Origin of the sequence: Nonomuraea cavernae (assembly GCF_040655715.1) — a bacterium.
Lineage (GTDB): Bacteria > Actinomycetota > Actinomycetes > Streptosporangiales > Streptosporangiaceae > Nonomuraea > Nonomuraea cavernae_A.
Map to the genome: position 1 here is coordinate 1 of NZ_JBFAKL010000039.1, position 53,384 is coordinate 53,384.

Here is a 53,384-nt window from a genome sequence, read left to right on the forward strand (position 1 = left end):
CAGATCGTAGGTGAGGCACAAGGTCACTCGCAGACCATCGCCGATACACCCACAGTCACGCTGGCGAACGACTTAAAGATCTACCGATGTAGTACTGGTGGGCTGCGCCTGAGAAGCAACCAGGGCATCGAATGGCGACAACAGGAACCAGCTTTTGCCACGGGCCGTTCTCTCAGCATGGGGAAGGTTGAAGATCGCTTATATGACTTCTTCGATCGGCACGTATGGGTTGCGTTCCTGTTAGCCGCCCTGATGATGGGTGCTGCTCCTCTGATCCTGTTGGAGCAGGTGTTTGATCAACCACGGCTTTGGCCACGAGTCATGGTGGGCGCCGTAATCGGTATGAGCGTGGTTGCTATTCCCGCTGCGTTGGCCTTGGTCCGGAAGATACGCCGAGCGGCGTTCGGCGTTCTAGCCCTAGTGGTCGCGGCCGCGCTAGGGGCTACCGCTGGAATAGGCGGGTTCGAGCGGTGGCATGATCCCGTCCCTCTGGGAAACGCTGGACAAGCCGAATTGGCGGGCTTGTTGGCTGCGACCGTCGTCTTGGGCGCTGTGGCGGTGCTGGTCATGGGGGCCTATGTTGTGCTTGGGCAGACACGGGGTCGACGGCACCGTGGTCGGGTAGAGGAACTTGCTCCGAATTCGTATGTGGCGATATGCGAGTGTGGCTGGCAGGGAGAGGGCAGGCGGGACAGCTCGGCTGCCTTCGTCGACGCGGGCAACCATGCAAACAAGGTGGACCTCTCAATACGGAAACATGATTTCTCTCCCATCGACAAGGCGGCATCCATTGAGGGGCCGCCGGCGGCGCGTCCCAGATCGGCGGACGAGGTTAGTACGGCGGGTGCTGCGTGCGGCGGGCGGCCCGGAGTCCCGCCGCCGTTCGGGACCGGCGCCCACGCCGCACGCCCGGACGGCGAGCGTTGATCTATCTGCACGCCGGGAGTGAGCGGGACAGAGCGATCGCGAACAGTACGGGGAAGCTCGTCGAAGTGGAACAGCGGATGCGCGAGTCCGCTGAGATCGAGCGGGCGTGGCGGGCCATGCAGCGGTGTATCGCCGAGGCTCACACGGCAGATGAGGAGTGAGCGGCATGAGTGAGCGCAAGAGCTGGGGTGCCAAGCGGGCTGAGATCATGAGCCGTCCGGGGGCCGGAGCGGCGTACGAGGCCGCCAGGATCCGGTTCGAGCTGGGTGAGGCGGTACGGCTGCGCCGTGAGCAACTCGGCCTGCCCCAGAGTGAGCTGGCCGAGCGCGCGGGGTTGAAGCAGCCTGCGGTGGCGCGGTTTGCGGCAGGCGGGACGATGCCGACCATCCCGATGCTGGAGCGGCTCGCGGAGGCTCTGGAGATGCGGCTGAGCGTTCAGTTCCAACCCCTGCGTGAGGCGAGCTGATCTTCCGAGGTATTTCCGGAGCCGCAGATCACCGAAGTGGGAGCAGCCGAGCCGAACGACCCTGAAAAAACAGGGCCCAGACCGGGAATCCATCCCTGAGCTGGGCCTTCGCTCTTGGAGCGGGTGACGGGAATCGAACCCGCGCTGTCAGCTTGGGAAGTCTCTAACGCACCTGGTCGCTGAGCTGGGAAGATGCTGACTTGCGGGGGAGCGGGTCGAGTGACCGTGATTCCCCGTGCTTCCCCCTTGATCCCCCTCCTGACGGGCACGCAACGGGCACGGGGTCATGCGCCAGCGTGATCGGTGAAGTCTCCACGTGCCATGGCGATGGCCTACCAGGACGGCGAACCACCACGCAGGCGAATCCCCCTGACCTCAACCCCGTACAGGCCTAGCAGACGGTCGGCGGGGCCAACCATCGCCTCAGTTAGGTCAAGGGCTCAGCTGAGGGCGTAGCGGCTGATCTGGGATGGCAACCAAGATCGAGGAGTGGACGCGAGGTCAGGCCTGGTGCTCATCTCCGTCGCAGGTTACCATCGAGTGCATATACGATTGATGGTATGTCTCAGTGGAGATCGACCTGGAGCCGGAGGTGGAGTCTTGGCTGGACGGACTTTCCTTTCCGCTCTATCAGCGGGTCATGCGGAACGTAGACGATTACCTTGTCACCGGCGGCATCCCTGACGGGGATCACGTGAAGAAGCTGAAGGATGCCCAAGGGGTGCACGAGCTGCGTGTTGCTCTCGACCGCACGACCTGGCGGTTGACCTTCTGGAAGCCAGCCAACAAGGTGATCGTGATCCTGACGGTTTTCCGCAAGACACAGGATGGGACGCAGGCCGCCGACATCGACCGAGCGATCGCTGCTAAGAAGCGGTGCGAGGAAGAGCATGACCTAACCACCACGCACGTGTTCGAGAGGAGCGCATGATGGGGCACAGCCGTTGGGAGACCTACAAGGCGAAGCGTCTGCGCGAGATGGAGGCGGATGCGCAGCCCCACTCCGAGTACGAGCAGGCGGGCCGTGACCTGGAGCTTGGAGACCAGTTGCGTGAAATCCGTAAGCGCCGAGGCTTGTCTCAGAAGGTCGTAGCGGAGCGCTCTGGGATGTCCCAGCCCGCCCTGTCTCGCATCGAGGGCGGTGGTGGCATTCCGGATATAGCGACACTGCTGCGCCTCGGTGCGGCAATGGGGGTTCGGTTCCGCGTCGAGCTCGTCGTCGACGATGAAACCACTGAAATCGAGCCCCTAACGGTGCATCACCGACAGCTCACGAACGCATAAGTCGCAGGCGGCAACTTCGAGGCTCAGACCGTAGGCTTCCGCTGGTCCTTCCGCGGTAGCGGTCTTCAGCCGTGAGAGGCTTGCTCGGGAGTCGTCAGCGCCAGGGGAACGAGGAAGGGCCCAGCTCTAGATCACATTCTTGAGCCGGGCCTTCGAGCGTGGAGCGGGTGACGGGAATCGAACCCGCGCTGTCAGCTTGGGAAGCTGATGTTCTGCCATTGAACTACACCCGCATCGGCCGAAGCCGCGACCACCACTGTAGCGGAAACCGAGCCCACTTCAGCAAGCCCAGGCACGGTAGGTTGCTCCACGTGCTGCTATCTGACCGCGACATCCTCGCCGAGATCGACGCCGGGCGGCTCGCGCTCGATCCTTTCGACCAGGAGATGATCCAGCCCTCCAGCATCGACGTACGACTCGACCGGTTCTTCCGGGTGTTCGAGAACCACAAGTACCCGCACATCGATCCGTCAGTGGAGCAGCCGGATCTCACCCGGCTGGTGGAGCCCGACGGCGACGAGCCGTTCATCCTGCATCCGGGCGAGTTCGTGCTGGCGTCGACGTACGAGGTGGTCACGCTGCCGAGTGATCTGGCGTCGCGGTTGGAGGGCAAGAGCTCGCTGGGCCGGCTGGGTCTGCTGACCCATTCCACGGCGGGTTTCATCGATCCGGGGTTCAGCGGGCACGTCACGCTGGAGTTGTCCAATGTCGCGACGTTGCCGATCAAGTTGTGGCCCGGAATGAAGATCGGCCAACTGTGCGTGTTCCGGCTGAGTTCTCCTGCCGAGCATCCGTACGGTTCGGCGAAGTACGGCTCGCGATACCAGGGGCAGAGGGGGCCCACTCCTTCACGGTCCTTCCACGGTTTTCACCGGACGGTGATCTGAGGAAGGCGGGGAAGGTAAGCCGATAGGCATCAAAGGGCACGGTGTCGCGCAACATACGGAGGGTAGCGACTAGGAGAAGGGGACATGAAGTTCGCATTTTGCCTGGTTACCCGTACTCTCTTCCACGGACCATCCCCGCACATCTGGAGATCGACGTGCGCCTGCGTCTCACGCCACGTGAGGACAGCTACTACGACCTGTTCGCCGACTCGGCGAACAACCTGGTCACGGCATCACGCCTGCTGGTGGAGATCATCAGCGACGGATCGGACAGGGAAGCCCTGGCCGACAAGATGCGCGTTTGCGAGCACACCGGTGATGAACGCACCCATGCGATCATGAACCGGCTCAATGAGAGCTTCATCACTCCGTTCGATCGCGAGGACATCTACCGTCTCGCCTCGAACCTCGACGATGTGATGGACGCCATGGAAGCGGCCTCCGATCTCATCGTCCTCTACCAGATCGACCACCTGCCCAAAGATGTCGTACGGCAGGTCGAGGTGCTGGAGAGGGCCGCCGAGCTGACGGCCGAGGCCATGCCCCGGCTGCGGTCGATGAAGAACCTCAACGAATACTGGATCGAGGTCAACCGGCTGGAGAACCAGGGAGACCAGGTTTACCGGCGGCTGCTGGCCAAACTCTTCAGCGGCGAGTACGACGCGTTGACGGTCATGAAGATGAAGGAGGTCATCGACGCCCTCGAAGAGGCCGCCGACGCCTTCGAGCATGTGGCCAACACCGTCGAGTCGATCGCGGTCAAGGAAAGCTAACCTCAGTGGACCTTACGCTCGCCCTTGTCATCAGTGTGGTCGTCGTCGCGTTGATCTTCGACTACACCAATGGCTTCCACGACGCGGCGAACGCCATCGCCACCTCGGTCTCCACACGCGCGCTCACCCCGCGGGCCGCGTTGTTCATGGCCGCGGCGATGAACTTCATCGGCGCCCACCTCGGCACCCAGGTCGCCCAGACCGTCGGCAAAGGGATCATCGACGCTCCTCAGGGCTCGCACGGGCTGGTGATCGTGGCGTCAGGGTTGATCGGCGCCATCACCTGGAATCTCATCACCTGGCGCTTCGGCCTGCCCTCCTCCTCCAGCCATGCGCTGATCGGCGGTCTCGTCGGAGCGGCGCTGGCCTCGGCCAGCCTCGTCTACTGGGATGGCGTGGTGGACAAGGTCCTCATCCCGATGATCCTGTCACCGCTGATGGGCTTCACGCTCGCCGCAGCGATCATGATCGCAATCTACTGGATCTTCCGCAACGCGCAGCCCGGTAAGACCAACCGCGGCTTCCGTTACGCGCAGACCATCTCGGCCGCCGCCATGGCGCTCGGGCACGGCCTGCAGGACGCCCAGAAGACCATGGGTGTGATCTTCCTCGCCCTCGTGGTCGGCGGTTACGCCGCTCCGCAGGACGATATTCCGCAGTGGGTCATCCTCGCCGCCGCGACGGCGATCTCACTGGGCACGTACGCCGGCGGCTGGCGGATCATGCGGACCCTGGGCCGGCGCATCATCGCGCTGGACCCGCCGCAGGGGTTCGCGGCCGAAACAGCGGCGGCCACGGTCCTGTACGGCGCGGCGATCGGGTTCGGCGCGCCCATCTCGACCACCCACACCATCACCAGCGCGATCATGGGCGTCGGCTCGACCAAGCGGCTGTCGGCCGTGAGGTGGGGCGTGGCGGGCAACATCGTGACCGCCTGGATTCTCACGATTCCGGCATCGGCTCTGGTGGCTGCTCTGTCCTACTACGCCCTGCACTGGATGGTGGAGTAGCGGCGTTACATCATGTAGCGGCGTACATCACGTCCACGTCCCACCGGCTGAACCCCAGTCCCTCGTACAGCCTGATCGCCGCCGTGTTGGCCTCGTCCACGTAGAGCATCGCCTGGGCGAGGCCGCGCGAGCGCAGGTGGTGAAGCCCGGCCAGGATGAGCGCCTTGCCGAGGCCGGTGCCCTGCTGGGAGGGGTCGACGCCCACGACGTACACCTCGCCGAGGGGCTCGTGGCCGTGCTCGGAGGACCCGTGGATCTTCGTCCAGTGGAATCCGACGAGCCGGTCGCCGCGGCAGGCCAGGAAGAACCCGGCGGGGTCGAACCACGGCTCGCCCTCGCGCCGGAGCAGGTCGTCCCTGGTCCACGAGCCCTGCTCGGGGTGGTGCGCGAAGGCCGCGGCGTTGACCTTGAGCCACTCCTCCTCGTCCTGTCCGGGCACGAACGCGCGCAGCCGTACCCCGTCGGGCACGGTGTAGGGCGGCAGCGGTGCGAACAGCGAGCGGCGCATCTGCCACAGCGAGCGCATCCGCTCGAACCCCATCGACGCGGCCAGCGCGCCGGCTCCGGCGTGGTCGCCGTGCGCCCACAGCCGCAGCCTGCCGCCGGTCACTTCGAGTACGGCCCCCAGTAGCCGCCTGCCGTGTCCCATGCGCCGGAAGGCCGGGTGGATGACCAGTTCGCCGCTCGGGCCCTCGACCTCGTCGGTGGGGTCGACGTGCGCGTAGCCCGCCAGGGCGGGGCCGTCGTACAGCAGGAGCGAGCGGGCGAGCGGGTCGCCGCCATAACGCATGTGGAGCATCACGTGCTCGTTCAGCGGCCGTACGCCGTCCGCCTCCGTCGCCGCGTCAACGAGGTGCTGAACCTCGGTGATTTCCTGGTCATCGAGCCGTTCTCTGATCTCCACGTGCGCTTTCACAGATCGCACTCTAGGCGTACAACTGGCAAATAACGCCATGTGGGGGTCCCACGAATCGTTACCTTTGCGACATTGGCTGCCCAGCTTGTCGCCGTAACGTCTTAGGCCATGACGTCTCGTTCCCTCCTCCGGCTCGCGCTGGCCGGAGCCGTCGCCACAGGCTCGGTCCTGCTCGCCGCAGTGCCGGCGGACGCGGGTAAGGCTCCCAAGACGGTCCCCGTCCGCCTGCTCGCCCTCAACGACTTCCACGGCAACCTGGAGCCGCCAGGTGGCTCCTCCGGCCGGATGGTCGACGAGAGCGGTGCCACGGTCGACGCGGGCGGTGCCGCCTTCGTCGCCACCCACATGAAGGCCCACGCCGACAAGAACACCATCGCCGTCGCCCAGGGCGACCTCATCGGCGCGACCCCCCTGGTCTCCGCCGCCTACCACGACGAGCCGTCGGTCGAGTTCATGGGCAAGATCGGGCTGAAGGTGGCCGCGGTCGGCAACCACGAGTTCGACGAGGGCTACACGGAGCTGCGCCGGATCATGAAGGGTGGCTGCCATCCGGTCGACGGCTGCTCCCCGGCCGGGAAGTGGAAGGGCGCGGCGTTCGACTACGTGGGCGCGAACGTCCTGTTCAAGAACCCGAACGAGAAGACCGACGCGCTCGCGGCGCTCGGCACGTCCGGCCAGGTCAAGAAGCTGCTGGCCGACTGGGGCGTGCCCGCGCTGCCGCCGGTGAGCGTCAAGTGGATGAACGGCGTGCCGATCGGCTTCATCGGCCTCGTCACGCGGACCACGCCGAACATCGTCACTGCGGAAGGCATCAAGAACCTCAAGTTCGCGGACGAGGTCAAGGCCGCGAACGTGGCGTCCAAGTTGCTCAAGCTGCTCGGCGTGAAGGCCCAGGTCGTCCTCGTGCACGAGGGCGACCAGGTGACGGCCGGCCAGTCGCCCGACGCGTGCAGCGCCGTCCCGGGTGCGGGCAACCGCATCGCCACGCAGGTCGACTCCGAGATCGACGTGGTGCTCAGCGGCCACTCGCACCAGGCGTACCTGTGCACCGTCAAGGACCCCGCCGGGCAGAACCGCCTCTACTCGCAGGGCGGCTCGTTCGGCCGCGTCATCACGCAGGTCGACCTCCAGGTGAACGTCAAGACGCGGGACGTCGACCGCTCGTCGGTCGTGGCGGACAACCACGTCGTGACCCGCACGGTCACCCCGGATCCCGAAATTTCGGCGTTCGTGCAGACGTGGAAGGACCGCGTCGCGCCGGTGGCCAACAAGCCCGTCGGCACGATCTCCGCGGACCTCACCAACACCGCCACCCCGAGCGGTGAGTCGCCTCTCGGCAACCTCATCGCCGACGGCCAGCTCGCCGCGACCACCACCGGCGGCAACGCCCAGATCGCCCTGATGAACCCGGGCGGCATCCGCAACTCCCTGAACTACGCGGGCTCCCCGGCCGGAGAGGGCGACGGCGTCGTCACCTACGGCGAGGCGTTCGCCGTTCAGCCCTTCAACAACCTCATGCAGGTGGTCACCCTGACCGGAGCCCAGCTGAAGACGGTGCTGGAGCAGCAGTTCACCGGCGGCCCCAACAACCAGGCGTTCACCAAGATCCTGCAGCCCTCGGCGAACCTGACCTACACCTACAGCCGGTCCGCCGCCTGGGGCGCCAAGGTGTCCGACATCAGGATCGACGGCACGCCGGTGACCGACACCCAGTCGATCCGCGTCGCGGCCAACAACTTCCTGGTGGGCGGCGGAGACGCGTTCCTCGCCTTCACCGAGGGCACGGACGTGTGGAGCGGCCCGCTCGACATCGACGCCTTCGTCGAGCACCTCGCCAGGAACAACCCCATCGCCCCGCCCGCCACGAACCGCATCACCGTGGTGGACTGACCCGCTCGCAAGGCCCGGCTCCCCGTGGGGACCGGGCCTTCCGGTACGCGGCGTCCTTCCGGTACGCGGCGTCCCCCGGCCGGCCCCTCGACGGCCGGAGGACGCGCGGTCCCCTCGTCACCCCAGGAGCAAGGCGGTGACGAACTGCAGCAGGTGCCACGCCACGAACGCGCACAGCGAGCAGAACGCCCATTCCTTGGCCCGTGAGACGCGGGACACCCAGCGGAGCGCCTCCACCGGCTCCCGCCGCGGCCGGACTGTCCTGGCCAGGAAGTACGCCGACATCAGCCAGGCGACGACCGAGGCGATCGCCAGCCCGAGCGAGAGGGCCAGCAGCGGCGGCGAGGAGGGCAGGGCGTCGGCGGGGGAGAGCTGCCGGACCCACAGGGCAAGCAGTCCGGCGAGCACGGAGAGCGTGATCCGCCTGTCCTTACGGGCCTGGCGCTTCAGCCAGCGCAGGTCTCGGCGCAGTTGGTTCTTGGTGAGCATCCGGATCACCTCCGACGGAGTAGCTGGGACACCAGCTAACGGGAGGAGCCGGGAGAGAATCTGCGACCTCGGGTCGCGAAATTTACGACATTTCGCGGAGTTCGGTGGTCGCCCGCTTCAGCTCGGCGAGGTCGCCCACCTCCTCCAGGATCCGCACGGCCTCGGTCAGGTGCTGCCTGGCCTGTGCGAAGTCGCCGAGGCGGCGGGCGATCAGGCCCAGGGCGCGCAGGGCGCAGCCCAGGTCACGCCGCGTGCCGCAGGCCAGGTGCACGTCCCTGGCCTGGGTGGCGTGGGTCAGCGCCTCCTCCGGCCGTCGCAGGTCGAGCAGGATCATGGCCAGCGTGGTGAGGGCGGCGGCCCAGCGGTCACGAGTGCCCGACGTGTGCTGCAGCCCGGCCGTCTCCCTGGCGTACTCCAGCGCCTCCTCCGACCGGCCCGCGATGTGCAGGGCCTGCGCGATCGAGAGCAGCGCGCTGGCCTCGTTGTCGCGCATCTCCTTCCTGATCGCGAGCGACGCCCTGGCCGCGCGCAGCGCGTCCTTGTGCCGGTCGTGCCGGTCGAGCGACAGGTACGTGTAGGCCAGCGTCTCCTGTACGTCCGCCTCGGCCCGGCGGTTGCCCATGCCCTGCACGATGTCCAGTGCCTCCAGCGCGTACACGAACGCCACCTGCGGGTCGCCCTGGCGGCGCCGGACGCGCGCCAGCCGGTTGAGCATCCGCGCCTCGACGGGCGGATCCTGGATCACCCGGCTGATGGCCAGCGCCTGGTTCAGGTAGTCGTCGGCGCGCAGGTAGTCGGCCAGCCGCCAGTGCACCAGCCCGATGTCGCCGAGCGTCTCGGCCTTGCCCTGCTCGTGATGGAGCTCCCGCTGCACGTCCAGCGCCTGCTCGTAGTGGTCGAGCGCCTCGTCGTAGCGGGAGCCGTTGCGCGCGATCCGGCCCAGCGTGCACAGGGCCCGGCCGCATCCGTGCTGGTCACCGGTCGCCGTGTAGCCGGCGAGGGCTCGTTCGGCGTCGCGCTGCGCGTCGTGCGGCAGCCGGAGCGTGTCGTAGATCTCGGCCAGGCACAGGAGGGTCTCGGCCTCGGCGTGCTCGTCGCCGAGCTCGTGGCAGATCGACAGCGCCTCCAGGCCCTCCGACAGGGCGGCGTTCGGGGCGCCGAGGTGGTGGCGCACCCTGGCCAGGATGATCAGGCTCTGCGCGGTGCCTCTGCGGTCGCTCAGCTGCTCGCGTACGTCCAGGGCCTGACCGGCTTGGTGCAGGGCGAGCTCGTGGCGTTCCTGCGACAGGTGCAGGCGCGAGAGCGTGTGCAGGCAGTCGGCGACCCCGGCCAGGTCGCCGATCTCGCGATGCAGCTCCAGCGCCTCGCTCGCGCACTTCAGCGCGTCGTCGTTGTGGCCCGCGATGCCGTGCACCTCGGCCAGCTCGTTGAGCGCGCGGGCCCGGCCCTCGCGGTCGTCCAGCTCGGTGAAGTCGGCCAGCGCCTCGCCGATGTAGCGGGCGGCCTGTGTGGACGGGCCGATGTCGTGGTGGATGGAGCCGAGATGGCTGCGCATCCTGGCGATCGCCCGGCGGTTGCCGATCCGCGCGGCCGAGGTCAGGCCGGCCTGCTGGATCTCCAGGTTGTTCTCGTAGTAGCGCAGCCGTTTGAACGGCTCGAACACGGCCGCCGCGAGCTGCCAGGCGATGCCGTGCGCGTCGGTCTCCTCCGCCAGCCGGACCGCCGAGACCAGCGAGCGGCGCTCGGCCTCGAACCACTCGCGCGGCGTGGCCGGGTCCGTCGCCACCGCCAGGTAGTGGTCGAGCAGCCGCACCCTGGCCTCCCGCACACCGGCCTCGGCGTGCCGGCCCAGCTCCCTGGCCAGCCCCTTCACCAGGTCGTGTACGCGGTAGCGCGGCCCGGGCATCGGCTCGACCAGGTACGCCCGGTGCAACCCCTCCACGGCGATCACGGCCTCGCTCACCGAGGAGCCGAGCGCGGCGGCCAGCACCTCGGGCGTGAAGTCCCGGCCGGGCAGCAGGCCGACATGCCGGAAGGCCCGCCGCTGCGGCGGGCTGAGCGACTCGTAGGCCAGGTCGAGGGCGGACCGGAAGGCCTCCTCGGGATCGCCGGAGAACGGCGGCCGCCGGTCGGGGCGGCGCAGCTCCCGCGCCCGGGAGGCGACGCTGAGCTCGGGGTTCTCGCTCAGCTTGGCGGCCGAGATCCGCAACGCGAACGGGTGGTAGGAGCAGACCCGGGCCAGCTCGGCCAGCGCGTCGCGATCGGCGGCCCGGGGCGAGTCCGCGCCGAGCACGGCCACCAGCAGCGCGACGGCGTTGCCCGGGTCCAGCACCTGCAGGTCCATCAGGTCGGCGTGCCCGGTGGCCCGCAGGGGCGCCATCCTGGTCCGGCTCGTCACCAGGACCACGCAGTCCTTGCTGCCCGGCAGCAGCGCCCGCACCTGCGCCGGATCGGCGGCGTTGTCCAGGATGAGCAGCAGCCGGCGCCCGGCCAGCCTGCTGCGGTAGAGCAGCATCAGCTCGGCCTCGTCGGAGGCCGGCATGTGCTCCCCGAGGCCGAGCGAGCGGAGGATCTGCCCGAGCGCCTCGGCCGGGGTCATCGGCGGCTGGCTGGGCGACTGGCCGCGCAGGTCGATCACGATCTGCCCGTCGGGGAACCGCTCCTCGTGCAGATGTCCCCAGTACGTCACCAGCGTGGTCTTGCCCACTCCCGGCAGCCCCTGGACGACCATCGTGTTGGTCCGGTTGGGCCGCTCCAGCCAGGAGGTGAGCAGGTCGAGGCTGAGCTGGCGCCCGGTGAAGTCGGGCACGGCGGCGGGCAACTGGGCGGGCCTCGGCACCTCGCCCACGGGCAGCGGCTCGGCCTGCGCGCCCGGCCGGGTCAGGAACGGCGTGACCCGGCCCTCCCAGGGGGCGGAGAGGTGCTCCCAGCCGCCCGCGACGGTGCGCAGGGCGGCGGCGTCCGCGATCCGCACCCGCCGGTAGCCGGGGCGCTCCAGCCAGCCTCGCCGCACCCACTGGGCGACCTGCCGCTGCACCACGTCGGGCGCGCTGCCGACCAGGTCGGCCAGGGTCTCCACGGACAACGGCGGCGCCGAGTCGGAGGCCAGCCCGTAGCGTACGTCCAGGTGCAGCAGCCACACGGCCAGCCGGGCCGCCACGGGGGCCCGTGCGAGCGCCTCGTGCCGGCGGGCCGCCAGGTTGCGAGCGAACAGATCCTGCACCAGGGCGGTGGCCACCGCGGGGTTCGACGAGGCGTGCTCGCGCAGCGCCCGTATGTCGATCGGCCACGCCCGCACCTCGGTCAGCGCGTCGACCCGCACCCGCTCGCCCGCGCTCCAGAAGGCCGGCTCGCCCACGAGATCGCCGCTCGCGCGCAAATCGTGAATGGCCTCGCGCTCGCCCGGCGGTGTGTATTCGCGGGCATATCCGTGGTCGATCAGGTAAACGCGGTTGGCCGGCCGTAATGGCGAACAAATGCAGTCATTACGGCGATACACGCGGGGCCGGGCAGCCTCGTCGACCAGCGACCTGAACAAGCTCATGGAAGCACCACCAATCCAGGGACAGCGGTGTCCACACCATGACAGCAGGAGCCGGCGAAGCGCCGATCACGTCACATCAGTGCACCCTGGACTTGGCACCCTGTCAACGGAATGGTAATGATCACACGTGAGCGGGGTCGGCGCGGTCGGGGACGAAGCGGTAGCCGACGTTGCGGACGGTGCCGATGAGCGACTCGTATTCAGTGCCGAGCTTGGCGCGCAGCCGCCGCACGTGCACGTCGACCGTGCGGGTGCCGCCGAAGTAGTCGTAGCCCCAGACCTCCTGCAGCAGCTGGGCACGGGTGAACACGCGCCCCGGGTGCTGGGCGAGATACTTCAGCAGCTCGAACTCCTTGAACGTCAGGTCGAGCACCCGGCCGCGCAGCCGGGCCGTGTAGGTGGCCTCGTCGATCGACAGGTCGCCGCTGCGGATCTCGTCGGGCATGTCCTCGCCGCCGGCCTGCGAGATGCGGCCGGTCGCCATGCGCAGGCGCGCCTCGACTTCGGCCGGCCCCGCGGATTCGAGGAGCACGTCGTCGGCGCCCCATTCGGCGGTCATCGCGGCCAGGCCGCCCTCGGTCACGATCACCAGCAGCGGGCAGTCGATGCCGGTCGTGCGGATCAGCCGGCACAGGCTCTTGGCCTGCATGAGCTCCTTGCGGGCGTCGACGAGCACGGCGTCGGCGGGTGGCGCGTCGATGAGCGCCGCGGCCTCCGCGGGCGCGACGCGGACCGAGTGGAGCAGCAGCCCCAGCGCCGGCAACACCTCGGCGGACGGCTCGAGGGCGTTGGTCAGCAGGAGCAGGTTGCTCATTACGGCCTCCTCAAACACGACGGGACCCGGGGGCTACGTCGCCCAGGTCCCGTAGGGGAGGATATCCCACGGGAAGAATGCGTCCATTACGGGTCCACCTGGTGAACAGCGATTCTCCCGGACCATTGATGTTCACGATGCCGCACAATGAAGCGGATGCGATTGTGAGGTGCCCATGGCTAGGGGAAAAGTTAGGTATTGGGCCGCGGCGAAGGAGGCCGCGGGTGTGGCCGAGGAGTCGTTCGAGGCGGCGACACTGGGCGAACTCATGACGAAAATCACACAAGATCGCAATGATCTGGCCCGTGTCATGAGCCGATCCTCGTTCCTGGTCGACGGTTCCCCGGTGGGCAGACGCGCCCACGACGAGGTGCGGCTCCACGACGGGGCGACGGTCGAGGTACTGCCGCCCTTCGCCGGAGGGTGATCAAGCGCTCTGGTGGGGCAGGTGCCATGCCATCGATAAGCTCATGACCCCCGCTTGAGACAGGGAGCCCGATGCGCAAACTGGCTATGTTCCTGATCGTGCTGGCCCTGCTCCTCGTCGTCCTCGACCGGGTCGCCGTCGCCGGAGTGGAGCGAGACCTGTCCAACCGGATCGCCGCCGCCGCCGACCTCAGCGGCACTCCGACGGTGACGATCGAGGGCATCCCATTCCTCACACAGGCCCTCTCCGGCCGCTATCCAGAGGTACGGTTCGATCTCGGCACCCTCACCTACGGAGGCGTGCCGGTGAAGAACCTGCGAGGCGCCGCCTACGACGTGACCGCTCCCCTGGCCGATGTCATCCAGAACAAGGCCGACATCAGGGCCGAGCGGCTGACCGTGACCGGCACGCTGACCAGGGAGACGATCGACAAGTACGCGCCGCGCGGCGTCAAGATCTCGGGGAACGGCCAGCGGCTCGTCGCGTCCGGCGAGGTGAAGGTTGGGGTGAACCAGGTGAAGTTCGACGCGGAGATGCGGGTCGACGTGGCCGACGGCGGCATCCGGCTGCAGGCGGAGAAGATCGAGGGCGTGCCCGACGCGCTGGCCAAGTTCGTCAGCTACACGATTCCCTTCCAGGGCAAGCTGCCCTTCGACGTCAAGGTGACCGGGGTGAAGAGCGTGGCCGGTGGATTGGAGTTCTCGGCCGAAGCGTCAGACGTGCCGCTTCGTGGATGAGACTGAACCGGTCGGCCCCGCCGTACGTGAAGAGGGCGTGAGTCCAGCTGGCACCGCCGACGAGGAGCTCGTGCGGACCCTTTTCGACGATCACGCCGGGCCGCTATACGGGTACGTACTGCGACTGACCGGTGATTCCGGACGTGCGGAGGATGTGGTGCAGGAGACGCTGCTGCGGGCGTGGCGGCATCCCGACGCGCTCACCGGGCGGCCGATCCGCGCCTGGCTGTTCACCGTCGCCCGCAACCTCGTCGTCGACCAGCACCGCGCCCGCAAGTCGCGGCCCCAGGAGACGGGAGACGAGGCGCTGGCGGTCGTGCCCGCCGACGACGAGCTGGAGCGGGCGGTCGAGTCGTGGGCCGTCGCCGAGGCGCTGGCCGCGCTGCGGGCCGAGCACCGCGACGTGCTGCTGGAGGTCTACTACCGGGGGAGATCGGTGAAGGAGGCGTCGGCGACGCTGGGCATCCCGCCGGGCACGGTCAAGTCACGCACCTACTACGCCTTGCGGGCGCTCAAGCTCGCCCTGGAGGAACGGGGGCTGGCGCCGTGACGTGCGAGGAGGTGCGACTCTCGCTCGGCGCCCACGCCCTGGGCGCGCTCGACCAGGACGAGGCGCTGCATATCGACCTGCACCTGGCGACCTGCGAGGAGTGCGGCGCGGAGCTGCTCGACCTCGAAGGGATCTCGGCGTTCCTCGGCAAGGTCTCCGAGCGTGACGTCGAGCTGGTGTCCAGCCCCCCTCGCCAGGTGCTCGACCGGCTGCTGAACGCGCGGGCCAAGCGCTATCGCAGAGGGCGCGTGCTGCTGGCCGTCGCCGCCTCGGTGGCGGTGCTGGCCGTCGGCGGCACCGTCTGGACGGTCTCCGCGCTGCCCTCCCAGAGGGAAACCAGCGCCGCCGCGCCCCAGCTGACCGTCTCCGAGACGCCCACCGACACGGCCGCCCAGGCCGACCAGGCAGAGCAGGCCGAGACCAAGATCCTCGTCAAGCCGAGCCCCAGCGCCCTGCTCAAGTCGGCCCCGCCCGAGGAGGCCGGCGGTCGCGAGTTCCCCGGCGAGAACGAGGCCAGGGGCTACTTCGCCCAGGTGACCGCGTTCCCCGGCGAGGGCGGCACCCAGCTCGCGGTGCGGGTCACCGGGGTGCCCGAGGGCACGACGTGCCGGCTGGTCGTCATCGGCAGGAACGGCGAGCGCGACTACACCGACGCCTGGACGGTCAGCCGTGACACCTACCAGAACAAGGCCGTCTTCCCGCGCCACACCCGCATTCCGATGACCGACATCGCGAGGTTCGACCTGCTCGACCCGTCGGACAAGCTGCTGGTGCGGATCAAGGTGCCCGCGCGGAAGTAATTCGGGCCGCCCGTGGTTGGACCATCCGATGACAGGTGTGTGGGTGGTCCTGGCGACGCTGGCGCTCGGCCTGGCGATCGGGGTGGTGAAGGTGCTCCGTGACGGACGCGTGCGCGACCGGGCCGGTGGCCGGCTGACCGAGGCGTCCCTCGGGGCGCCGCTGGGGGAGCGGGCGACGCTGCTCCAGTTCTCCACGGCGTTCTGCCAGCCGTGCCGGGCGACGCGGCGGATCCTGGCCGACGTCAGCGCCGTGGTGCCCGGGGTCACGCACGTCGAGATCGACGCGGAGTCGCGGCTGGATCTCGTCCGCGAGCTTGACATCATGCGCACGCCCACGGTCCTCGTCCTGGACGGGGCCGGAAACATCGTGAAGAGGGCGTCGGGACAGCCGCGCAAGCAGGAGGTCCTCGCCGCGCTCGCCGGAGCGATGCCTGATCCGCCTTCCCCTTCGCCGTCTCACGAATCGGACGAGAAGTGACAGATGTCGAGACGCCTAGTAGTGTCGGGCCCATGAACCCATCGACAGAGCTGCTGACGAAGCGGCGCGCGGTTGATTTCTGCCGCGTGGCCACTGCGCTCTGTCGTGCTGCCTGAGGACGGTCTCGCGCGGATTTTCGATCCGCCCCACATCCGACCCTTCAGGAGCATCCCACGATGCGTGCCGATCCTAGAGCGTTGCGCTTCGGCGCGACCATCACCGCCCTGGTCCTCGCCCTCGTCCTGGTGACGGGGAGCGCCTGGCTGCTGGCCGCCCAGGCAGTGGTGTTCGCGTGCGGCGCGCTCGGGCGTCAGCCGTACGGGATGCTCTTCAAGGCGCTGGTCAAGAGCGCCCCGGAGGAGACCGAGGACTCCCGCCCGCCGCGTTTCGCGCAGGCCGTCGGGCTCGTCTTCGCGGTCGTGGGCCTGGTCGGATTCATCGCCGAGATCACACCGCTCGCCCTCGTGGCGACGGCAGCGGCTCTCCTCGCCGCCTTCCTCAACGCAGCCTTCGGATTCTGCCTTGGCTGCGAGATGTATCTGCTTGTTCGCCGTCTACTGCCCGCCGCCAAAATGGAGGTTTCGAAATGAGCCGTTCCGCCGCCCTGGTGGACGCCGACTGGGTCGAGGCAAACCTCGACACGCCCAACGTCGTTCTCGTCGAGGTCGACGAGGACACCAGTGCCTACGACAAGGGGCACATCCGTGGCGCCGTGAAGATCGACTGGAAGCAGGACCTGCAGGATCCTGTCCGCCGCGACTTCGTGGACAAGACCGGTTTCGAGACGCTGCTCTCCGAGCGCGGCATCTCCAACGACGACACCGTGGTGCTCTACGGCGGCAACAACAACTGGTTCGCCGCCTACGCCTACTGGTACTTCAAGCTGTACGGCCACGGCGACGTCAAGCTGCTCGACGGTGGGCGCAAGAAGTGGGAGCTCGACTCGCGCGAGCTGGTCAAGGATGTCCCCGAGCGAGCCAAGACCCAATACACCGCCCAGGACCAGGACACCTCCATCCGCGCCTTCCGCGACGACGTGCTCGCCTCGATCGGCAAGCTCAACCTGGTCGACGTGCGCTCGCCCGACGAGTTCACCGGCAAGCTGCTCGCCCCCGCCCACCTGCCGCAGGAGGCGGCCCAGCGTGGTGGCCACGTGCCCACGGCCCGCAACATCCCGTGGTCCAAGGCGGCCAACGACGACGGCACCTTCAAGAGCGACGACGACCTGAGCGCCCTCTACGGCGAGGCAGGTGTCGACTTCGGCAAGGACACCATCGCCTACTGCCGCATCGGCGAGCGTTCCGCGCACACCTGGTTCGTGCTGCACGAGCTGCTCGGCCAGGCCAACGTGAAGAACTATGACGGTTCGTGGACCGAATACGGCTCGCTCGTGGGCGTGCCCGTCGAGTTGGGGGAGGCCCGCTGATGACCACTGCGCCAGGGTGCGGAGCGCCCGAACAGACGGTCGCGCTGCCGGCCGGCATCGACCTGGCCGGCCAGGCCGTGATCCAGGGAGTGGTGACGGGCGCCGGCACCGCCTACGCGCGGCTGCTCGACCGGTCCGGTGAGTTCACCGGTGAGGTCGTGGTGTCCGACGAGGGCGTCTTCCGCTTCTTCGCCGCGCCCGGTGACTGGACCGTCCGCATCATCGCGGGCGGCGGGTTCACCAGGGACGTCCACGTCGAGGCCAAGCTGGGCGAGGTGTCCCAGCTGGCGGTGGCGGTCTGACCACTGCTCGTCCGAGGGGCCCGCGCCGGTCACGGCGCGGGCCTTTTCGTGCTCTCTACGTGCTCTGCCGCACCCACGTGCTCGTCGGCCGGCGCATCAGCAACGTGGCGCGCACCTCTTCGAGCCCGACCGCCCGATAGCCGTGGGGCACGTCCGATCGCCATGCGATGTGGTGCCCGGGCCCGGCCGTGAGCGGCGCGTCCAGTGGCCCGGCGATCAGCGTGCCGCTGAAGACCGTGAGGTGCTCGCTCACCCCCTCACGGTGCGCCCGCGACGTCTGGGTGGTGCCGGGCGGCACCCGGAGCCGGTAGAGCTCGAAGGTCACCCGCTCCTCCTCGAACACCTCCAGCAGCGCCGCCTCGATCACCGTGCCGCGCACCGGCCGCGGCTCGGGCGGCGTGTCCAGGATCGCGCCGATGGGCACACCGAGCTGGGCGGTGATCGCCCAGAGCGCCTCCAGCGTGATGTCGCGGGTGCCGGTCTCGACGCCGGACAGCATCGCCTCGCCGATGCCCGCCCGCCTGGCGAGCTCCGACAGCGACACCCCGCGCGCGTGGCGCAGCCGCCGCAGCCGCTCCCCGACGACGCGAGGGTCGGGGTCGAGCGCGGACAGAGGTTCCATGCCGCCATGGTCCCGCAGGTTCGGGTTGATGGGCCGGAGGTCCCGGAGATGTGACGGTCAGGAATTCCTGACCCACGCCGGGGTCCGCGTCTGTGACCGTCGGTCGTTGTCGTTCCGTGTTGCCGGTCCGGGCTGCGACAGAAGAGGCAGAACGCTACGATTCGGCAAATGTCAGGTTCGTCAGGAGTGGCTGCGCCGCCCCGACCGGCGCCTTCCCCGGCCCAGAGGATGCCGTCGCCGTTCTCGCTGCCCGCGCACACCCTGCGCCTGCTGGGGAAATGCGCGTCACCGCTGATCCTGTGGTTCTCCGCCGGCCAAGTGGTCCGCTTCGTGCTGCTGTACGGCGCGACGGAGGTCGCGTACGGAGACTTCCGGCAGGTCCGTCTCGTGCTCACGATGACGCTTCTCACGCTCGTCGTCCTGGCGGCGATGACGGTCGTCACCGGCATGCTGCACAGCCTGCGCGGCGCGCTGTGGGAGATACGCGCCCGTGCCGCCGACGGCGGGCAGGACGAGCGCTTCTTCCAGGCCCTGGACCGGGTCGCCCCCACCTTCGCCGCGCTCTACCTGGCCTGGGGCTTCCATGTGGAGGACGCTCGCGACTTTCAGCAGATGGACCTTCTCCACCACTTCCACGACCTGACCGACGCCGCCTGGTTCGGTGAGGAGACGCAGGTCGGCAGCAGTTTGATCGATCTCGACTGGCGGGTGTCCCTGGGCACCATGGCCGTCGCGCTGGGGCTGAAGACGCTCTTCGCGAAGCTGCTGGAGAAGGGGAGAAGCGGGTTCTACGGCTTCGCGGCGGCCTTCTCCGAGTTCGCCTTCGTCTTCTACGGCCTGAACGCCACGGTCGCCCTCGCCGACGCCCGCTCGGAGTGGATGGGCAGCCGCGCCGTCGTGGCCGGCACGGAAGAGGCTTTGGCGCTGGCCAAGGAGACCGTCCCCGGCTGGGAGGGCGTCGGCGGCGTCGTGGGCGAGATCTGGCCGCTGTTCGTCGACGCCGTCGTGATCCCGCTGGCCTGGCTCACCGTGGCGCTGCTGGTCTTCGGCGCCTTCGCCGACGACGCCCGCACCCTGGTCAAGGGCACCCGGTTCGAGCGCGGGGTGGATCGCCTGGAAGGGAGCCACGACCTGACCCAGAGGTCGGTCAACCGGGTGACCGGCGGCTTCCAGGAGCGCTGGGTGCCGCTGGCCAACGCCTTCCGGCTGGTCGTCAGAGGCGGCGCGCCCCTGTTCGGCATGATGTGCCTGTGTTACGTGGCCATCGAGGTGGGCGCGCGGTACGCCGACCGGGCGATCCGGACGCTCATCGGCTCGCAGGTCGACTGGGCCTGGTTCCATCTCGGCCCGCCGGTCGACTTCGTCCGCGACCTGCTGGTCACCGTGGTCACCATGGCCCTGCTCGCGGCCACGTTCGACCTCGCGGCCACCCGGGCCAGGCTGCGCGGCCAGTCGTTCACCGGGTGAACCTCAGCACCTCGCTGTTCGGCTCCAGCGCGGCCACGGTGTCGCGCTTGAAGAGATCTTCGGTCGGCGTGTCCGAGCGGTAGGTGCTCGGCCTGAAGGAGAGCTCGACCTCGTCCGCGACCCGCACGGGCACGATGGCCACCCCTTCGAGCACGTACTCCTTGCCCACGTCCAGCCGATCCGTCGGCCGGTCCGCGTCCAGCAGCTCCACGGTCCAGGTGCGGCCGGCGCGGTCCTGGAGCTGGATCTCGCCGGGCTCCGCGATCATGGTCGCGGAGCCCTGGTCGACGACCTTCTCCCTGATGTCGATCTTCAGCCAGGCGACGTCGGCGCCGTGCTTGTTGCCGGCCGGGGGCTTCGTGGGCGCCACCGTCGCCTTCCACTCGACGCCGTGTGCCTTTCCGGACTGCCCCGGGGCAACGGAGATCAGCCGGGTCTCGTCGGTGGCGACCTTCTCGTAGAAGAGGTAGCCGTCGTACGTGCGGGTGGCGATGGCCGCGCAGGCGAGCACCACGGCTCCCGCGGCGACCAGGAGCGCCCGCCTCCGGCGGCGCGCGGGGCGCGGCGGCGCGGCCGGCTCTGCGGGCACAGGCGGGGGAGGTGCGGTGTCCCGCACCTTCGGGAGCGGCTGGGTGGAGCCGCCGGGCTCCTCCCGCGTCACGGGCGGCCAGACCTGCTGGTCGGGGCGGGGGGCGTGGGAACGGGACGGGGGCGGGGTGAGCGGGGGCCAGGAACCGCCGTCGCGCCGCCGATTTTTCCGGGGCGAGAACCAGTCGCCTTCGTTCGCGCTCATGTCCCGCTCACTTCTTGACGATCGAGTAGACGTCCTGAGGCTGGGCGGCGAGCTTGCGCGCACCCTCCTCGTCCAGGCCGAGATCGATCTCGACCTCGGGCCGGTACGGCTCGACCAGCGCGGACGGGGGCAGGCCGAACACGACCCGGGCACCAGGGAGCACCGAGGCGGGCACCTCGAAGAAGAAGGCCCCGCTGACCCAGATGTCCGGCTGCACCCAGGCGGCGGCCAGCGTCGAGCCGGAGTCCACCCGGTCCGTGGCGGCGAACCTGCGGTCGTCGCCGGTCAGCAGCACGGGCTGGCCCAGGTGGTAGGGCTTGAGGCTGGACTTCGCCGAGGCGTTGACGATGAGGAACAGGTTGTCGGTCGCCATGGTCTTGGAACTGCTCTGGATCGCCTTGGCCACGGCGAACGAGTTGAGCCGGACGGTGAAACGCCCGGCGTCGACGTTCGCGCCCTTGTCTCCGACGTACGTCAGCGGGGCCGTGTAGTCGTTCTCCGACAGGTACAGCGTCTGCAGGCCGATCGCGCCTCCCACGAGTAACAGGCCGATCGCGCCGTTGAGCAGCCGCGACCCGCCGCTCCCGCGACCCGTCCGCCGGCCGCGCCGGGCGGGCACCGCGGGGGGCCGCTCCTCGGTGGCGGTCATGCTCGCGTCCCATCCCGGACGGGCAGGGTCACCCGGGCCTTGATCTCGGGGACGAGTTCGCCGCCGACCTCCTCGGAGATCATCGACCACCTCTCGGTGGGATCCTGGAAGCCCGCCTCGTACTCGAACGCCGCCACGTCGAGGGTCACCTTCTCGGGCGGTTGCTCGGTGTCCTTGAGCTCGTAGCGGACGATGACCTTGGTGGTGACCCCGGGGTGCAGCTGGCGGGTCTCGTCGTCCTTGTTCAGGGCGAACACGAACGGTCCGGCGTCCTCGGGGAAGGTGGGAGCGATCTTGACGAGCGAGCCGGCGAAGAACGAGCTCGTCGCGGCCAGCTTCGGTTCGCTGGGCGGCAGGCCGATCGGGGTCGTCTCGTCGCCGAGGTTGGTGACGTCGAAGACCAGCTCCAGAAACCTCTTCTCCTCCGCGAACGTCGACTCGGCCGGCTGCACCCTCACCCGCGACTCGACGAAACGGGTCGAGTAGAGCCCCTGGTCGAGCACCGCGCCCGAGGTGAGCTGGGGCGGGGCTTCGGAGGCCTCTTCGAGACCGCCCAGCAGCGCGGTGACCCCGATGATCGTGACGGCCACGAGGGCCAGCGCGGGCACCACTACCGGCCGTCTGGGCCCGTCGTGGCCGCCGGAGGGTTCCGTCATGGACAAGGATGGTAATAGGTCACGCTTGCCCCATCTGCCGCAATCCTTCCAACAGGCTGGCTGAATTGCCGAGAACCCTGCCGCTGCAGGGGTTCTAGCTCATACGCTGTCACGGAGCGGAGGGACAAGCCCCTACTACTAACGACATATCGCGGCCGGAGGGTCACGTGGTGGACGTGCATCCCGAGCATGCGCAGCTCCAGGCGGACCGCATCTACCTGGGCTGGCAGTACATCCTGCTGCACCCCGATCCCGGCCCCCCGCCGAAGCGCCCCTCGCCCGCCGAGGACGAGCCGGTCCCCGAAGGGCCCGACCCCGACCTGGTGCGCCGCGAACGCCTCCAGGAGGACATGCTCAACCGGCCCGTACGGATCTTCCGGATGTTCATGCTCGTGGTGACCGTGCTGATCGTCGGTGTGGCCGCCGCCGGCTACCTCAACTGGTCCTTCGCCCTGCTCGGCCTGGTCGCGGCCGGAGGCGTGGCGGCGATCTGCAGCTACGCCCTGCTCCAGGGCGACCGGGCGGTCCGCTACCGGATCTACGAGCAACAGGTCCGCGACGACCGCAAGCGGCAGGAACGTGACAAGGAGCTGTTCCGCGCCCAGGAGGAGCACGCCCAGCGCTACCGCGAGTGGCAGGAGGTCAAGGACCGCCACGACCGCCAGCTGACCTGGTACGCCGTGGCCGTGCCCGACGAGATCGACCGCATCGACGTGGCGGGCGGCACGTTGCCCGGCTGGTCCGCGCTGATCACCCTGCTCGGCGCGACCCGCCTCTACAGCGGCGGCCACCTGACCGTGCTCGACCTGTCGGAGGGGGCGATCGCCAAGGACCTCATCGAGCTGGCCCGCCGGGGCGGCGACGACCCGCTGGTCTGGGTGCTGCCGGTCGACCTGCCCCGCCTCGACCTGGGCGCCACGCTCAAGCCCGAGGCGTTCGCCGACGTCCTGGCGCACGTGGTCAGCGTGAGCGAGGAACACCGCTCCACCCGCGACCTGAGCTTCGACAACGCCATCCTGGAGCGGGTGCTCGAAGTGCTCGGCGAGAACGCCACGATCAGCCAGGTGACCGCCGCGCTCCGGGCGCTGGCCCAGGTCGGCGACCCGCGCGACGACCTGCGCTACGGGCTCATCACCGCGCCACAGCTGGAGCGCATCGGCACCCTGTTCGGGCGCGGGGTGAGCGACCGCGTGGTGATCGAACGAGCCTGGGCGCTGGAGTCGCAGCTGCGCAAGCTGGAGACGCTCGGCACCCAGGCGGTGCGCCTGCCGCCCGCCAGGCTCCGGGTGGTGAGCATGGACCGGCAGGCGGGCGTGTTCGGCAACCGGGTGCTCGGCACCTACGTGGCCACCGCGCTGACCCACATCCTGCGCCAGTCGCCGGCCTCCGACCGGCCCTGGTATCACACGATCATCGTCGCGGGCGCCGACAAGCTCCGCGGCGACGTGCTCGACCGGCTCATGGACGCCTGCGAGACCTCCCGTACGGGACTCGTCCTGACCTACCGGTCGCTGACCCCGACCGTCCGCGAGCGGCTCGGCCGCGGCCACGCGGCGGTGGCGTTCATGCGCCTCGGCAACGCCGAGGACGCCCGGGTCGCCAGCGAGCACGTCGGCACCGAGCACCGGCTGGAGCTGGCCCAGCTGACCGAGACGATCAGCGACTCGCTCCCCGGGCTCAACGGCGGCTACACCTCCACGATCTCCCAGGTCGAAGGCCGGGAGGAGGCCCAGGGCGAGAGCCGTACCGACCTCGCCGAGGACATCACCGAGTCGACCGAGTGGGGCAAGACCGCCGACAAGATCGGCGAGAAGGAGCGGGTGCTGCAGCGCTCCCGGGAGTTCCTCGTCGAGCCGCACCAGCTCCAGCAGCTGCCCACCACGTCCGTGATCGTCACCGACGCCACCGCCAAGGGCCGCCGGGTGCGCCTGGCCGACGCGAACCCGGCCATTCTCACCTTCCCCAAGACCACGCTCGGCGAGCTGGAGGATGTTCGCGAAGCCGTCCTCTCGGTCGACGGCCCCAAAGAGCCCGAAGGCGACGGAGACCCCCCTCCCAACCTCGGACCGCCACCCGAGCGCCTGGACTGGCGCAAGCAAAGGCAATGACATGGTCAATGTCGAGGTGTCGTCCTGACGGTGGGCGGACTTTACTAAGAGACCGTCGTGGGGGGATGAAATGCAGCCGAGTGTCTCGCTGAGTGGGCCCTGGTACCGGATCCAGTCCATCGCCGCGCCGTCGCGAAGCTCATCTGCGGAGTGGGACTTCGTCACCGTCCTGCCCGCCGTGCTGTCGGCGGCGCAGCGCGACCGGCCGTTCGTCATCGGCTGGCTGTCGCGCGGTTCCGGCGCTCCGCTGGAGCTGATCACCAACGCCGGGCCGCTGTCGCCGCCGCGCCAGCCGCGCCGCTCGCCCGACACGCCCGGAGCGCCGTCGGGACCCCAGCCGCTGCTGTTTCCCGGCGGGGCGCGCGGGGTGCAGCTCGATGAGGAGTATCTCGCCGACCTGGCCGACCTGGTGTGGACGACGTGCCCCGGCCGCCAGGCGCCGCCGCTCGGCGGCCGGCGCGAGTTCGCCGAGCTCGACTCCGACGAGCTCAAGCGGCCCACGTTGTTCGAGTCGACGCTGGTGACGCTCATGTCGCGGCCGTTCGCCTGGCTGGTCGTGGCCGAGCCGACCGACCTGCTCGACGCCGAGGTGGCCCACCTGCGCACCCAGCTCAACGTGCTGCGCCAGTACGGCGACGCCTCCGAACGCTCCCGCTTCGACGCCGAGCGGGCCGAACGCCGCATGCAGGAGCTCGACGCCTTCCGCGAGGCCGGGCTGTGGAACGTCCGCGTGCTGGCCGGTGGCGCCACGGCCGACGAGCTGCGCCAGATCGCGCCGGTGCTCGTCGGCTCGGTCGAGATGAGCCATCACCCCTACCGCCTGCGCAGCGCCCAGGGCTCGGTCTACGCCCTGTCGGAGGCGCTGGCGGTCACCATGCAGGACCCGGCCGACGGGGCCGCCGCGCCGTTCGCCGCCACGGCCGGGGCCCTCGCGGCGCTGGCGGGGCTGCCCAGGCGCGAGGTGCCCGGCGTACGGGTGCTCGACTCGGGGTTCTTCGACGTGACCTCCGAGACCGACGGCGGCGAGCTGGAGCTGGGCGAGATCCTCGACGGGCAGGACCGCGCGGTCGGCTCCTTCCGGGTGCCGCTGGCCACGCTCAACCGGCACGCCTTCATCACCGGGGCCACCGGCTCCGGCAAGTCGCAGACCGTCAGGCACCTGCTGGAGCAGCTCAGCCAGGCGCGCATCCCGTGGCTGGCGATCGAGCCCGCCAAGTCCGAGTACGCCGCCATGGCCGGCCGCCTCGCCTCACTGGGAGACCAGCAGGGCCAGGCGCGCAGCCGCCCCGCCAACTCCGTCACGGTGATCAACCCGTCCGCCCCGGCGGGCGTGCCGTTCAGCATCAACCCCCTGGAGCCCGAGCCCGGCTACCCCGTCCAGGCGCACATCGACATGGTCAGGGCGCTGTTCATGGCGGCGTTCGACGCCGAGGAGCCCTTCCCGCAGATCATGTCGCTGTCGCTGCAGCGGGTCTACGAGGCCAACGGCTGGGACGTGGTCACCGGCGGCGCGGTCCCCGGCTCCAAGGTGCCGCCCAGCGTACCCACGCTGGAGCAGCTGCAGCACCACGCGATGGACGTGATCAAGGAGATCGGCTACGGCCGCGAGGTGCAGGCCGACGTCGAGGGGTTCATCTCGCTCCGGCTGCGCTCCCTCCGGGTCGGCTCGGCTGGGCGGTTCTTCGAGGGCGGCCACCCCGCCGACATCGGCGGCCTGCTGAAGCGGAACGTGGTGCTGGCGATCGAGGACGTGGCCAACGACGAGGACAAGGCGTTCCTCATGGGCACGCTGATCATCCGCATCGTGGAGCACCTGCGGATGCGCGCCCGGCAGGAGAGGTCCACCGGCCTGCGGCACGTCATCGTGATCGAGGAGGCGCACCGGCTGCTGCGCGACCGCGGCGCCGGCCGGGCCGCGACCCACGCCGTGGAGCTCCTGGCCGGCATGCTCGCCGAGATCAGGGCGTACGGAGAGGGCATCGTGGTGGCCGAGCAGATCCCCACCAAGCTCGTCTCCGACGTGGTGAAGAACACCGCCCTGAAGGTCGTGCACCGCCTGCCCGCCGAGGACGACCGGCAACTCGTCGGCGCCGCGATGAACCTGAGCGTCGAGCAGTCCCGCCAGGTCGTCTCCCTGCAGCCGGGCGCGGCCGCGGTGTTCACCGACGGGATGGACCGGCCGCTGCGCGTCCACGTGCCACTGGGCGAGTCCCGCGAGAAGACGCTGCCCGGCCCGCCCCCGCCGATCCGCGGCCGCCGGTCGTCGGCCTGCGGCTCCCAGTGCCGCACCGGCCAGGCGTGCACGCTGGTCGAGCTGCGCGAGGCCGACGTGCTCGCCGACGCGCCCGACTGGGCCTGGCTGCGCGTCTGGTGTGACACGGTCGTGCTCGCCTTCGTCTGCAACCGGCCGCTGCCCGGCGTCCCCCGCGCCCTGGCCGCCATCTGGTCCGACCTGCCGGTACGCCGCCGCGAGTGCCTGCTCGCCACCCTCGTCGAACGCTCGGTGCGCCGGCGGGCCTGGTCGCTGCGGAGCTGGTTCGACCCCGCGCTGCTCACCGAGAAGGCCGCCGAGACCGCCACGCGACTGCTCGGCGGAGTCGAGGGCGGCGGCGAGCGACCCGGCCCCACCTGGGTCATCCCGCAGGTGCGCTGGCTGCACGAGGTCGACCGGCTCTTCCCGTACGGCCGGCCCGCCCCCGACCTGCGCAGCCCGGCGCCGCCCATGGAGTACGCCCTGTTCCGCCACGCGCAGAACGGCGGCGGCCCGGTGGAGCCCGCCCAGGCCGAGCTGCTCGGCCACCGGGCCAGGGCGCTGCGTCACCACCCGCTGTCGATGGAGATCGAGCACAACCGGGCGCTGGCCTGGCGGGTCATCCTCGGCGACTACGAGAACGAGGGAGTGCAGCGCGACGTCACGACGGTCGCGATCGGCATCGACCCGGCGGCCCGGCTCCGGCACGTCGGCCAGACCATGGGGGCCGGCTGGCTCGAAGGCGTGCTGTCGTGGCCGAGCCGGTTCGTGCTGCCGTTCGACCAGGGCGGCGCGCCGGAGATCACCTTCGCCGATCCCGGCCAGCGCGCGGCGTTTTCCGGTGCGGCCCCCGAGTAGGGGCGTCGCGGGCGTGCGGGGCGACTAGGATCGATGTCCATGACCCAGCTTCCACTGCGGGCTCAGCTCGCGAGCGCCCTGGGACGCAGTGCGGCCACGCTGTCCAGGATGACCGGGCGAGGCGACGGTTCGGTGATCGGCGGGCGGGTCGGCCTGATGCTGGAGCCTGATCTGCTCCGCAAGCTGGCCCGTGACCGCAAGCTGGCCCTCGTCAGCGCGACAAACGGCAAGACCACCACCACCCGGCTGATCACCTCCGCCCTGCTGGAGCTGGGCGAGGTGGCCACCAACGCGTTCGGCGCCAACATGCCGGCGGGCCACGTCTCGGCGCTGTCCCAGCACAAGGGCGCCCCCTACGGCGTGCTCGAGGTCGACGAGAAATACCTGCCCGAGGTGCTCGACACCACCGGCGCGAGCGTCGTCTGCCTGATGAATCTCAGCCGCGACCAGATGGACCGCGCCGCCGAGATCTGGCTGCTCGCGCAGAAGTGGCGCCGGGCGCTGTCCGGCAAGCCCACCCACGTCATCGCCAACTGCGACGACCCGCTCGTCACCTGGGGCGCCTCGACGGCGGCCTCGGTCACCTGGGTCGCGGGCGGTCAGCGGTGGAAGGAAGACTCCTGGTGCTGCCCCGAGTGCGGCGGCCCGCTCGACCGCAAGGACGCCGATTGGGCGTGCCGCGAGTGCACCTTCCACCGGCCTGAGCCGCACTGGATCCTCGACGACGACGCCGTCCTCGACCCGCGCGGGCAGCGGTGGCTGCTCGACATCCAGTTGCCCGGCCTGGCCAACCGCTCCAACGCGGTCATGGCGCTGGCCGTGGCCGAGACGTTCGGGCTGCCGGTCGACCGGGCGCTGCCCCGGCTGCGCGAGGTCACCTCGGTCGCCGGCCGCTACACCACGGTCGAGCGCGACGGCCGGCACGCCCGGCTGCTGCTGGCCAAGAACCCCGCCGGCTGGCTGGAGGCGTTCGACGTCTCCGATCCCCGGCAGCCGATCATCCTGTCCGTCAACGCGCAGGGTCCCGACGGGCGCGACACCTCCTGGCTGTGGGACGTCGACTACCGCATCCTGCGCGGCCGTCCGGTGTTCGTCACCGGGGAGCGCCGCCTCGACCTGGCCCTCCGGCTCGACGTGGCCGACGTGCCGTTCGCACTCTGCGAGTCGTTCTCGGAGGCGCTCGCCATGCAGCCGCCCGGCCGGGTCGACGTGATCGCCAACTACACCGCCTTCCAGCAGATCCGATCGGAGTTCGGTCGTGCCGTCTGACAGCGCCCTGCGCATCGTCTGGATCTATCCCGACCTCCTGAGCACCTACGGTGACCAGGGCAACGTGCTCGTGCTGGAGCAGCGTGCCCAGCGCAGGGGCATCGCCACCGAGACCGTCCACGTGCGCTCGGCCGACCCGGTGCCGGAGACGGGCGACATCTACCTCATCGGCGGCGGCGAGGACCGCCCGCAGATCCTCGCGGCCGAGCGCCTGCGTCGCGACGGCGGCCTGCACCGCGCCATCGGCCGCGGCGCCGCGATGCTCGCCGTGTGCGCCGGCTACCAGATCATGGGCAGCACGTTCGGCGGCGAGGAGGGCCAGCCGGTCGGCGGCATCGGCCTGCTCGACATCGCCAGCTCACGTGGCCCGGCCCGCGCGGTCGGCGAGGTGGTGGCGGAGGTCGACTCGGCCCTCGGGCTGCCCACGCTGACAGGCTTCGAAAACCACATGGGCGTCACCCGGCTGGGCCCTGGGGCCAGGCCGCTGTCACGCACCATCAAGGGCATCGGCAACGGCGACGGCTTCGAGGGCTGCTACGCGGGCCACGTCGTGGGCACCTATCTGCACGGCCCGGCGCTGGCCCGCAACCCCGCGCTCGCCGACCTGCTCCTCGGCTGGACCGTCGGCGAGCTGGCGCCCCTCGACGATACCCGCTACGAGCAGCTCCGCCAGGAACGCCTCGGCGCCGCCCTCAGCGCCTAGCCACCCGGCGAGGGCCTGCGTCCGTTGACCAGGGCCCAGTCCGTCAGACCAGGCCCAGTCCGTCAGACCGGGCCCTGGTCAGTTGACCGGGCCTAGCCAGTCGGCCCAGGTCTGGGTCAGTAGACCAGGGCCTGGGCGTCCTTGGCCACGGCCTCCTCGACGAAGGCGGACGCGCCGGCGATGCGCACCCCCTCGATGAGGTCGTCGACCGTGATGTCACGGCGGGCCGCGCACTGGGTGCACACCGTGAGCCGCCCGGCCGCGAGGACGGCGTCGAGCAGGTCGGGCAGCGGAGCCGCGTGCGGCAGACCGAGATCCTTGGCCCGGCCGGGCAGGGCGAACCACGACGCCTCTCCGGTCAGCCAGACGGAGACGGGGACCCCGCTCGCCAGCGCGGCCGCCGCGACTGTGAAGGCCTGGTTGCAGCGCTCGGGGTCGTCGGCCCCGGCGGTCACTTTGATCACCAGTGATCGTGCCATGCCGTCACCCTAACGCCACGTCGAGACTCCTGACGGAGACGGGTCGCGAAGGTCGTGCACGGCGCCCCGGCGACTAGGGTTGTGCACCATGGAAGAACCTGAGATGCACGCCGATCTCGAACCCATCGCCTTCCTGCTGGGCCGCTGGGAGGGCGCGGGCGTGGGCGGCTATCCCACGATCGACAGCTTCAACTTCGGCCAGGAGATCGAGTTCGCCCACAACGGCAAGCCGTTCCTGTCCTACGTGAGCCGCACCTGGCTGCTCGACCAGGACGGCAACCGGGTCAGGCCGCTCGCCACCGAGTCCGGCTACTGGCGGCCACAACCCGACCGCCAGGTGGAGGTGGTGCTCGCGCACCCGACCGGGATCGTGGAGATCTACGTCGGCGAGGTCGTCTTCAGCAAGATCGAGCTGCGGACCGACGTGGTGGCGCGTACGGTCACGGCCAAGGAATACACCGCCGGGCACCGGCTCTACGGGCTGGTCAAGGGCAATCTGATGTGGGCCTACGACATGGCCGCGGAGGGGCAGCCGCTCACCTCGCACATGTCCGCGGAGCTGAAGCGGGTATCTTGACATCCTCCCCAGGGCTGAAGCCCAGGGCCTCCACCACGCTCAAGGAGATTCGATGAGCAGTCCGTTCACCGCGGAGGCGGTCGAGGCGATCAAGCGCCACATGAACGACGACCACGGCGACGACGCGCTGCTCATCGTCCGGGGGCTGGGCGGCCGGCCGGCCGCGACCCAGGCCGTCACGAGCGGCGTCGACGCCGAGGCGATCGAGTTCACGGTCGACGGCGGCGAGCGGGTCAGGGTGGCGTGGGGTGAGACGCTGACCGAGCGGCAGCAGGTGCGCCTGGCGGTCGTGCGGCTCTATCGGGAGGCGTGCGCCGCGCTCGGCGTCGAGGCCCGAGGCGAGCACTGAGGCCCGGGGCGGGGGCTGAGGCGAGAGGCGAGCACTGAGGGGGCATCGAAGCCTCTGGGAAAGCAAAAAGGGCCCCGGGCGAGCTTCCGTCTGTCGCACAGACGGGCCGGATGGACCATGGTCGGGAAGGGTTCCCGCCCTCCGGCTGCCAGGGGCCCCGGTGGTTGCCTCGAATTCGCCGAACGGCCGAGACTGGAGTCCGCGTCGTCAGCGGACAACCACCTCGCTAGCCCAACTATGAATCACCATTGTTTGGACCACCTCCTTTCCGCGTATTCACGAAGCTATGCGTTCTGCCGCGAAGAGGGCAAGCGATTAACGCTCGGACGTAGACTCGTGGGCATGACGGAGACGCAGTGGCACGAGGAACTCCGCGCCAAGGGCTACCGGGTGACCCCTCAGCGGCAGCTCGTGCTGGAGGCGGTCAAGGAGCTGGAGCACGCCACGCCGGAAGAGATCTGCGTCAAGGTGCGCGAGACCGCGCGCGGGGTCAACATCTCGACCGTCTACCGCACCCTCGAACTGCTCGAAGAGCTCGGCATGGTGACCCACACCCACCTCGGGCACGGCGCTCCCACCTATCACCTGGCGTCCGTGGCCGACCACGTCCACCTGGTGTGCCGCGGCTGCGGCGTGGTGGGTGAGGTGGGGCCCCAGCTGGCCGAGGGGCTGGTCAAGGGGCTCGACGACGAGCTGGGTTTCCTCGCCGACGTCCACCATTTGACCGTCTTCGGCCGTTGCCGGGACTGCAGATAACCTGGGGGCATGCGTAGCCCTCTGCTCGATCTCCCCGGCGCCGTCGCCGCCGACGCGCCGGACTCCGATGTAGCCGCGCACTATGGCGACCTCTTCGCCGAACAACGCGCGCTGGTCAAGGGCGAGGCGGTCGTCGACCGCAGCAACCGCGAGGTGATCCGGGTCTCGGGAGCCGTCCGGCTCAAGTGGCTCAACGACCTGACCTCGCAGAAGCTCGACACGCTCGCCCCCGGCGAGTGGACCCAGACGCTCGACCTCGACCTGCAGGGCCGCATCCTGCATCACCTGACGCTGGTCGACGACGGTGAGAGCGTGCTGGCCCACGTCGAGCCGGGCACCGCCCAGAGTCTGATCGACTACCTCGACCGGATGCGGTTCATGCTGCGCGTGGAGGTGTCGCGGGCCGACGACCTCGCGGTGCTCTCCACGGCCACCGAAGACTTCCTGGTGCCGCGCGCCGAGCTGGCCGACCATCTGGGCAAGCCGCTGGCGGGCCTGTGGGCGTACGAAGCGCTGCGCATCGAGGAGCACCGGCCGCGCATCGGACTTGACACCGACCACAAGACGATCCCGCACGAGCTCGGCCTGATCGGCACCGCCGTCCACCTCACCAAGGGCTGCTACCGGGGCCAGGAGACGGTCGCCCGGGTGCACAACCTCGGCCACCCGCCGCGCCGCCTGGTCTTCCTGCATCTCGACGGCAGCGTCGACACGCTGCCGCCGCACGGCGCGCCGGTGATCTTCGAGAGTCAGGAGGTCGGCGTGGTCGGCTCCGCCGCCCGCCACCATGAGCTCGGCCCGATCGCGCTGGCGCTGGTCAAGCGCACGGTGCCGGTCGACGCCACGCTTCTCGCGGGAGGTGTCGCCGCCTCCCAGGAAGTGATCGTCCCGCCCGATGCCGGGCGCAACGTCACGATCGACCCGAGCCTGCGGCGTCGGCTCCGCTGACGTCTCAGACGTCCACGACGAGCGTGATCGGGCCGTCGTTGACCAGGGAGACCTTCATGTCGGCGCCGAAGACCCCGGTCTCGACACGGGCCCCCAGGGCCCGGAGCTCCTCGACCACGGCGTCGACCAGGGGCTCGGCGACCGGGCCAGGGGCGGCCGCCTGCCAGGTGGGCCGGCGGCCCTTGCGGGTGTCGCCGTACAGGGTGAACTGACTGATGACCAGGAGCGGCGCCGCGATGTCGGAGCAGGACTTCTCGCCCTGAAGGACGCGCAGGGTCCAGAGCTTGGCGGCCAGCCTCGCCGCCTCGGCCGGGGTGTCGGTGTGGGTGACGCCGACCAGGACGAGCAGGCCGGGTTCGTCGATCGCGCCGACCGTGCGACCGTCGACGACCACGGACGCGGTGCTCACTCGTTGTACGACTGCTCGCATGGGATCTCATTCTGGCCCAGATGGAACGCTCCGTAGACTCGCCCCGAAGAGGAGGCGATATGTCGCTGGTGGTGGAGGTCGTCCGGTCCGGTTTCGTGGAGTCCAGGCACCAGGCCCGGATGCTGACCTTCGACGCCGACGGGCGGCCGGGTGAGACGCACGGGGCGGTGCATGTTCCGGCGTCGCCACGGTCGTCGATGAAGCCGTTGCAGGCTCTCGGCATGTTGCGCGCCGGTCTCCGGCTCGACGGTGAGCTGCTCGCGCTGGCCTGCGGCTCGCACGCCGGCGAGCCGTACCACGTGGACGGTGTGCGGAAGATCCTGGCGGGGGCGGGGCTGGAGGAGCCGGCGCTGGGGTGTCCCGAGGACTACCCGGAGGACCGGGCCGTGACCGAGCGGAGCCGGATCCTCATGAACTGCTCGGGCAAGCACGCGGCCATGCTCGCCACCTGCGTGGTCAACGACTGGCCGGTCACCGGCTACCTCGATCCGGCGCATCCGCTGCAGCGCGCGATCCGCGCCACGGTGGAGGAGCTGACCGGCGAACGGGTCGCGGCCTCGGGGGTCGACGGATGCGGCGCGCCGCTCTTCTTCGTCTCGATGGTGGGCGTGGCCCGGGCGTTCCGGGCGTTTCCCCTCGCCGGCGAGGGCTCGTTCGAGCGGCGGATCTACCAGGCCATGACGGCCCACCCGGAGTGGACGTCCGGCACCGGCCGGATGGAGGCCACCCTGATGCGGGCCGTCCCGGGGCTGATGCTGAAGGCGGGGGCCGAGGCGTTCGAGGCGTTCGCGCTCGCCGACGGCCGGGTGGGCGTGGTCAAGGTCGAGGACGGATCGAGACGGGCCCGCACTCCTTTGACCGTGGCCGCCCTGCGGGCCCTGGGAGTCGACGTCGACCTGCCCGCCACCCCGGTCATGGGCGGTGGCCGCCAGGTGGGGGAGCTGCGCGTCAGCGCCTCCTAAGGACCTTGGGCGGTGCAGGCGGCCGCCAGGGCTGGGGCATGAGCTGCTGCCCCCACCGCTGCGGGCGGCGACCTACGAGACCGTGATCGGGCTGGACAGGCCGTGCTCGTGCGTGGGTCCACTGGCCTCATGGGTGCATCACCGATTGAGGGTTCATCGCGATGAGAGCGAGAATATCGGCAAAAAGTTTACACCGAGTGTTCAACGATACCGTTTAAGTCATGGATATCAAGGACACGGCCCGGCCGCTCGATGGCGCGGGCGTCTCGGCGTTCCTCCGGTCGCTTCCCGTCGAACCCTTACTGCTCGGCCTGGGTGAGGCCCGGCACTTCGTGCGAGAACTCGGCGAACTGCGCAACGAGATCTTCCGGCATCTGGTCGAGCACGAGGGCTACCGGTCGTTCGCCATCGAGAGCGACTGCCTCAGGGGCCTGGTGGTGGACGACTACATCACGACGGGCGCGGGCGCGCTCGACGACGTGATGGAAAGCGGCTTCAGCCACGGCTTCGGCGCGATACCGGCCAATCGCGACCTCGTACGCTGGATGCGCGCGTACAACGAGGAGCATGACGAAAAGCTCCGGTTCTTCGGCTTCGACGGCCCGCTGGAGTATTGGGCCGAGAGCCCGCGTCAGGCGCTCACCGCCCTCTGTGCCCTCCTCGACGGCCCGCTGCCCTGCACCATGGAAACGCTCGACGCGTTGCTGGGCCCGGACGAGCGGTGGACGAACGAGGCCACGGTCATGGATCCGTCCCAGTCGATCGGCCGGTCCGCCGACGCCCAGCGGCTGCGACTGATCGCCGACGACCTGGTGGCGCTGCTGGAGACGCAGGCGCCGGGGCTGAGCACGCAGGACGGGGAGCGGGCGGCCCTGTACGGGCGCACCGCCGTCGGCCTGCTGCGCTACCACGACGGGCTGGCCGACACGTCCCCGACGCGGGTCGCACGGGCGTCCGCCCTGCGAGACGCGATGATGGCCGCCAACCTGCGTGCCGCCGCCGAGCACGGCCCGGTCCTGGTCTTCACCCACAACCTCCACCTGCAGCGGACCAAGAGCCTCATGTCGTTCGGTGACCGGCAACTGGAGTGGTGGAGCGCGGGGGCGATCACCGAGACGCATCTCGGCGACCGGTACGCCTTCCTGGCCTCCGCCTTCGGCACGATCGGCGGTGACACCCCGCCCTCCGGCACCGTCGAGGGCCTGCTGTCCACGCTCCCGTGGGAGCACTCCCTCGTCGACGCCCGCCGCCTGGCCGAGACCGTCACGGAGCCCGCCCCGCGCGTCTCCCACGATTTCGCCTATTTCCCGCTGGACCCGGCCCAGCTCGACACGATCGACGGCATCATCTTCCTCAAGGAGGCCACCGCACTGGATTGGCCATCGCAGTGAAGTGAACAGGCGGCCTGCCTGACGCCGCCGCCGGCCTGCTGTGGACGCTCATCACGCGGGCGTGTCCCGCGCCGGCCGCCCTCAGCGTCCGGCGCCGGCGGCTCGCAGGAGGTCGGCGATCTCGTGCTGGCCCTTCGCGACCGCGTGCTCCAGCGGCGTGACGCCGACGTTGTCGGCCAGGTCGGGGGCGGCGCCGGCGGCCAGCAGCAGCCGGACGATCTCCTGGTAGCGCTCGGACCCGTCGCCCAGGATGATCGCCTCCAGCAGGCCGGTCCAGCCCAGGTCGTTGACGTGGTCGACGTCGATGCCCGTCTTGAGCACCTCGCGTACGTAGTCGACGTGGCCTCGCTCGCAGGCGGGGATCAGCGAGACCCCGCCGTAGCGGTTGCGGACGGTCAGGTCGGGCCGGGCGGGCAGCAGCGCGCGCATCATCGGCACGCTGCCGGTCACCCCGGTCACCAGCCACGGGGTGTCGTGCTGGGCGTCCAGCGCGTCGGGGTCGGCCCCGGCCGAGACCAGGATCTGCGCGACCTCCACATGGTCGGCCGCCACGGCCAGCAGCAGTGCGGTACGGCCCCGGCTGTCGCGGGCGTCGACGTCGGCGCCTTCGATCACGGCCTCGCGCACGGCGGCGGCGTCGCCGGTTACGGCGGCTGTGAGCAGCTGTTCCTCGAGCACGTCTGATCCTTTCACGCCGGACCATACGGCTACCCGCAGGGCGCTCCTGACACGTCAGAGGGTGCGGAACTGGCGGGAGGCCGAGATCGCGCCCGAGGTCGTCGTGGTGAACGTACGCATCGACCCCGCGAAGTTCGACAGGTCCCACTCGGCCGGCCCGTGGTACCAGTAGAGGTTGTCGGCCTGGTGCCCGTTGCCGGTGACCGAGGCCACCACGCGCGACCAGTGCTCCACCCCGTCGAAGATCACGGCGTACGGCAGGTAGCGGGAGAACAGCTCCACCCGGTGCTGCTCGGGCACCTCGCCCAGCTCACCGGAGAACAGGTATTCGCGAAACCCCAGCGTGTGGGCCAGCGCGGCCGACCCCTTGGCGGTCTTGGCCGGCATGTACTGCCCGCCGACGGCCAGCGCGCCGCCCGCGATGATCACGGCCAGCCCCAGCAGCCCGTACGTGGTGAACCAGGCCAGCGCCACCGTGGCCAGCACGCCCACGCCGATGAGCACCACACCGATCAGCGTCCACCGGGTGCGCTCGGTGTCAGGGCGGCGGGCGAACCAGCCTTGCTTGACCACGTCGCGGTAGAGGGCGTCGCGGACCTCGCCCAGATGGCGGGCGAAGGAGCCCGACAGCTGCGACAGCAGCACGGAGTCACGGCCCTCGAAGATGGCGTCGTAGAGCGCCTGCTCGTACGGCAGCAGAGTGCCGGTCGGCGCGCTGGGCAGCCGGACCAGCATCCAGTCGGGCGCGTCGTAGGTCTGGCGTGGCTGCTCGTCGATCCGCAGGTAGCCACGGACCGCCAGGTCCACGATGGTCGCCGTCACGTCCACCACGTCGGCCTGCTCGTCCACCAGCGTGCCGATCTGGCCCGGCCGGACCCCGTCGGGCGGGGAGAAGTGCCCGTTCTGCACCGGGTCGACCGCGCCCTTCTCGTGGTCGGCCACCCGGGCGTCCCGGCCGCGCGTCCAGTAGAGCAGGCCCAGGCCGCCGAGCATCAGCACCAGGAGGCCGGCCAGGGCGCCCCCGGTGACGGTGTCGAGCGTGAAGGCGCTCGCCAGCGAGAAGCGCTTCTCCAGGATCGGCCCGCCGCCGCTCGCGCCCTTGGGATACCCGACGACGACGGTGAGCGCCTGGCCGGGGGCGAGGTTCTCCTGCTCGAAGTCGGCCTCGGTGCCGGTGTGGTTCATGGAGGCCGATGTGCAGCCGATGGCGGAGGTCAGCTCGCCGGCGAAGCACGACAGTGCCTGTACGGGGCCCGGCCCGCTCACCTTGACGGTGGCCTTGGCGACCGGGGTGTCCCAGCCGTTGACCGCGAACCAGCGCAGTTCCTCGACGTCGCCCGAGGCCGTCACGGCGCCCTTGACGTCGTACTCGACGGTGGCCGGGGCCGTCACGGTGAGCACGTCGCCGGTCAGCTTGCCGCCCTTGACGTTGGAGACCTGGTAGAGCCGGTCGTTGTCGTCGTCGTAGCGGGTCCTGGTGAGGAACGTCCGCCTGAGCTCGCCCGTACCCCCGGTGATCTTCTCGACGACGTGCAGCGTGCCGCCCTTGCCGAGAGTCAGGGTGATCTCGTCGCTGATGCCCGCCTGGGCCATGGCGGGAGCGACGGCCGTCAGTGCCAGAACGGCCGCACCCAGTCCGGCCAGCATGAGCCTGATTCCCGTCATGGCCGCAAATCGTAGCGGTTCGTCCCCTGTTGGGGGCGGGCGAGCGGCAGGTTCGTGATCAGTCGAGCGTGATGCCGTCCGCCGCCCGGCGCACGCTCTCCACCGACGCGCCCTGGCCGGCCCTTCGCCCGCGAGCGCCGCACGACGCGCTACGGAGCCGCACGGCCTGGACGCCGAGAGCATGCTGTACGTGCACATCCTCATGTACGGCTTCGTCCAGAAGGTCGTCCACGGCATGCCTGAGGGGTTCGACCTCGACTTCGACAGCTCTTCGAGTTCGGACCGCAGCCCAGGCTTGACGGGCTGCGGCCGATCGTGGAAGGACAGAGCTGACAGCGCTTCCCTCGCGCCAGGAGACCCACCGATGAACGAGGCCATCGAAGCGATCAGATCGGGCGACATGCCCACCTTCCGGCGCCTGCTGGCGGAGGATCCCTCGCTGGCGCGCGCCAGGCCCGACGGTCAGCGCACGCTCCTGCACACGGCCACCGACTGGCCCGGCCACCTGCCGCACGCCACGGCCACGATCGCCGCGCTCGTGGCGGCGGGCGCCGACGTCAACGCGCCGTTCGCGGGCGATCACGCGGAGACGCCCCTGCACTGGGCTGCCAGCAACGACGACGTGGCCGCCGTCGACGCGCTGCTCGACGCGGGCGCCGACATCGACGCTCCGGGCGCGATCGTCGGTGGTGGCACGCCGCTCGCCGACGCGGTGGCGTTCGGCCAGTGGGAGGCGGCCCGCCGCCTCGTCGAACGCGGCGCCCGTGTCGAACCCCGGCATGCGGCGGCCCTCGGCCTCGCCGACCAGGTCACGGTCACCGATCAGGTCGATCTCGACCTCTGCTTCTGGTACGCCTGCCACGGCGGCCGGCGCGAGATCGCCGAGCGGCTGCTGGCCCAGGGCGCCACCCTCGACTGGGTGCCGCCCTGGGAGCGGCTCACGCCCCTGGACGCGGCCCAACGTCACGGCTTCACCGACCTGTCGGCCTGGCTCCGCTCCCAGGGCGCCCACTCCGCCACGGCCCTGTAGCCGGAGGTCGGCCGGAGCCGGCGATCCGTGTTCAGCGGGCCGGCCGCCCGCACCTGGGTAGAATGCCGACCTGGTCAAGACGATCCCGTCGGGTGCCGAGTCGAGGACGACGGCCTCGAAGTCGCGAAGGCTCTGATCGGACGGTTCGAGCGGTCTCGTACGCCCGTTGAGGTCGATGGCCGATCGGCAGCCTAGAACCATCGAGGTGGCCATGTGTGGCTTGGTGCGGCACCCCCTGATCGCACCGGCCGCGGTTATCTTGGCGATTTGTGTGGCTATAGCGGGATGTGTCGCCGAGCCCGGGGCCTGGCGTCCGAGCACCCCGGCCGCACCAGCGGACCCGTCCGGCCCGACCCCGTCCGGCCCGACCCCGTCCGGCCCGACCCCGTCCGGCCCGACCCCATCCGGCCCGACCCCATCCGGGTCCGGGGCCCGTGGGGCCGGGGCGGGACACTCCGGGCCGTGGCCGGCGCCGGTGATGATGGTGATCGGTGACAGCTTCACCGTGGGTTCCGGCCCGGTGCCCCGCTGGCGGGCCTACGCCTGCGAGGCCGCCCGTCTGCTCGGCTGGCAGCCGGTCATCGCGGGCGCGGGCGGCACCGGCTATCTCAGCAGGGGCCGCGCGGGCCGTACCTTCCAGGAGTCGTTCGAGGCGGAGCTGGCCTGGCGGCCCGCACCGGACGTGCTGGTCATCTCGGGAGGTCACAACGACCTCCGCTGGGCCACACCCGACGTGGGCCGGGCGGCCGCGAAGCTGGCCGCGACGGCCGGGGCCCGCTGGCCGCACACGAGGATCGTCCTGGTGGGCCCGATCTGGCTGGACACGCCGCCGCGCAAGGCCTACCAGATCCGTGACGCCCTGGCCGAGGTCGCGGGGGGAGCGGGGATCGACTTCCTCGACCCGCTGGAGCGGCACTGGATGACCGGCGCCCGCGAGAAGGTGCTGCTGCCCGACGGTGTCCACCCCACGCGCTCGGGCCATCTTCTCCTGGCCCGATGGCTGGCCGGAGAGCTGAGCGTCTGACCACGGGCCGGCCCAGCTCGCGCGCCGCGCGTGTGGCTAGGCGGTGGTCACCAGGGCCCGTAGGGGCCGCTGTTGCCGCCGCGGCCCATGCCCTTGACCGCGGGCTTCACGTCGACGATGTAGATGACGGAGGCGATCACCGCGGCGATGGAGAAGATGCTGACGGCGCCGAGCCCGATGAACCGCATGCCGCCGACCACCGAGAACGCCAGCAGGAACGACCACGCCCCGGCGCCGGAGAACAGGGTCGCCAGGCCGAGGATGATCAGCCAGATGTTCTTCTTCAGCTTGCCCGCGGAGGTGAAGGCGGCCTGCGGCACCCGCAGCGCGTGGACCAGCGCGTAGATGGACATGCCGAAGATGCCGACGGAGAGCAGCAGGAAGAGAAGGTTGAGGCCACCGTTGATGAGGTTCATGTGTTCGCTCCGCCCAATGCTCGCGATGAATCGGCTTCAGCCTAACGGGCGTCCCCGACCGGCGGGCACCCTGGCGACGAAAGGCCCGTCTCCCACCAGGAGACGGGCCCCGCGTGTGGTCGGTCAGGCCTTGGTCTTGGTGGTGCGGGCCGGCTTCTTGACCGGGGTGGCGACGGGCGGCTCGGCGGCCACCGACACCTCCTCCAGCTCCAGCGCGGCCTCGCCGCTCACCTTGCTGACGGCCTTGCGGCCCCGGGAGGCGAAGTCCTCGTAGACCTCGGTGGCCCGGTGGGTGAGCTGGTCGGCGTACTCGCGCGCCTTCTCGGGGAAGTCCTTGGCGAAGCCCTCGGCCTTGCCGGCGTAGACGCGGGCCTTCTCCGGCAGGTCCTTGGCGATGTCGGCGCGCCGCGACTGCAGCTTCTGCAGCTGCTCGGGCAGCTCACGCAGCTTCTCGACGGCGAAGTCGCCGACGCCCGCGACGGCGTAGAACGGCTTGGACTCGGTGAGCTTCTTGACTTCGGTGGTGAGCGGCATGGGTTAACCTTCCTTGGTTTCCTGGTTGACGGTGCCGTTGCCGCCGGAAGCCGCGTAGGGCTCAAGAGCGGCGAGGAAATCCTCCGGCAGCGGCGGCTCGTCGCCCGTCACGGAGTCACCCCGAGGATGAGCCTTCTGGGAGGTCTGCTCGTCTTCGGGGTGCTTCTCCTTGCGGAACGACTCGTAGATGTCGATCAGCACCTGACGTTGTCTCTCGGAGAGGTGCGCGTCGGCCCTGATGGCGGTCACCACGTCACTCGGCGTCTCCCGGTCCTCGATGAGGCCCGCCTGCACGTAGAGCGCCTGTGAGGAGATTTGCAAGCCCTTGGCGATCTGGTTGAGGATCTCCGCGCTCGGCTTGCGCAGCCCCCGCTCGATCTGGCTCAGGTAGGGGTTGGAGACCCCCGCCGCGGCCGCGAGCTGGCGCAGGGAGATCTTCGCCTGCTGCCGTTGCTCGCGAATGTATTCGCCGATCGAGCCGACCTTCGGTAGTGCCATAGGGCTTATTCTGCCCCGCACTGCTTGCAATTGCAAACGAACTGGTTAACACCAGCAAGCGTTAGAGCTGGTAGACCCACAGCAGTGACGCGGACGTGACCAATGTCACGGAGCAGGCCAGCAGGAAGTAGCGCAGACCCGGAGCCAGGTCGGGATCGGGCTTGATCAGGCGGTCCACCCGGGCCATGACGTGGTGGGCGTGCAGGCTGATCATGCCCTGGGGCGTCGGCATGGCCCCTGCCGTACCGAATCTGAGCAGTGCGGTGGCGAGCCGGCGCGGTGAGCAGTAGCGGCGGGCGCGGTCGTCGGCGGCCATCTCGACGAGCAGCTCGACCTGTGCCTGGGCGTCGCTCACCACCTTGGACCAGGGCAGTGCCCGGCGCAGCGCGGCGAACGGCAGCAGGACGAGGTCGTGACGCTCGCGTACGTGGGCCGCCTCGTGCGCGAGGACGGCCGTCAGCTCGTCCTCCGACAGGAGCTTGAGCGCGCCCTCGCTGACCACCACCTGCGAGCGCAGGCCGGGCACGCAGTAGGCGGCGGCGCTCGGGTGGTCGAGCACCCGCACGCCGGGCACGACGGGGTTGTCGTGGGAGATCAGCGCGAGCAGCACGCGGTGGCGCCGGCGCGCCCGCAGCGCCTGCACGCCCGCGGTGAGCAGCACCGCGACGAGCACGGTCAGGCAGGTGATGCCGGCGACCATGGCCACCAGGTGGGCCAGGTCCCACGGCTCACGCGGAGCCATGCCCTGGGCGAACGCGAGCAGGCCCGGCAGCACGCCCACCTCGTAGGGCTGGACGGCGTAGGCGAGCATCGCGCCGGTGGTGGCCAGCCCCCAGGTCACGCCGAGGGACTGCCAGAGCAGGATCGCGACCCGGGGCGACCGAGAGGTCCACCGGGCGGTGGTGAAACGCCAGGCCCCGAGCGCGCACGCGACAGCGAGCGCCGCCAGCGCCGCTGCCGTGATCACTCGTCCTCCAGCTCCGTGAGGGCTCTTCGCAGGATCTCCGCCTCCGGGCCGGACACGGCCTGGGCGAAGCGGGTGAGGGCGGCCGACCGGTCGCCCGTCATGTCCAGTGCACCCAGCATAAGCTCGGCGACGTACGCGTCGCGGCTCTCGGCCGGAGAGTAGCGCCACGCGCGACCGTCACGGGTGCGGTGGAGGAAGCCTTTGCGGGTGAGGCGGTCGAGGACGGTCATGACCGTGGTCGGGGCCAGGTCGCGGTCGGCGATGAGCCTGCCGACCTCGCGGGCGGTCAGTGGGGTGTCCTCCGCCCAGAGGATGTCCATGATGCTGCGTTCGAGTTCGCCAAGACCCTTCACACTCTCAAGCGTAGTACTACAACGTGTCGAGCAGGCATCCGGGAGCCGGCGAACCTAGTGGACGGCGGCCCAGGGAAGGGTGATCTCACCCAGGCGCCACCTGGCCACACCCCCGAGTGGCGGATGCCGGAACACCGGCCACGCCCCGCTCAGCGCGGTCACCGACGCGAGCCAGCGCTGGCGCAGCCCGTGGGCCCCGTAGGGGGCGCTGACCGCCCAGGCGTGGTCGAAATCACGCAGGAAGGCGTGGATCCGCTCGCCGGGGACGTTGCGGTGGATCAGCGTCTTGGGCAGCCGATCGGCCAGGTCCGAGGGCCGTTCGAAGGCGCCGAACCGGGCGGAGAAGGTGATCGTGCGCGGGCCGCCGGGCGACAGGCCCACCCAGATCGCGCGGTGACCGGTCTCGGAGCAGGTGCCCTCCACGAGGGCGCCGCCGGGCGCGAGCCCGCCGCGCAGCACGTCCCACCAGTGCCACGCCTCCGCCTCGCCGTACTGGCGCAGCACATTGAAGGCGCGCACCAGCGCGGGCGGGCGCGCGACCGGCAGTTCGAAGCCGCCGAGCGCGAAGCTCAACCCCTCGCGTTCGTACGGCTTGGCCAGCGCGACCCGCTCGGGGTCGATCTCGATGCCCACGACCTCGACGCCGGGGACCACCCGGCGCAGGCGGGTGAAGAGCTCCAGCGTCGTGACGTGGGAGGCGCCGTAGCCCAGGTCCACCACGAGAGGGCGGGAGGCGGCGCGGAGCATCGGGCCGTGCGCGGCGGCGATCCACCGGTCGGCCCGCCGCAGCCGGTTGTGCGCGGTCGTGCCCCGGGTGATCGAACCGGCCGGTCTAGCCACTGACGCGGTGCACCTTGTGCTGGGCGGCCTGGGCGCGGGGGCGCATCACCACGCGGTCGATGTTGACGTGGGCGGGCCGGGTCACGCACCAGGCGATGGCGTCGGCCACGTCGTCGGAGGTCAGCGGGTCGGGCACGCCCTCGTAGACGCGGGAGGCGGCCGCGGCGTCGCCGCGGAAGCGGGTGACGGCGAACCCCTCGCTGTGCACCATGCCGGGCGCGATCTCCACGACGCGCACCGGCTCGCCGACCAGTTCCAGCCTGAGCGTGCCGGCCATCGAGGACTGGGCGTGCTTGGCCGCGACGTAGCCGCCGCCGCCCTCGTAGGGGGTGAAGCCGGCGGTCGAGGTCAGCAGCACCAGCACCCCGTCGCCGGAGCCGATCAGCAGGGGCAGCAGCGCCCGGGTCATGCGCAGCGTGCCGAGCACGTTGGTGTCGTACATCCGCTGCCAGTCGTCCACGCGGCCCTCGGCCACCGGCTCCACGCCCAGCGCGCCGCCGGCGTTGTTGACCAGCACGTCGCAGCGGTCGAGCGAGGCCACGAGCGCGTCAACGGACTCCTGGGAGGTCACGTCGAGCGTGAAAGGCGTGATGGAGGGTACTTCGGCGGCGAGCTTGTCGAGGCGTTCGCGCCGCCTGGCGCCCGCCACCACGTGGTAGCCCTCGGCAGCCAGGCGACGCGCCGTAGCCTCGCCGATGCCGCTGCTCGCGCCGGTCACCACAGCCGTCTTCGTCATGGCCTCCATCCTGCCAGGCCGTCCGAGTCACCCCCCGCTGTCACCATAAATCGGGAATGTCGGAAAGATCTGCGTAGTTGTAACTCGCTTGGAGGTGGTGTCGGGTGAGGCGACGACGGGTCAACCGGGTCGCGACCATCAGCATGCACACGTCGCCGCTGGATCAGCCGGGCACCGGCGACGCGGGCGGGATGAACGTGTACATCGTCGAGTCCGCGAAACGGCTCGCCCAGCTGGGCGTGGAGGTGGAGATCTTCACCCGGGCCACGGCCAGGGACCTGCCACCGGTCGCCGAGCTCGCCCCCGGGGTCCTGGTCCGCCACCTGACCGCCGGGCCGTACGAGGAGTTGAACCGGGGCGACATGCCCGGCCAGCTGTGCGCGTTCCTGTCAGGGGTGCTGCGCACCGAGGCCATGTACGACCCGGGACGCTACGACGTCATCCACTCGCACTACTGGCTGTCCGGACAGGTCGGCTGGCTGGCCAAGGAACGCTGGGGCGTGCCGCTGGTGCACACCATGCACACCATGGCCAAGGTCAAGAACCAGCTGCTGGCCCGTGACGACAAACCCGAACCGCAGGCCCGCGTGGTGGGCGAGGAACAGGTCGTGGAGATCGCCGACCGGCTCGTGGCCAACACCACCGACGAGGCCCGCGAGCTCATGGAGCTGTACGGCGCCGCCGAGGAGCGCGTCGCGGTCGTGAACCCCGGCGTCAACCTCACCGTTTTCCAGCCCGCTTCACAGGCCGCCGCCCGGCGACGGCTCCGGCTGCCGAGAGACGCCCGCGTGCTGCTGTTCGTGGGCCGGATCCAGCCGCTCAAGGCGCCGGACGTGCTGCTGCGCGCCGCCTCCCGGATGCTGATCGACGACCCCTCGCTGCGCGGCCGGTTGGTCGTCGCCTGCGTGGGCGGCCCCTCCGGCAACGGCCTGGCCCGGCCGTCCATCCTCACCGAACTGGCCGCCGAGCTGGGCATCTCCGACGTCGTCCGGCTGGTGCCACCCGCGCCGCAGCACGAGCTGGCCGACTGGTACCGCGCCGCCGACGTGACCGTCGTGCCCTCCCACAGCGAGTCGTTCGGCCTCGTGGCCCTGGAGTCCCAGGCCTGCGGCACCCCGGTCGCCGCGGCCGCCGTCGGGGGGCTGCGCACCGCCGTACGGGATGGGGTGTCCGGCGTGCTGGTCGACGGCCACGACTCCGACGCGTGGGCGAGCGTGCTGCGCCGCTTCGTCACCTCGCCCCGCTGGCGCGACAGCCTGTCGACGGGCGCCCGCGCGCACGCCGCCGGCTTCGGCTGGCAGGCCACGTCCGCGCACCTGCTGGAGGTCTACGCCGACGCCGTCGCCCACCTCCACCCGGTGCCCGTCGCGATCAGCTCGTAGGCTGTACGTCATGCGCGAAGTCGTCGAAGCCGCACTCAAGGCCGCGGACGTCTCCTACGACGAGCCGCGACCTGGGGCGTTCCTGGTGAAGCTGCCCGGCCAGCACAAGCTGGCCACCATGACCTGGCTGATCGTCGGCGAGCAGGCGCTGCACATCGAGGCGTTCTTCTGCCGCCAGCCCGACGAGAACCACACCGAGTTCTACCGGTGGCTGCTCGGCAAGAACGGCGGCATGTACGCCGTCCACTTCTCGCTCGACGACGTCGGCGACGTCTACCTGGTCGGGCGGCTGCCGCTCTCGGCCATCACCGAGGACGAGGTCGACCGTGTCCTCGGCTGCGTGCTCACCTATTCCGACGACTGGTTCGACCGGGCGCTGGAGCTGGGTTTCGCCTCCTCGATCAGGCGCGAGTGGGAGTGGCGGGTCAAGCGGGGCGAGTCGCTGGCCAACCTCCAGGCGTTCGCGCGCTTCGCCGACCCCGACCGCCCCTGACCGACACGAACCATAGGATTGGCCCCATGGCGACTTTGGTGCTGCTGCGACACGGCGAGAGCGACTGGAACGCGAAGGGCCTGTTCACCGGCTGGGTGGACGTGAGCCTGTCGGCCAAGGGCGAGGACGAGGCCCGGAGGGGTGGCGACCTGCTGGTCGAGGCCGGGGTGCGGCCCGACGTGGTGCACACGAGCCTGCTGACCAGAGCCATCCAGACGGCCCAGCTCGCGCTGGGTGAGGCCGGCCTGGAGTGGCTGCCGGTGCACCGCTCCTGGCGGCTCAACGAGCGCCACTACGGCGCGCTGCAGGGCAAGAACAAGGCGCAGACGCGCGAGGAGTTCGGCGAGGAGCAGTTCATGCTCTGGCGGCGCTCCTACGACGTGCCGCCGCCCCCGATCGCCGACGACGACGAATACTCCCAGGCCGGCGATCCCCGCTACGCCCTGCTGCCTCCGGAGCTGATGCCCCGCACCGAGTGCCTCAAGGACGTCGTCGACCGCATGCTGCCCTACTGGTACGACGCGATCGTCCCCGACCTGGCGGCCGGCCGCACCGTTCTCGTCGCGGCCCACGGCAACTCCCTGCGGGCCCTGGTCAAGCACCTCGACGGCATCGGCGACGACCAGATCGCCGGGCTCAACATCCCGACGGGCATCCCGCTGCGCTACGAGCTCGACGCCGGCTACCGCCCGCTGCGGCGGGGCGGCGAATACCTCGACCCCGAGGCCGCCAAGGCGGCCATCGAGGCGGTGGCCAACCAGGGCCGCTGAGCGGTCTCAGACCCTGTCGGCGGGGCGTGAGCCGGTCACCATGTAGACGACCGACTCGGCGACGTGCACCGCGTGGTCGGCGTAGCGCTCGTAGTAGCGCCCGATCAGCGTGATGTCGATGGCCGGCTCCACCCCGTGCTGCCACTCCTTGGCCAGGATGTCCTTGAACAGCCGCCGGTGCAGCCGGTCCATGGCGTCGTCGTCCTGGTCGAGCTCCATGGCCGACTCCACGTCCCGCGACGCCACGCAGCTGCCCGCCTTGGTGACCAGGTTCTCGGCGATCTGCCCCATCTCCACGATCGTGGAGCGCATCTCCGGAGGGATCGCCGAGTCGGGGTGCCGCAGCCGCGCGACCTTGGCCACGTGCACGGCCAGGTCGCCCATGCGCTCCAGGTTGGTGGCCATGCGCAGCCCGGTGATGACCATCCGCAGGTCCACCGCCACCGGTTGCTGCCGGGCCATCAGGTCGAAGATGGACGTCTCGATGTCGTCGAAGACCGCGTTCACCACCTCGTCGCGCGAGATGACGCTCTCCGCGAGCTGGAGGTCGGCGTCGAGCAGAGCGGTCGTGGCCCGGGAGATGGCCGAGCGGACAAGCCTGGTCATCTCCACCAGCTTGTCGGTCAGGGAATCGAGTTCCTCGTGGTACGCGTCGCGCATGCCGCCACCGTATTCGCGGGTCGATGAACGAACTTCGACACCAAGATGAACTTTGCGGGAAGGCACCCTTCATCCCCTGGTGAGAGGTCTGTCGCCGGGGATCGGCCGCCTACCATCGAAGACATGAGTGAGATGGCCATGAGCTTCGCGGCCCTGGCCGGCTTCGTCGTGGGCGCTCTGGCTGTGCTCTTCTACCGCAACCAGATCGAGGCCCCCCGCCGGGCCGAGACGCCCGGCGAGACCGATCCCGCCGTGCTGCCGCAGGGGATCGCGTCGGTGCTCGCCGTGCTGCCGTCCTCGGCCGTGGTGCTCGACGCCCACGACCGCGTGCTGCGCGCCAGCTCGGCCGCGCGCGCGTTCGGTCTGGTCAAGGGCGACCGGCTGATGGCCGCCGAGCTCCTTGCCCTGGCCCGGCAGGTACGAAGGGACGGCGAGATCCGCGAGACCGAGATCGACGTGGCCGGCCACAAGTTCGGCCACGAGACCACCGACTTCGCCGTCCGCGTGGCCCCCCTCGGCAGTCACGGCCAGGTGCTGGTGCTCGCCGAGGACCAGACCGAACGCCGCCGGGTCGAGGCGGTGCGCCGCGACTTCGTGGCCAACGTCAGTCACGAGCTGAAGACCCCGGTGGGCGCGCTCAGCCTGCTAGCCGAGACCGTACAGGACGCCGCCGACGACCCCGAGGCGGTCACCCGCTTCGCCGGCCGGATGCAGCACGAGGCCGCCAGGCTGACCTACCTCGTACAGGATCTGATCACGCTGAGCCGGATCCAGGGCGCCGAGGCCATCCCCACCCCCGGCCAGGTGCCGATCGACGAGGCCGTCCACGACGCCATCGACTACTGCAACACCCGTGCCGGGGCCAAGGACATCACCCTCGTCAGCGGCGGCACCGAGGGCCTGCGCATCTGGGGCGACGAGGAGCTGCTCGTCACCGCGCTGCGCAACCTCATCGACAACGCCATCGCCTACAGCCCCGAGCACACCCGGGTCGTCATCAGCACCAGGCCCGCGGGCGACTCCGTCGAGATCAGCGTCAGCGACCAGGGCATCGGCATCCCCGAGGAGGCGCTGGAGCGCATCTTCGAGCGCTTCTTCCGCGCCGATCCGGCCAGGTCCCGCGCCACCGGCGGCACGGGGCTCGGGCTGGCCATCGTCAAGCACGTCGCCGCCGCCCACGCGGGCGAGGTCTCCGTCTGGAGCAAGGAAGGCTCCGGCTCCACCTTCACCCTGCGGCTGCCCGCCTTCGGCGGCACCGCGGTGGCCGTACCACCCTCGACTCCCCTGGAGGCCGCCCAATGACCCGAGTGCTCGTCGTGGAGGACGAGGAGTCCTTCTCCGACGCCCTGTCCTACATGTTGCGCAAGGAGGGCTTCGAGGTCTCGGTCGCCGCGACGGGGCCCGAGGCGCTTGAGACGTTCGACCGCAACGGCGCCGACCTGGTGCTGCTCGACCTCATGTTGCCCGGCCTGCCCGGCACCGAGGTGTGCCGCTCGCTCCGCCAGCGTTCCAAGGTGCCCGTCATCATGCTGACCGCGAAGGACAGCGAGATCGACAAGGTCGTGGGCCTCGAACTGGGCGCCGACGACTACGTCACCAAGCCGTTCTCGTCACGCGAGCTGGTCGCCCGCATCCGCGCGGTGCTGCGCCGCCAGGGCGACGCCGCGGAGGAGCTGGAGAGCGCCGTGCTCGCGGTCGGCCCCGTCCGCATGGACGTCGACCGCCACGTCGTGGCCGTGCGGGGCGACCAGGTGCAGCTGCCGCTGAAGGAGTTCGAGCTGCTGGAGGTGCTGCTGCGCAACGCCGGCCGGGTGCTCACACGCGGCCAGCTCATCGACCGCGTCTGGGGCGCCGACTACGTGGGCGACACCAAGACCCTCGACGTGCACGTCAAACGGCTGCGCGCGAAGATCGAGCCGGACCCGTCCAACCCGCGCTGCATCCTCACCGTGCGGGGGCTCGGCTACAAGTTCGACGCCACCGACGGCTGACGGGTCCTTGCTCCGGGCGCGGCGCCGCGCGCTCGACTTCAGGCCGGGCCGAGCCGCATGATCTGCGGCCTGAGCTCACGCCGGCCCCGGAGCAAGGGTTGTCGCGGGTCAGTGAGCGGCTTCTTCGGCATGCTCGGCCGGCGGCGTGGGCGTGGGCGTCGGGGCCGGGGTGGCGCCGGGCGCCGCGGGATACTCGGCGAACTCGCGGCTCCGGGTGACCACAGGGACGTTCATCGACACGCGCCCGGCGTTGGCGAACTGGAGGTCCAGTTTGACGCTCTCGCCGCCTCTGAGGCTCTTGGAGAGGCCCTCCACCATGATCTGAGGCGTGGGCTTGCCGGTGTTGACGAGCTCGTTGACGGGCAGCTGGATGGGTGCGGTCAGCTTCACCGTGCCGAGGTCGCCGACGGAGACCGCCTGCAGGGTGTCGGCCTTGTCCGCGGTGTTGAGGATGTTGAGATAGATCGGGGCCGAGCCGCGCCACGCCAACTGCGCGCCGGAGTCGGGGCCCAGGACGAAGGCCTGCGGGATGTGGATGTCGCGGGCGCCGTAAACACCCGCCTCGATGAGTACGCCGGCCTCGTTGGGGGCGTACGCCTTGTTGGTGTCGGCGTTGAATCCCGCCGAACAGCCGGCGACTACGGGGGCCACCAGGAACGCGGCGGCGGCGACAATCCAACGACGGCTGGTCACGGGCGGGTTCTCCTTGGTTCGCGCGTGCGTGTTCGGGCAGCGCCTACCATATCGACCCGTTTCCATGGTCATATCCGCGCCCCCGCAGGTCATTAGGTATGTCCGCATATGCGATTCATAGAGTTGACCGCTTGTCAACCCCTAATATGCGGCTTTGACCTGCAGTTATGGTGATTTCACTGTTCCGGGAGCCTGTGGATGCGTGGTACTCTGGAGTACAGCGGAAGGGGTACTTGTCACATGACTTTCCAGGTCGGCGACACTGTCGTCTACCCCCACCATGGGGCTGCTCGGATCGAAGCAATCACGAAGCGATCCATCAAGGGTGAGGAAAAGACCTACCTGGTGCTCAAGGTCGACAAGGGCGACCTTACCGTCCAGGTGCCAGCGGAAAACGCGGAACTTGTCGGCGTGCGTGATGTTGTCGGTCAAGAAGGCCTTGAGCGGGTTTTCGATGTCCTTCGCATGCCGCACACGGAGGAGCCGACCAACTGGTCCCGTCGTTACAAGGCAAATCTGGAGAAGCTCGCCTCGGGCGACGTCAACAAGGTCGCCGAAGTCGTTCGGGACCTGTGGCGGAGAGATCGCGAGCGCGGTCTGTCCGCGGGCGAGAAGCGCATGCTCGCGAAGGCGCGGCAGATCCTGGTGAGCGAGCTGGCTCTCGCCGAGAAGACCAATGAGGACAAGGCCGAAGCACTGCTCGACGAGGTCCTCAACTCCTGAATACGAACTTTCCACGGGTGGGCGTCGGTGTCGACGTCCACCCGTTCGCTTCCGGTCGCGAGCTCAACCTCGCCGGTCTGTACTGGCCCGGTGAGATCGGCCTCGCCGGCCATTCCGATGGCGACGCCGCCGCCCACGCGGCCTGCGACGCCCTGCTGTCCGCCGCCGGCCTCGGTGACCTGGGCGGCCTGTTCGGCACCGCAGATCCGCGCTGGGCCGGCGCCTCGGGCGTCACGCTCCTCCAGGAGGCCGCGCGCCAGGTGCGGGCCGCCGGTTTCGAGATCGGCAACGTGGCGATCCAGGTGATCGGCAACCGGCCGAAGCTCGCGCCACGCCGGGTCGAGGCCGAGCTGGCGCTCGGTGCGGCTCTGGGGGCCTTCGTCAGCCTCAGCGCGACCACCACCGACGGGCTCGGGCTGACCGGGCGCGGCGAAGGCATCGCGGCCATCGCGACGGCGCTCGTGGTCAACCTTTCGACGTCCTGAGGCGTCCTTTTCAGGGATCCGTTGAGGGTATCCCGGCGGGTGCGGCCTCCGGCTCGCCGAGTAATGGGGCGACGGTCCGTCACTGGCGCGGTACGGACCGTCGCTTTCCTCATGCGTAGTGTGGTGATTTGTCGGGTACTTCCCTTTTTAGGCAGATGAACGTCTCGGGGGGAGTACACATGATCGGCGCGATTGTCTCCGCGATCATCATCGGCGCCATCGTCGGTGCGCTGGCACGGTTGCTCGTGCCAGGCAAGCAGCACATGTCCATCGGCCTGACGCTGATCGTCGGCATCGTGGCAGCGCTGATCGGCACGCTGATCGCCCACGCGTTCGGCCTGGCCGACACGAAAGGCATCGACTGGATCGAGCATCTGCTCCAGTTGGGGCTGGCGGTGATCGGTGTGCTGTTCGTCGTCCGGATCGGCATCACCCGAGCAGGAAGACCAGGACGAACCGACACCTGACCTGCGGTTTTGGATGACGATTGCATAATCGTCCGTTACGGGGTACTGACCTTTCCGTGAAGGTGAACGGCTCACCCTCATGGGGAGGTTTCGTACCATGACAATCCAGTCAATCCTTGGCGCCATCGTGATCGGCGCCGTCATTGGCGCCATCGGTCGTCTGCTGCTTCCCGGCCGGCAGGCCATCGGGTGGATTCTTACCATCGTCGTCGGCATCGGCGCCGCCCTGCTGGGGACGCTCATCGCGCAGGTTATGGGAGTCGAGACGACCTCGGGCATCGACTGGATCGAGCTGGTCATGCAAGTCGTCCTCGCGATCGTCGGTGTCGGCCTCGTCGCCGGACTCAAGCGCGGTAGCGGCACGCGAGCCTAGCCACCACCAAGACATACGAAAGACCCGCCCGGGTGACCGGGCGGGTCTTCGTGCTGCCTGTCGTTCCTCCCAAGGGGAGGGCGCTGCTCATTCCTCCGGCGGGAGAGGGGTGCTGCGGAGGCGGCCGGCGGGAGCGTCGGTTGCCGGACGGTCGGGCCCGTCCGTGTCGTGAACGACCGGGTGGGGAGCGGTGTCCTCCATGTCGCCGCCACGCGGCCGGCCGTCGGTGGTGTCGGCGGCCTCCGGGCCGTGCTCCGGGTCGGCGTCGGCCGTCCCCTCGGCCGACTCGGTGAACACGCGTACGGGCTGGGTGTCGACGTCCCTGTCGGCCGGGGTGCGCGGGTGCACCAGAACGTCGGTCGGCTTCACCCGATCACCCCACCGCACCGGGCGGCGCTCCCGCGGCTCCTCGGCCACCGCGGGCTCGTCCTCCGCCGCGGAGGCGTCGGCCGCCGAAGGCGGATGCTCTGTCGCGGTGGCGTGCTCCGCCGAGGACGGGTGCTCCGTCGCGGTGGCGTGCGCCGCCGTGGGCGGACGCTCCGTCACGATGGCGGGTTCGGACGTCGACAGGTGCTCCGACGTGCGCGGCTGCTCTGCCGTGATGGCGGGTGCCGGCTCGGACGCCGCCTTCCGTCCGCCCTGCGGCTCGGCGAGGTCGTCGGTCTCGTGGGCGCCGCTCTCGTGGATCTCGGTCTCGTGGGCGTCGGTTTCGGGAGCGTCGGGCTTGCGGACGGCCGACTGGCGGGCGCCTGTGTGGTGGGCCGTGTCCCCATCCCGGGCGCTCTCAGACTCCCCCTCGCCACCGACGGGCACGGAAAGGCCCAGGGGGGTGTGCGCGGCCTCGTGCGTGCGTACGGCGGGCTCTGAGGCGTCGCCGGCGACACGCGCGGGCTCCGAGGTGGACCAACTCGTCACGCGCTCGGAGATGGGCGGGGTCTCGGGGGCCGCCGTGGGGCCGACGACCGGGGTGGGCTCCAGCACCGGCTGGGCCGTAGGGACGAGCGGGGGAGGCGCCTCGGCGGCACCGCCCCGGTGGAACGGCACCAGATCGTGCTCGGCCGTACGGTCGTCATCGTGGGTGACGGAGGTGCGGCGGTCCTGGACGTGCTTGATGAGCAGTAACCACAGCCACAGGGCGAGCGCCAGCATGACCCACGGCGCGACGGCCACGCCCACGGCGGCCGGTCGCGGCGCGACGTCCAGCCCGAGCGCGGTCGTGACGTTGACCGCCCCGGCGGCCACGATGAGCAGGACCAGCACGGTCGCCGTCTGGACCCGCACCAGCAGCCGGGCCGAGCGCAACAGCAGCAGGCTGATCAGCGCGACCACCAGGAGCGCGTCGAAGGCCGCCGGATAGAGATAGGCGAGGTCGGCCCGGGCCTCGCCCCGGATGGCGAGCGCCCGGAGGTCGTCGAAGGAGAGCGCGCACGCGGCCCCGGTCAGGGCGGCGACGGCGACGCCGGCCAGGGCGATGCCCAGGCGGCGCAGAGTGGTGGGGGGAGTCACGTCCATGGCGGTTCGAGCCTACAGAACAATGGAGGCCACGACCGATCAAGGAGGAAGAGATGGCCGAGCTGTCCGAGGATGTCCGGGCACTGTTCGACGCCCCCAACTACGC

Annotated in this window: 63 protein-coding genes and 1 tRNA gene (1 of these 64 running past the window's edge); 40 read left to right on the forward strand and 24 right to left on the reverse strand. The window is 70.1% G+C overall.

Going from position 1 to position 53,384, the window contains the following annotated elements; genetic code table 11:
• From AB0I38_RS36980 to AB0I38_RS36995, 4 genes are all read left to right on the forward strand, one after another.
• On the forward strand, positions 1-927 hold a 927-nt coding region (locus AB0I38_RS36980), incomplete at its 5' end, for a hypothetical protein (protein WP_358493076.1).
• Between the two features lie 166 nt (positions 928-1,093).
• A complete protein-coding gene (locus AB0I38_RS36985) occupies positions 1,094-1,393 on the forward strand; it encodes a helix-turn-helix domain-containing protein (RefSeq protein WP_358493080.1) in 300 nt (99 codons plus the stop codon).
• A 568-nt stretch (positions 1,394-1,961) separates the two neighbouring features.
• Positions 1,962-2,324 (forward strand): type II toxin-antitoxin system RelE/ParE family toxin, encoded by a 363-nt coding sequence (locus AB0I38_RS36990; protein ID WP_358493085.1) that lies wholly within the window; start codon positions 1,962-1,964, stop codon positions 2,322-2,324.
• The gene (locus AB0I38_RS36995) at positions 2,321-2,677 is read left to right on the forward strand and encodes a helix-turn-helix domain-containing protein (RefSeq protein ID WP_358493089.1); all 357 of its coding nucleotides are present in this window, start codon (positions 2,321-2,323) and stop codon (positions 2,675-2,677) included. The genes AB0I38_RS36990 and AB0I38_RS36995 overlap by 4 nt, the downstream gene beginning before the upstream one ends.
• A gap of 159 nt (positions 2,678-2,836) precedes the next feature.
• On the opposite strand, the gene AB0I38_RS37000 is transcribed toward AB0I38_RS36995, so the two are convergent.
• Positions 2,837-2,910 (reverse strand) — tRNA-Gly (locus AB0I38_RS37000).
• Between the two features lie 78 nt (positions 2,911-2,988).
• Between AB0I38_RS37000 and dcd the strand changes: the two genes are divergently transcribed.
• The 3 genes from dcd (at position 2,989) to AB0I38_RS37015 (ending at position 5,347) form a co-directional block, all read left to right on the forward strand.
• Positions 2,989-3,564: a dCTP deaminase gene (gene dcd / locus AB0I38_RS37005; RefSeq protein WP_358493094.1), complete on the forward strand. Its 576-nt coding sequence runs from the start codon at positions 2,989-2,991 to the stop codon at positions 3,562-3,564.
• 155 nt (positions 3,565-3,719) lie between these two features.
• Positions 3,720-4,337 carry a DUF47 domain-containing protein gene (locus tag AB0I38_RS37010; protein WP_189124409.1) on the forward strand — a complete coding sequence of 206 codons (618 nt, stop codon included), beginning with the start codon at positions 3,720-3,722 and terminating at the stop codon, positions 4,335-4,337.
• Positions 4,338-4,342: 5 nt separating this feature from the next.
• Positions 4,343-5,347: an inorganic phosphate transporter gene (locus tag AB0I38_RS37015; RefSeq protein ID WP_358493100.1), complete on the forward strand. Its 1,005-nt coding sequence runs from the start codon at positions 4,343-4,345 to the stop codon at positions 5,345-5,347.
• 10 nt (positions 5,348-5,357) lie between these two features.
• Here the strand turns inward: AB0I38_RS37015 and mshD are convergent, their stop codons facing one another.
• A complete protein-coding gene (mshD, locus tag AB0I38_RS37020; RefSeq protein WP_358493105.1) occupies positions 5,358-6,263 on the reverse strand; it encodes a mycothiol synthase in 906 nt (301 codons plus the stop codon).
• A 108-nt stretch (positions 6,264-6,371) separates the two neighbouring features.
• Between mshD and AB0I38_RS37025 the strand changes: the two genes are divergently transcribed.
• Entirely contained in the window at positions 6,372-8,153 is a 1,782-nt protein-coding gene (locus AB0I38_RS37025) for a bifunctional metallophosphatase/5'-nucleotidase (RefSeq protein ID WP_358493109.1), read from the forward strand.
• A 117-nt stretch (positions 8,154-8,270) separates the two neighbouring features.
• Here the strand turns inward: AB0I38_RS37025 and AB0I38_RS37030 are convergent, their stop codons facing one another.
• The 3 genes from AB0I38_RS37030 to AB0I38_RS37040 form a co-directional block, all read right to left on the reverse strand.
• Positions 8,271-8,642: a hypothetical protein gene (locus tag AB0I38_RS37030; protein WP_358493113.1), complete on the reverse strand. Its 372-nt coding sequence runs from the start codon at positions 8,640-8,642 to the stop codon at positions 8,271-8,273.
• Between the two features lie 82 nt (positions 8,643-8,724).
• A complete protein-coding gene (locus AB0I38_RS37035; protein ID WP_358493117.1) occupies positions 8,725-12,186 on the reverse strand; it encodes a tetratricopeptide repeat protein in 3,462 nt (1,153 codons plus the stop codon).
• 121 nt (positions 12,187-12,307) lie between these two features.
• Positions 12,308-13,000, reverse strand: a complete 693-nt coding sequence (locus AB0I38_RS37040; protein ID WP_358493120.1) for a response regulator transcription factor — start codon at positions 12,998-13,000, stop codon at positions 12,308-12,310.
• A 175-nt stretch (positions 13,001-13,175) separates the two neighbouring features.
• On the opposite strand from AB0I38_RS37040, the gene AB0I38_RS37045 reads away from it, so the two are divergent.
• From AB0I38_RS37045 to AB0I38_RS37085, 9 genes are all read left to right on the forward strand, one after another.
• On the forward strand, positions 13,176-13,427 hold the full coding sequence (locus tag AB0I38_RS37045; RefSeq protein ID WP_358493127.1) for a MoaD/ThiS family protein: 252 nt from the start codon (positions 13,176-13,178) through the stop codon (positions 13,425-13,427).
• 71 nt (positions 13,428-13,498) lie between these two features.
• Positions 13,499-14,164: an LmeA family phospholipid-binding protein gene (locus tag AB0I38_RS37050; protein ID WP_358493130.1), complete on the forward strand. Its 666-nt coding sequence runs from the start codon at positions 13,499-13,501 to the stop codon at positions 14,162-14,164.
• Between the two features lie 37 nt (positions 14,165-14,201).
• Entirely contained in the window at positions 14,202-14,714 is a 513-nt protein-coding gene (locus tag AB0I38_RS37055) for a sigma-70 family RNA polymerase sigma factor (RefSeq protein WP_358493135.1), read from the forward strand.
• 11 nt (positions 14,715-14,725) lie between these two features.
• The gene (locus tag AB0I38_RS37060; protein WP_358493138.1) at positions 14,726-15,514 is read left to right on the forward strand and encodes an anti-sigma factor family protein; all 789 of its coding nucleotides are present in this window, start codon (positions 14,726-14,728) and stop codon (positions 15,512-15,514) included.
• 28 nt (positions 15,515-15,542) lie between these two features.
• Complete coding sequence (locus tag AB0I38_RS37065; RefSeq protein ID WP_358493144.1) at positions 15,543-15,992, forward strand: thioredoxin family protein; 450 nt, start codon at positions 15,543-15,545, stop codon at positions 15,990-15,992.
• A gap of 32 nt (positions 15,993-16,024) precedes the next feature.
• Complete coding sequence (locus AB0I38_RS37070) at positions 16,025-16,108, forward strand: putative leader peptide (RefSeq protein WP_350668905.1); 84 nt, start codon at positions 16,025-16,027, stop codon at positions 16,106-16,108.
• Between the two features lie 81 nt (positions 16,109-16,189).
• Positions 16,190-16,582, forward strand: coding sequence for a DUF4395 domain-containing protein (locus AB0I38_RS37075; protein WP_436838817.1), 393 nt, complete (start codon positions 16,190-16,192; stop codon positions 16,580-16,582).
• The gene (locus AB0I38_RS37080) at positions 16,579-17,418 is read left to right on the forward strand and encodes a sulfurtransferase (protein ID WP_358493151.1); all 840 of its coding nucleotides are present in this window, start codon (positions 16,579-16,581) and stop codon (positions 17,416-17,418) included. Before AB0I38_RS37075 ends, AB0I38_RS37080 begins: the two co-directional genes overlap by 4 nt.
• A complete protein-coding gene (locus AB0I38_RS37085) occupies positions 17,418-17,720 on the forward strand; it encodes a DUF1416 domain-containing protein (protein WP_358493156.1) in 303 nt (100 codons plus the stop codon). The genes AB0I38_RS37080 and AB0I38_RS37085 overlap by 1 nt, the downstream gene beginning before the upstream one ends.
• Positions 17,721-17,775: 55 nt before the next feature.
• Here AB0I38_RS37085 and AB0I38_RS37090 read toward each other — a convergent pair whose 3' ends face one another.
• The gene (locus tag AB0I38_RS37090) at positions 17,776-18,342 is read right to left on the reverse strand and encodes a helix-turn-helix domain-containing protein (RefSeq protein ID WP_358493161.1); all 567 of its coding nucleotides are present in this window, start codon (positions 18,340-18,342) and stop codon (positions 17,776-17,778) included.
• A 228-nt stretch (positions 18,343-18,570) separates the two neighbouring features.
• On the opposite strand from AB0I38_RS37090, the gene AB0I38_RS37095 reads away from it, so the two are divergent.
• Positions 18,571-19,809 (forward strand): hypothetical protein, encoded by a 1,239-nt coding sequence (locus AB0I38_RS37095; protein ID WP_358493165.1) that lies wholly within the window; start codon positions 18,571-18,573, stop codon positions 19,807-19,809.
• Here AB0I38_RS37095 and AB0I38_RS37100 read toward each other — a convergent pair.
• The 3 genes from AB0I38_RS37100 to AB0I38_RS37110 are packed head-to-tail and all read right to left on the reverse strand — an operon-like array spanning position 19,799 to position 21,907.
• Positions 19,799-20,602, reverse strand: coding sequence for a hypothetical protein (locus tag AB0I38_RS37100; RefSeq protein ID WP_358493168.1), 804 nt, complete (start codon positions 20,600-20,602; stop codon positions 19,799-19,801). The two genes, AB0I38_RS37095 and AB0I38_RS37100, sit on opposite strands and share 11 nt — an antisense overlap.
• A gap of 7 nt (positions 20,603-20,609) precedes the next feature.
• Positions 20,610-21,251 (reverse strand): hypothetical protein, encoded by a 642-nt coding sequence (locus AB0I38_RS37105; RefSeq protein WP_358493171.1) that lies wholly within the window; start codon positions 21,249-21,251, stop codon positions 20,610-20,612.
• On the reverse strand, positions 21,248-21,907 hold the full coding sequence (locus tag AB0I38_RS37110; RefSeq protein ID WP_358493176.1) for a hypothetical protein: 660 nt from the start codon (positions 21,905-21,907) through the stop codon (positions 21,248-21,250). Before AB0I38_RS37110 ends, AB0I38_RS37105 begins: the two co-directional genes overlap by 4 nt.
• A gap of 167 nt (positions 21,908-22,074) precedes the next feature.
• On the opposite strand from AB0I38_RS37110, the gene AB0I38_RS37115 reads away from it, so the two are divergent.
• The 4 genes from AB0I38_RS37115 (at position 22,075) to AB0I38_RS37130 (ending at position 29,096) form a co-directional block, all read left to right on the forward strand.
• The gene (locus tag AB0I38_RS37115; protein ID WP_358493180.1) at positions 22,075-24,015 is read left to right on the forward strand and encodes a hypothetical protein; all 1,941 of its coding nucleotides are present in this window, start codon (positions 22,075-22,077) and stop codon (positions 24,013-24,015) included.
• Positions 24,016-24,085: 70 nt separating this feature from the next.
• On the forward strand, positions 24,086-27,124 hold the full coding sequence (locus AB0I38_RS37120) for an ATP-binding protein (protein WP_358493187.1): 3,039 nt from the start codon (positions 24,086-24,088) through the stop codon (positions 27,122-27,124).
• 39 nt (positions 27,125-27,163) lie between these two features.
• Positions 27,164-28,393 carry a MurT ligase domain-containing protein gene (locus AB0I38_RS37125; RefSeq protein WP_358493192.1) on the forward strand — a complete coding sequence of 410 codons (1,230 nt, stop codon included), beginning with the start codon at positions 27,164-27,166 and terminating at the stop codon, positions 28,391-28,393.
• A complete protein-coding gene (locus tag AB0I38_RS37130; protein WP_358493195.1) occupies positions 28,383-29,096 on the forward strand; it encodes a type 1 glutamine amidotransferase in 714 nt (237 codons plus the stop codon). Before AB0I38_RS37125 ends, AB0I38_RS37130 begins: the two co-directional genes overlap by 11 nt.
• Positions 29,097-29,212: 116 nt before the next feature.
• Here AB0I38_RS37130 and AB0I38_RS37135 read toward each other — a convergent pair whose 3' ends face one another.
• On the reverse strand, positions 29,213-29,575 hold the full coding sequence (locus AB0I38_RS37135) for a DsrE family protein (protein ID WP_358493199.1): 363 nt from the start codon (positions 29,573-29,575) through the stop codon (positions 29,213-29,215).
• Positions 29,576-29,663: 88 nt separating this feature from the next.
• Here AB0I38_RS37135 and AB0I38_RS37140 point away from each other — a divergent pair, with 88 nt between their 5' ends.
• The 4 genes from AB0I38_RS37140 (at position 29,664) to ygfZ (ending at position 32,205) form a co-directional block, all read left to right on the forward strand.
• The gene (locus tag AB0I38_RS37140) at positions 29,664-30,152 is read left to right on the forward strand and encodes an FABP family protein (RefSeq protein ID WP_358493202.1); all 489 of its coding nucleotides are present in this window, start codon (positions 29,664-29,666) and stop codon (positions 30,150-30,152) included.
• Between the two features lie 52 nt (positions 30,153-30,204).
• Positions 30,205-30,501 carry a DUF2470 domain-containing protein gene (locus AB0I38_RS37145; RefSeq protein ID WP_358493206.1) on the forward strand — a complete coding sequence of 99 codons (297 nt, stop codon included), beginning with the start codon at positions 30,205-30,207 and terminating at the stop codon, positions 30,499-30,501.
• Between the two features lie 342 nt (positions 30,502-30,843).
• A complete protein-coding gene (locus AB0I38_RS37150; RefSeq protein ID WP_358493211.1) occupies positions 30,844-31,257 on the forward strand; it encodes a Fur family transcriptional regulator in 414 nt (137 codons plus the stop codon).
• 9 nt (positions 31,258-31,266) lie between these two features.
• Entirely contained in the window at positions 31,267-32,205 is a 939-nt protein-coding gene (gene ygfZ / locus AB0I38_RS37155) for a CAF17-like 4Fe-4S cluster assembly/insertion protein YgfZ (protein WP_358493216.1), read from the forward strand.
• Between the two features lie 4 nt (positions 32,206-32,209).
• Here ygfZ and dtd read toward each other — a convergent pair whose 3' ends face one another.
• Positions 32,210-32,635, reverse strand: a complete 426-nt coding sequence (dtd, locus tag AB0I38_RS37160) for a D-aminoacyl-tRNA deacylase (protein ID WP_358493221.1) — start codon at positions 32,633-32,635, stop codon at positions 32,210-32,212.
• Positions 32,636-32,694: 59 nt separating this feature from the next.
• On the opposite strand from dtd, the gene AB0I38_RS37165 reads away from it, so the two are divergent.
• Positions 32,695-33,597 (forward strand): asparaginase, encoded by a 903-nt coding sequence (locus AB0I38_RS37165; protein ID WP_358493227.1) that lies wholly within the window; start codon positions 32,695-32,697, stop codon positions 33,595-33,597.
• A gap of 221 nt (positions 33,598-33,818) precedes the next feature.
• Positions 33,819-34,988: an erythromycin esterase family protein gene (locus AB0I38_RS37170; RefSeq protein WP_358493230.1), complete on the forward strand. Its 1,170-nt coding sequence runs from the start codon at positions 33,819-33,821 to the stop codon at positions 34,986-34,988.
• 81 nt (positions 34,989-35,069) lie between these two features.
• On the opposite strand, the gene AB0I38_RS37175 is transcribed toward AB0I38_RS37170, so the two are convergent.
• Genes AB0I38_RS37175 through AB0I38_RS37185 form a run of 3 tightly spaced genes read right to left on the reverse strand, consistent with a single transcriptional unit; the run spans position 35,070 to position 37,563 of the window.
• The gene (locus tag AB0I38_RS37175) at positions 35,070-35,666 is read right to left on the reverse strand and encodes an ankyrin repeat domain-containing protein (protein WP_358493235.1); all 597 of its coding nucleotides are present in this window, start codon (positions 35,664-35,666) and stop codon (positions 35,070-35,072) included.
• A gap of 54 nt (positions 35,667-35,720) precedes the next feature.
• Entirely contained in the window at positions 35,721-37,331 is a 1,611-nt protein-coding gene (locus tag AB0I38_RS37180) for a DUF2207 domain-containing protein (protein ID WP_358493240.1), read from the reverse strand.
• 58 nt (positions 37,332-37,389) lie between these two features.
• Positions 37,390-37,563 carry a hypothetical protein gene (locus AB0I38_RS37185; protein WP_358493244.1) on the reverse strand — a complete coding sequence of 58 codons (174 nt, stop codon included), beginning with the start codon at positions 37,561-37,563 and terminating at the stop codon, positions 37,390-37,392.
• Between the two features lie 132 nt (positions 37,564-37,695).
• Here AB0I38_RS37185 and AB0I38_RS37190 point away from each other — a divergent pair, with 132 nt between their 5' ends.
• Together AB0I38_RS37190 and AB0I38_RS37195 are read left to right on the forward strand one after the other, a co-directional pair.
• Positions 37,696-38,361, forward strand: coding sequence for an ankyrin repeat domain-containing protein (locus AB0I38_RS37190; protein ID WP_358493248.1), 666 nt, complete (start codon positions 37,696-37,698; stop codon positions 38,359-38,361).
• 478 nt (positions 38,362-38,839) lie between these two features.
• Positions 38,840-39,385 (forward strand): SGNH/GDSL hydrolase family protein, encoded by a 546-nt coding sequence (locus AB0I38_RS37195; RefSeq protein WP_358493253.1) that lies wholly within the window; start codon positions 38,840-38,842, stop codon positions 39,383-39,385.
• Between the two features lie 47 nt (positions 39,386-39,432).
• Here AB0I38_RS37195 and AB0I38_RS37200 read toward each other — a convergent pair whose 3' ends face one another.
• The 7 genes from AB0I38_RS37200 to AB0I38_RS37230 all read right to left on the reverse strand — a co-directional run bounded on the left by AB0I38_RS37200 (position 39,433) and on the right by AB0I38_RS37230 (position 43,729).
• Positions 39,433-39,801, reverse strand: a complete 369-nt coding sequence (locus tag AB0I38_RS37200) for a DUF2516 family protein (RefSeq protein ID WP_358493257.1) — start codon at positions 39,799-39,801, stop codon at positions 39,433-39,435.
• Between the two features lie 123 nt (positions 39,802-39,924).
• Positions 39,925-40,335 carry a hypothetical protein gene (locus tag AB0I38_RS37205; RefSeq protein WP_358493260.1) on the reverse strand — a complete coding sequence of 137 codons (411 nt, stop codon included), beginning with the start codon at positions 40,333-40,335 and terminating at the stop codon, positions 39,925-39,927.
• Between the two features lie 3 nt (positions 40,336-40,338).
• A complete protein-coding gene (locus AB0I38_RS37210) occupies positions 40,339-40,833 on the reverse strand; it encodes a helix-turn-helix domain-containing protein (protein WP_358493262.1) in 495 nt (164 codons plus the stop codon).
• Between the two features lie 61 nt (positions 40,834-40,894).
• Positions 40,895-41,800 (reverse strand): M56 family metallopeptidase, encoded by a 906-nt coding sequence (locus AB0I38_RS37215; RefSeq protein WP_358493265.1) that lies wholly within the window; start codon positions 41,798-41,800, stop codon positions 40,895-40,897.
• Positions 41,797-42,153, reverse strand: a complete 357-nt coding sequence (locus tag AB0I38_RS37220) for a BlaI/MecI/CopY family transcriptional regulator (RefSeq protein WP_358493268.1) — start codon at positions 42,151-42,153, stop codon at positions 41,797-41,799. The genes AB0I38_RS37215 and AB0I38_RS37220 overlap by 4 nt, the downstream gene beginning before the upstream one ends.
• 54 nt (positions 42,154-42,207) lie before the next feature.
• Positions 42,208-42,993 (reverse strand): class I SAM-dependent methyltransferase, encoded by a 786-nt coding sequence (locus AB0I38_RS37225; protein ID WP_358493269.1) that lies wholly within the window; start codon positions 42,991-42,993, stop codon positions 42,208-42,210.
• Positions 42,986-43,729, reverse strand: coding sequence for an SDR family NAD(P)-dependent oxidoreductase (locus AB0I38_RS37230; protein ID WP_358493272.1), 744 nt, complete (start codon positions 43,727-43,729; stop codon positions 42,986-42,988). Before AB0I38_RS37230 ends, AB0I38_RS37225 begins: the two co-directional genes overlap by 8 nt.
• A gap of 104 nt (positions 43,730-43,833) precedes the next feature.
• On the opposite strand from AB0I38_RS37230, the gene mshA reads away from it, so the two are divergent.
• The 3 genes from mshA to AB0I38_RS37245 are packed head-to-tail and all read left to right on the forward strand — an operon-like array spanning position 43,834 to position 46,374.
• Positions 43,834-45,111 carry a D-inositol-3-phosphate glycosyltransferase gene (mshA, locus tag AB0I38_RS37235; RefSeq protein ID WP_436838818.1) on the forward strand — a complete coding sequence of 426 codons (1,278 nt, stop codon included), beginning with the start codon at positions 43,834-43,836 and terminating at the stop codon, positions 45,109-45,111.
• A 10-nt stretch (positions 45,112-45,121) separates the two neighbouring features.
• On the forward strand, positions 45,122-45,604 hold the full coding sequence (locus AB0I38_RS37240) for a YbjN domain-containing protein (RefSeq protein ID WP_358493275.1): 483 nt from the start codon (positions 45,122-45,124) through the stop codon (positions 45,602-45,604).
• Between the two features lie 26 nt (positions 45,605-45,630).
• Positions 45,631-46,374 (forward strand): phosphoglyceromutase, encoded by a 744-nt coding sequence (locus tag AB0I38_RS37245; protein ID WP_358493278.1) that lies wholly within the window; start codon positions 45,631-45,633, stop codon positions 46,372-46,374.
• Positions 46,375-46,380: 6 nt separating this feature from the next.
• Here AB0I38_RS37245 and phoU read toward each other — a convergent pair whose 3' ends face one another.
• Entirely contained in the window at positions 46,381-47,034 is a 654-nt protein-coding gene (gene phoU / locus AB0I38_RS37250; RefSeq protein WP_358493281.1) for a phosphate signaling complex protein PhoU, read from the reverse strand.
• Between the two features lie 123 nt (positions 47,035-47,157).
• Here phoU and AB0I38_RS37255 point away from each other — a divergent pair, with 123 nt between their 5' ends.
• Together AB0I38_RS37255 and AB0I38_RS37260 are read left to right on the forward strand one after the other, a co-directional pair.
• Positions 47,158-48,336, forward strand: a complete 1,179-nt coding sequence (locus tag AB0I38_RS37255) for a sensor histidine kinase (protein WP_358493285.1) — start codon at positions 47,158-47,160, stop codon at positions 48,334-48,336.
• Positions 48,333-49,025, forward strand: coding sequence for a response regulator transcription factor (locus AB0I38_RS37260; protein ID WP_358493287.1), 693 nt, complete (start codon positions 48,333-48,335; stop codon positions 49,023-49,025). Before AB0I38_RS37255 ends, AB0I38_RS37260 begins: the two co-directional genes overlap by 4 nt.
• A 108-nt stretch (positions 49,026-49,133) precedes the next feature.
• Here AB0I38_RS37260 and AB0I38_RS37265 read toward each other — a convergent pair whose 3' ends face one another.
• A complete protein-coding gene (locus AB0I38_RS37265) occupies positions 49,134-49,718 on the reverse strand; it encodes a copper chaperone PCu(A)C (RefSeq protein ID WP_358493292.1) in 585 nt (194 codons plus the stop codon).
• Positions 49,719-49,958: 240 nt separating this feature from the next.
• Between AB0I38_RS37265 and AB0I38_RS37270 the strand changes: the two genes are divergently transcribed.
• The 4 genes from AB0I38_RS37270 to AB0I38_RS37285 all read left to right on the forward strand — a co-directional run bounded on the left by AB0I38_RS37270 (position 49,959) and on the right by AB0I38_RS37285 (position 51,766).
• A complete protein-coding gene (locus AB0I38_RS37270; RefSeq protein ID WP_043624891.1) occupies positions 49,959-50,441 on the forward strand; it encodes a CarD family transcriptional regulator in 483 nt (160 codons plus the stop codon).
• Positions 50,442-50,458: 17 nt separating this feature from the next.
• Positions 50,459-50,926 (forward strand): 2-C-methyl-D-erythritol 2,4-cyclodiphosphate synthase, encoded by a 468-nt coding sequence (gene ispF, locus AB0I38_RS37275; RefSeq protein ID WP_358493299.1) that lies wholly within the window; start codon positions 50,459-50,461, stop codon positions 50,924-50,926.
• A gap of 155 nt (positions 50,927-51,081) precedes the next feature.
• Positions 51,082-51,393: a GlsB/YeaQ/YmgE family stress response membrane protein gene (locus AB0I38_RS37280; protein ID WP_358493304.1), complete on the forward strand. Its 312-nt coding sequence runs from the start codon at positions 51,082-51,084 to the stop codon at positions 51,391-51,393.
• A 97-nt stretch (positions 51,394-51,490) separates the two neighbouring features.
• Positions 51,491-51,766, forward strand: a complete 276-nt coding sequence (locus tag AB0I38_RS37285) for a GlsB/YeaQ/YmgE family stress response membrane protein (RefSeq protein WP_358493374.1) — start codon at positions 51,491-51,493, stop codon at positions 51,764-51,766.
• 87 nt (positions 51,767-51,853) lie between these two features.
• Here AB0I38_RS37285 and AB0I38_RS37290 read toward each other — a convergent pair whose 3' ends face one another.
• Positions 51,854-53,278: a DUF2637 domain-containing protein gene (locus AB0I38_RS37290; protein ID WP_358493308.1), complete on the reverse strand. Its 1,425-nt coding sequence runs from the start codon at positions 53,276-53,278 to the stop codon at positions 51,854-51,856.
• A 53-nt stretch (positions 53,279-53,331) separates the two neighbouring features.
• On the opposite strand from AB0I38_RS37290, the gene AB0I38_RS37295 reads away from it, so the two are divergent.
• Positions 53,332-53,384: the beginning of a PPOX class F420-dependent oxidoreductase gene (locus AB0I38_RS37295; RefSeq protein WP_358493311.1), read on the forward strand. The gene runs 334 nt beyond the window's last position; 53 of the gene's 387 nt are visible here — the first part of the coding sequence; the start codon lies at positions 53,332-53,334; its stop codon lies beyond the right edge, outside the window.

Bases quoted from the DNA above. Each gene is read 5' to 3' on its own strand.
- AB0I38_RS36985 (WP_358493080.1), top strand. From the start codon at position 1,094: ATGAGTGAGCGCAAGAGCTGGGGTGCCAAGCGGGCTGAGATCATGAGC.
- AB0I38_RS37165 (WP_358493227.1), top strand. From the start codon at position 32,695: ATGTCGCTGGTGGTGGAGGTCGTCCGGTCCGGTTTCGTGGAGTCCAGG.
- phoU (WP_358493281.1), bottom strand. From the start codon at position 47,034: ATGCGCGACGCGTACCACGAGGAACTCGATTCCCTGACCGACAAGCTG.
- AB0I38_RS37280 (WP_358493304.1), top strand. From the start codon at position 51,082: ATGAACGTCTCGGGGGGAGTACACATGATCGGCGCGATTGTCTCCGCG.
- AB0I38_RS37170 (WP_358493230.1), top strand. From the start codon at position 33,819: ATGGATATCAAGGACACGGCCCGGCCGCTCGATGGCGCGGGCGTCTCG.
- AB0I38_RS37040 (WP_358493120.1), bottom strand. From the start codon at position 13,000: ATGAGCAACCTGCTCCTGCTGACCAACGCCCTCGAGCCGTCCGCCGAG.
- AB0I38_RS37260 (WP_358493287.1), top strand. From the start codon at position 48,333: ATGACCCGAGTGCTCGTCGTGGAGGACGAGGAGTCCTTCTCCGACGCC.
- AB0I38_RS37190 (WP_358493248.1), top strand. From the start codon at position 37,696: ATGAACGAGGCCATCGAAGCGATCAGATCGGGCGACATGCCCACCTTC.
- dtd (WP_358493221.1), bottom strand. From the start codon at position 32,635: ATGCGAGCAGTCGTACAACGAGTGAGCACCGCGTCCGTGGTCGTCGAC.
- AB0I38_RS37135 (WP_358493199.1), bottom strand. From the start codon at position 29,575: ATGGCACGATCACTGGTGATCAAAGTGACCGCCGGGGCCGACGACCCC.
- AB0I38_RS37150 (WP_358493211.1), top strand. From the start codon at position 30,844: ATGACGGAGACGCAGTGGCACGAGGAACTCCGCGCCAAGGGCTACCGG.
- AB0I38_RS37255 (WP_358493285.1), top strand. From the start codon at position 47,158: ATGAGTGAGATGGCCATGAGCTTCGCGGCCCTGGCCGGCTTCGTCGTG.
- AB0I38_RS37085 (WP_358493156.1), top strand. From the start codon at position 17,418: ATGACCACTGCGCCAGGGTGCGGAGCGCCCGAACAGACGGTCGCGCTG.
- AB0I38_RS37180 (WP_358493240.1), bottom strand. From the start codon at position 37,331: ATGACGGGAATCAGGCTCATGCTGGCCGGACTGGGTGCGGCCGTTCTG.
- AB0I38_RS37290 (WP_358493308.1), bottom strand. From the start codon at position 53,278: ATGGACGTGACTCCCCCCACCACTCTGCGCCGCCTGGGCATCGCCCTG.
- AB0I38_RS37205 (WP_358493260.1), bottom strand. From the start codon at position 40,335: ATGCCGCTCACCACCGAAGTCAAGAAGCTCACCGAGTCCAAGCCGTTC.
- AB0I38_RS37145 (WP_358493206.1), top strand. From the start codon at position 30,205: ATGAGCAGTCCGTTCACCGCGGAGGCGGTCGAGGCGATCAAGCGCCAC.
- AB0I38_RS37050 (WP_358493130.1), top strand. From the start codon at position 13,499: ATGCGCAAACTGGCTATGTTCCTGATCGTGCTGGCCCTGCTCCTCGTC.
- AB0I38_RS37120 (WP_358493187.1), top strand. From the start codon at position 24,086: ATGCAGCCGAGTGTCTCGCTGAGTGGGCCCTGGTACCGGATCCAGTCC.
- AB0I38_RS37285 (WP_358493374.1), top strand. From the start codon at position 51,491: ATGACAATCCAGTCAATCCTTGGCGCCATCGTGATCGGCGCCGTCATT.
- AB0I38_RS37125 (WP_358493192.1), top strand. From the start codon at position 27,164: ATGACCCAGCTTCCACTGCGGGCTCAGCTCGCGAGCGCCCTGGGACGC.
- AB0I38_RS37095 (WP_358493165.1), top strand. From the start codon at position 18,571: ATGCCGTCGCCGTTCTCGCTGCCCGCGCACACCCTGCGCCTGCTGGGG.
- AB0I38_RS37070 (WP_350668905.1), top strand. From the start codon at position 16,025: ATGAACCCATCGACAGAGCTGCTGACGAAGCGGCGCGCGGTTGATTTC.
- AB0I38_RS37065 (WP_358493144.1), top strand. From the start codon at position 15,543: ATGACAGGTGTGTGGGTGGTCCTGGCGACGCTGGCGCTCGGCCTGGCG.
- AB0I38_RS37210 (WP_358493262.1), bottom strand. From the start codon at position 40,833: ATGGCACTACCGAAGGTCGGCTCGATCGGCGAATACATTCGCGAGCAA.
- AB0I38_RS36995 (WP_358493089.1), top strand. From the start codon at position 2,321: ATGATGGGGCACAGCCGTTGGGAGACCTACAAGGCGAAGCGTCTGCGC.
- AB0I38_RS37030 (WP_358493113.1), bottom strand. From the start codon at position 8,642: ATGCTCACCAAGAACCAACTGCGCCGAGACCTGCGCTGGCTGAAGCGC.
- AB0I38_RS37230 (WP_358493272.1), bottom strand. From the start codon at position 43,729: ATGACGAAGACGGCTGTGGTGACCGGCGCGAGCAGCGGCATCGGCGAG.
- AB0I38_RS37270 (WP_043624891.1), top strand. From the start codon at position 49,959: ATGACTTTCCAGGTCGGCGACACTGTCGTCTACCCCCACCATGGGGCT.
- AB0I38_RS37200 (WP_358493257.1), bottom strand. From the start codon at position 39,801: ATGAACCTCATCAACGGTGGCCTCAACCTTCTCTTCCTGCTGCTCTCC.
- AB0I38_RS37025 (WP_358493109.1), top strand. From the start codon at position 6,372: ATGACGTCTCGTTCCCTCCTCCGGCTCGCGCTGGCCGGAGCCGTCGCC.
- AB0I38_RS37245 (WP_358493278.1), top strand. From the start codon at position 45,631: ATGGCGACTTTGGTGCTGCTGCGACACGGCGAGAGCGACTGGAACGCG.
- ygfZ (WP_358493216.1), top strand. From the start codon at position 31,267: ATGCGTAGCCCTCTGCTCGATCTCCCCGGCGCCGTCGCCGCCGACGCG.
- AB0I38_RS37100 (WP_358493168.1), bottom strand. From the start codon at position 20,602: ATGAGCGCGAACGAAGGCGACTGGTTCTCGCCCCGGAAAAATCGGCGG.
- AB0I38_RS37110 (WP_358493176.1), bottom strand. From the start codon at position 21,907: ATGACGGAACCCTCCGGCGGCCACGACGGGCCCAGACGGCCGGTAGTG.
- AB0I38_RS37045 (WP_358493127.1), top strand. From the start codon at position 13,176: ATGGCTAGGGGAAAAGTTAGGTATTGGGCCGCGGCGAAGGAGGCCGCG.
- AB0I38_RS37090 (WP_358493161.1), bottom strand. From the start codon at position 18,342: ATGGAACCTCTGTCCGCGCTCGACCCCGACCCTCGCGTCGTCGGGGAG.
- AB0I38_RS37240 (WP_358493275.1), top strand. From the start codon at position 45,122: ATGCGCGAAGTCGTCGAAGCCGCACTCAAGGCCGCGGACGTCTCCTAC.
- AB0I38_RS37105 (WP_358493171.1), bottom strand. From the start codon at position 21,251: ATGACCGCCACCGAGGAGCGGCCCCCCGCGGTGCCCGCCCGGCGCGGC.
- AB0I38_RS37140 (WP_358493202.1), top strand. From the start codon at position 29,664: ATGGAAGAACCTGAGATGCACGCCGATCTCGAACCCATCGCCTTCCTG.
- AB0I38_RS37195 (WP_358493253.1), top strand. From the start codon at position 38,840: ATGATGGTGATCGGTGACAGCTTCACCGTGGGTTCCGGCCCGGTGCCC.
- AB0I38_RS37035 (WP_358493117.1), bottom strand. From the start codon at position 12,186: ATGAGCTTGTTCAGGTCGCTGGTCGACGAGGCTGCCCGGCCCCGCGTG.
- AB0I38_RS37080 (WP_358493151.1), top strand. From the start codon at position 16,579: ATGAGCCGTTCCGCCGCCCTGGTGGACGCCGACTGGGTCGAGGCAAAC.